This window comes from Roseicyclus persicicus (assembly GCF_012395815.1).
GTDB lineage: Bacteria > Pseudomonadota > Alphaproteobacteria > Rhodobacterales > Rhodobacteraceae > Roseicyclus > Roseicyclus persicicus.
In genome coordinates this window covers 332,759-386,195 of record NZ_JAAZQQ010000002.1, presented here as the reverse complement: position 1 = coordinate 386,195, position 53,437 = coordinate 332,759, and the positions used below count along the sequence as shown (strand labels likewise).

Sequence of the window (53,437 nt, the reverse complement as noted above, 5' to 3'; positions counted from 1 at the left end):
CTCAAGGTGGGCGACCTCCTGCTGACCCGCGACCACGGGCCCCAGCCGATCCGCTGGATCGGCCACCAGACCCGCCGCGCCATCGGCGCCGCCGCGCCCATCCGCATCGCCGAGGGCACGCTGAACACCGCCCGCGACCTCTACCTCAGCCCGCAGCACCGCCTGTTCATCTGGCAGCGCCGCGACGCGCTCGGCACCGGGCGCTCCGAGGTGCTGGTCAAGGCCGAGCTGCTGGTGAACGGAACCACCGTCACGCGCGCCGAGGGCGGCCATGTCGACAGCTACCAGATCCTGTTCGACGGCCACGAGATCATCTTCGCCGAGGGCATCGCGGTCGAAAGCCTGCTGGTCACCTCCGACGTGCGCGCCCGCCTGCCCGAGGCGCTGCGCCTCGACACCGCGCTGCAGGAACAGCGCAGCGCGACCGAGTTCGAGGTGGACGAGGGCGCGCTCGGCGACGCGGTCGACGCCGCCGCCCGCCTCACCCGCGCCAGCCGCGGCGACGAGGGCTGAGGCGCGACCGCCGACGCCGCGATTGCCCCGGCCCCCGGCCTCGCCTATATCCGCGCCCATGCTGGACACCGCGCCCAAGAACCGCCCCGCCCTGCCGCCCGAGATCGCCCGTCGGCGGACATTCGCGATCATCTCGCACCCCGACGCGGGCAAGACGACGCTGACCGAGAAATTCCTGCTGTTCGGCGGCGCAATCCAGATGGCCGGACAGGTCCGCGCCAAGGGCGAGGCGCGGCGCACCCGGTCGGACTTCATGCAGATGGAGAAGGACCGGGGCATCTCGGTCTCGGCCTCGGCCATGTCCTTCGACTACAAGGCGTGGCGCTTCAACCTCGTCGACACGCCCGGCCACTCGGATTTCTCCGAGGACACCTACCGCACCCTCACCGCGGTCGATGCCGCGATCATGGTGATCGACGGGGCCAAGGGCGTGGAAAGCCAGACCCGAAAGCTGTTCGAGGTCTGCCGCCTCCGCGACCTGCCCATCTTGACCTTCTGCAACAAGATGGACCGCGAAGGCCGCGATACCTTCGAGATCATTGACGAAATCCAGCAGAACCTCGCCATCGACGTGACGCCGGCCAGCTGGCCCATCGGCATGGGCCGCGACTTCGTGGGCTGCTACGACATCCTGCACGACCGGCTGGAGCTGATGGACCGCGCCGACCGCAACCGGGTGGCGGAATCGATCAAGATCGCGGGCCTCGACGACCCGAAACTGGCCCAGCACGTCCCCGCCGACCTGCTCGCGCAGCTACGCGAGGAGCTGGAGATGGCGCGCGAGCTGCTGCCGGCCTTCGACCGCGCGGCCTTCCTCGAAGGCTCGATGACGCCGATCTGGTTCGGCTCCGCCATCAACTCCTTCGGGGTGAAGGAGCTGATGGACGGCATCGCCGAATACGGCCCCGGCCCGCAGGTGCAGCCCGCCGAGCCGCGGCAGGTCGCCCCCGAGGAGGACCGCGTCGCGGGCTTCGTGTTCAAGGTGCAGGCCAACATGGACCCCAAGCACCGCGACCGGGTGGCCTTCGTCCGCCTCGCCTCGGGGCATTTCCAGCGGGGTATGAAGCTGACCCATGTCCGTTCGAAAAAACCCATGGCGATCAGCAATCCCGTTCTGTTTCTTGCCTCCGACCGGGAGCTGGCCGAGGAGGCCTGGGCCGGCGACATCATCGGCATCCCGAACCACGGGCAGCTGCGCATCGGCGACGCCCTGACCGAGGGCGAGGGGCTGCGCTTCACCGGCATCCCGTCCTTCGCGCCCGAGTTGCTGCAGACCTGCCGCGCGGGCGACCCGATGAAGGCCAAGCACCTCGACAAGGCGCTGATGCAGTTCGCCGAGGAAGGCGCGGCCAAGGTGTTCAAGCCGATGATCGGCTCGGGCTTCGTCGTCGGCGTCGTCGGCGCGCTGCAGTTCGAGGTGCTGGCGAGCCGGATCGAGCTGGAATACGGCCTGCCCGTCCGCTTCGAGTCGTCCCAGTTCACCTCGGCCCGCTGGGTCCACGGGCCCAAGGAGGCGGTGGAGAAGTTCAGCCAGGCGAACAAGCAGCACATGGCCGCCGACAACGACGGCGACCCGGTCTACCTGACGCGCCTGCAGTGGGACATCGACCGCGTCGCGCGCGACTACCCGGACATCCGGCTGTCGGCGACGAAGGAATTGATGGTGTGACCCTCAGCGGTAGTGCGCGGCCGTCGCCTCGAGTTCCTTGCTGAGCTTGTAGATTTCGCCCAAGGACTCGACCGGCACACGCGTCTCCTCCTTGTCGGGTGAGAACACCCCGATCGCCTTTGCCTTCTTGGCATTGAAGTAGAAGCGACAGAGCGGCTTGCGATTGTTGTCGTCGATGAAGACGCTGCAATAACTCTTGGCGTCCCGCATCGTGACGCGTTCGATAGGAATCTCCTTTGCCGCGATGGCCCGAACGATGAAGAACGCTTGCGTCTCCTCGTCGGTAGTGACGATTCCACCTTCGGCCTGCTGCTGATCTTCAACCGCGGCTGTCTCCGGTGCCGCGGGCCGTTTGTCGGTCGTGAATGCAATATTCAGGCGATCCTGAATGCGATCTCTGATCACCTCGTCAAGCGCCGACTGAATGGCCGGCCTAAGCTGATCAACCACCGCTTTCGTGAGCATTCCTTCGTGGATGTGGCGCCCGATGAAGCGCACGAAATCGTCCGTGGGCGCTTCGATCTGCTTCGTCAGGAACGCGGCAGCCGCCTTGACATATTTTAGGCTGGATGCGGCTTCCAAGACCCGTTCGACATCGAACCCGGACTTCTGGAACCTCGAGAGATGCTCGACTTGCTCGTCGTCGAAGGATTGCAGGTCGAACACGAAGAACGGCTTCTTGTCCATTCGGTTGCGGTCGTCGGTGTCGGAGAAGAACCAGATTTCACGGCCATTGGTGAGAATGGCGAGCCGTGCATTCGTCACCGAGAAGTACCGATAGAGCTGGGAATACTGCGCAGTTCCGAGGGAGGATGAGATCGGCTTGACCTCCACGAGAATGGCGATCTCACCATTGATCTTGAGGGCGTAGTCGACCTTTTCCCCTTTCTTCGTGCCGACGTCGGCCACGAACTCCGGGACAACTTCGGTCAGCGAAAAAACGTCGAACCCTAATGCCTGCAGGAGAGGCATGACCACCGACGTCTTTGTTGCCTCTTCTGTCATCGCATGCTCTGAGGCGTGCTTTGACCGGATTGCCAGTTCCTTTACCCTGTCCCGAAAATCCATTCTTCTCTCACCACCAATTACGGAACATCAGGTTGCGCGAAGAACATTGATATCACAAGAGGTTCCCTCATGACCCTTCAGAACCGCGTCCTGCCCACGGGCGAGATCGTGGCGGACGCGGCCTATCGCGGCACCCTCATGGGCAACCGTGGCATTCTGCATGACGAGCACCAGCGCCTCGGCACCGCGCGGTGGAAGCTCCGGGGCTGGGTGTGCTGCGCGCTGTCCTTCAAGGGGCGCAAACGGGTGCCGATGAGCCCGGGGCGCTACACCGAGCTGTTCTTCCTCGACGAGGCGGTGGCGCTGGCGGCCGGGCACCGGCCCTGCGCGGAGTGCCGGCGGGCCGATTACGAGCGGTTCCGCGCGGCCTGGGCCGGGGCGACGGGCGCCCTGCCCCGCGCGCCCGAGATGGACGCGGCGCTGCACCCGGCGCGGGTGACGCGGACGCGGGCGCAGGTGCGGCACGAGGCCGAGGCGGCGGCGCTGCCGGACGGGGCCTTCGTGCTCTGGCAGGGCGCGGCGCACCTGGTGACGGGCGACGCGATCCGGCCCTTCGGCGTCACGGGCTACGGCGCGCCCCGGCCCCGGCCCATGGGCGCGGCGACGGTGCTGACCCCGCGGCCGAGCCTTGCCGTGCTGGCCGCGGGCTACCGGCCGGCGCTGCACCCGACCGCCACGGCTTAACCGTGCGTTAACCGCTGCAGGGGCAGACTGCCCGTCATGGTCCTTCGGCACGCCCTCGCGCTCGCCCTCCTGCTCCTCCCGGCCCTGCCGGCCGCGGCGCAGGGGGGCGGCGCGTTGCAGGTGACGGAAACCGGCGTCTCCGGCGTCTACACCGCGCAGGTCCGCGTGTCGGCGCATCCGCATCACGTGATCATGGGCCATGTCCTGATCGTCACCCGCGACGGCGAGACGGTCCGCGCGCTGGTGCTCAGGCACCGGGACGACGGGGTGCACCGGCTGAGCTATGCCGAGGCCTGGGCCGGCGGCACACGCCTGCCCTTCCGCCGCGAGGCGGGGCTGGGCTGCACCCACGGGCATTGCCGCGACCGGGCGCTGGGGATGGTCTACCTGTCCGCCGCGCTGTTCGACCGGGCCGTGGTCGCGGGGCTGGCCTTCCGGCTGGTCGAGCGCTCGGGCACGCTCGACATCGCGGCGCCCGCCTCGCTGTTCCGCGACGCGACGGCGCGCGCTGCGCGCTGACCGCCGCGTTTGACGCGGGGCCGCTTTTCGCCTATGTGCCACGCAATCCCGCGATCCGCGCGGGGGCCCCGATCCGCGGAGCGCGCCGGACGACATGCGCTCCAGACATCATCCGCCGGGACCGTCCCGGCCAGACTGGACGCACATGACGAGCTTTTCCGACCTCAACCTTAACCCCAAGGTTCTGAAAGCCGTAGTCGAAGCCGGCTACGAAACCCCCACCCCGATCCAGGCCGGCGCCATCCCCCCCGCGCTCGAAGGGCGCGACGTGCTGGGCATCGCCCAGACCGGCACCGGCAAGACGGCGAGCTTCACCCTGCCGATGATCACGCAGCTGGCGCGCGGCCGGGCCCGGGCGCGGATGCCGCGGAGCCTGGTGCTCTGCCCGACGCGGGAACTGGCGGCGCAGGTGGCCGAGAACTTCGACACCTACGCCAAGCACGTGAAGCTGACCAAGGCGCTGCTGATCGGCGGCGTCAGCTTCAAGGAACAGGACGTCCTGATCGACAAGGGTGTCGACGTGCTGATCGCGACGCCGGGCCGGCTGCTGGACCATTTCGAGCGCGGCAAGCTGATCCTGAACGACGTCAAGATCATGGTGGTCGACGAGGCCGACCGGATGCTCGACATGGGCTTCATCCCCGATATCGAGCGGATCTTCGGGCTGGTGCCCTTCACGCGCCAGACGCTGTTCTTCTCGGCCACCATGGCGCCCGAGATCGAGCGGATCACCAACACCTTCCTGTCGAACCCCGCCCGGATCGAGGTGGCCCGGCAGGCGACGGCGTCCGAGACGATCGAGCAGCGCCTGCTGCAGTTCAAGCCGACCCGCCGCGACACCAGCGCCGCGGAAAAGCGCGAGATGCTGCGCGCCGCGATCACCGCCGAGGGCGAGCGCTGCACCAACGCGATCATCTTCTGCAACCGCAAGGTCGACGTCGACATCGTCGCCAAGTCGCTGCAGAAGCACGGCTTCAACGCCGAACCGATCCACGGCGACCTCGACCAGTCGCACCGCACCCGCACGCTCGATAGCTTCCGCGAGGGCAAGCTGCGGCTGCTCGTTGCCTCGGACGTGGCCGCCCGCGGCCTCGACATCCCGAGCGTGAGCCACGTGTTCAACTACGACCTGCCGAGCCATGCCGAGGATTACGTCCACCGCATCGGCCGCACCGGCCGGGCGGGCCGGTCGGGCGTCGCGATCTCCATCGCGGTGCCGGCGGACGAGAAGTACCTGACCGCCATCGAAAACCTGATCGCCAAGGAGATCCCGCGCGCCGAGGCGCCGTGGTCGCCGGGCGCGCGGCCCGAGGGCGAGGAGCGCCCCGCCCCGCGCGAGAGCAGCAGCAGCCGCACGCGCCGCAGCCGCGGCGGGCGTGGGCGCCCCGAGGAGGGCGACCGCAAGGCGCCCGAGGAGGCCGCCGCCGCCCCGCGCGCCGAGCCTGAGCGCGAGCGCGAGGCGCCCCGGACCCGCGACCGCGATACCGACCGCCGCCCGCCGCGCGACCGCGACGGCGACCGCCGGGGCCGCGGCCGCGACGGCGACCGCATCGTCGGCATGGGCGATCACCTGCCCGATTTCATCGCGCTGAGCTTCGAGGAACGCCGCGGCGGGCCCGCGGCCTCCGAGGCCGAAACGCCCGAAGTCGAGGACGAGGCGCCCGAGACCGTCGCCGCGGTGGAGACCGTCGAGGCCCCCGTGGCCGAGGACGCGGCCAAGCCGAAGCCGAAGCGCCGCAAGCGCGTGACGAAGAAGGCCGAGGAGGCCACGCCGGAGGACGCCGCGGGCTGACGCCCGCGCGCGCCCTGCTCAGGCCGCCATCAGCCGGGAAATCAGGACCGTCACCTCGGGCTTCTTGCCGATCTCGGTGAGGCAGAGGTTGCGCACGACGCGGCGCACGGCTTCCTCCAGCCGGTCGTCGTCGTTCACGGTCTTGCCGTCGAAACGGGGCATCGCCTCGGCCAGCTCGTCCTCGATCATCTCGGCGAGGTCGGCGCCGTTGCCGGCGGTCTCGGGCAGGCCCCGCAGCGCGACCCAGCTGTCTTCCAGCAGCACGTCGTCCTCGTCGACGATCAGCGCCACCGCGACCAGCCCGTTCAGCGCCAGCTTCATGCGGTCGCGGATCACCCCGTCCAGCGCGCCGACGAAGGCCGCGCCGTCGAGGTAGGTCTTTGACACCTCGATGAATTCCACGATGCGCGGCGCGTTGCCCGACAGCTCCACCATCGAGCCGTTGGCCGCCACGATCCCGGTCATGCCCTTGGACAGCGCCAGCTGCGCATGTTCGCGCAGGTGACGGTATTCGCCGTGGTTGGGGATCAGGATGCGGGGGCGCAGGATGTCGTGCATCGCCTCGAGGTCGGGGCGGTTGGCGTGGCCGGACACGTGGTAGAAGCCGTGGCTGTCGTCGATCACGTCGACACCCTTTTCGGCCAGCGCGTTCTTGATCCGCGCCACCGCGACCTCGTTGCCGGGGATGGTCTTGGAGGAGAACAGGAACATGTCGCCCTCCTTCATCTCCAGCCCCAGGTAGCTGCCCCGCGACAGGGCGGCCGAGGCCGCGCGGCGTTCGCCCTGGCTGCCGGTCACGATCAGCATCAGGTTCTCGCGCGGCACCTCGGACGCCTCCTCGGGGCTGAGGGTGCGGGGAAAGCCCCGCAGCACGCCCGATTCCTCGCCCGCCGTGACCATGCGCTTCATCGCGCGCCCCATCAGGCAGACCGACCGGCCGTTGGCCACCGCGGCCTCGGCCAGCGTCTTGAGCCGCGCGATGTTCGAGGCGAAGGTGGTCGCCACCACCATGCCCTTCGCGCCCGCGACCAGCTCGCCGATCGGGGCCGGCAGCTGGCTTTCCGAGCGGCCCGGCGTGCGGGTGAACACGTTCGTCGAATCGCAGACATAGCCCAGCACGCCGTCCTGCCCGATCTGGGCCCAGAGCTCGGGGTCGAAGGGTTCGCCCACCACCGGGTCGCGGTCGATCTTGAAGTCGCCCGAATGCACGATGCGGCCCGCCGGCGTGTCGATCACCAGCGCGGAGGCCTCGGGGATCGAGTGGCTGACCGGGGCGAATTGCACGGTGAAGGGGCCGGCCTCGACCTTGCCCGGCCAGACCGGGGCGGTCTTGACGTGGTCGGTGGAGTGGCCCGCCTCCTCCATCTTACGGATCGCGTGGAGCGCGGTGAAGGGCCGGCAATGGACCGGCGCGCGCAGTCGGCCCCAGAGGTGGCCGACGGCGCCGACGTGGTCCTCGTGGGCGTGGGTGATGAAGATCGCCTCGATCCGGTCGCGCCGCGCCTCGAGCCATGCCACGTCGGGCAGGATCAGGTCGACGCCGGGCTGGCCGTCCATGTCGGGGAAGGCCACGCCGAGGTCGACCACGATCAGGCGCTCCTGATCGGCGGGGCCGTAGCCGTAGACGTAGCAATTCATCCCGATCTCCCCCGCGCCGCCGAGGGGGAGGTAGATCAGCCGGTTCCGGTCCGTCATAAGGTGCCGTGGTCCTTGTTGTATTGGTGGATGACCGTGAGGCCATGCATGGTCAGGTCGTCCTCGATCCGGTCAAATAGCACGTCGCCCTGCGAGAACAACGAGGCGAGGCCGCCGGTGCCGATGATGCGCATGGGGCGCTCGTGTTCCGCGCGGATGCGCTCGCAGATGCCCCGGACGAGGCCGATGTAGCCCCAGAACACACCCGACTGCATGCACGCAACCGTATTCGTGCCGATCACGCGCTGCGGTTTCGTGACGTCCACATGCGGCAGCGCCGCGGCGGCGCGGTGCAGCGCCTCGAGGCTGAGGTTCACGCCGGGCGCGATGACGCCGCCCACATAGGCGCCGTCATGGGCCACCACGTCGAAGGTGGTGGCGGTGCCGAAGTCGACCACGATCAGGTCGCCGCCGTGGCGGTCGTAGGCGCCCGCGGTGTTGACCAGCCGGTCGGGGCCGACCTGCGTGCCCTCGTCCACCCGCGGCGGATGCGGCAGGAGGCAGTCGGGCCTGCCCACGACCAGCGGCCGGGTGTTGAAGTAGCGGTCGCACAGGACGCGCAGGTTGAACACCACCCGCGGCACGGTGGACGAGATGATCGACTGCGTGATCTGCGCGTCGATCCGGTGGTGCGCCATCAGGGTCGACAGCCAGACGTAGTACTGGTCGGCCGTGCGCTGGTGGTCGGTCGCGGTGCGCAGCGTGCACAGGAACCGTGTCCCGTCCCAGACGCTGAACACGGTGTTGGTGTTGCCGCAGTCGATGCAGAGCAGCATGGGCCATGCCCCCCAGGTCAGAAAAAGATGTCGGCCGCGGCGATGCGCGTGGGCCCTTTCGGTGTTTCCAGCACGAGATGCCCCTCCATGTCCACGTCGCGGAAGATGCCGGTGGTCTCGTCCCGCGCGGTGCGGGCGGTGACAGTGTCCCCCAGCCGGGCGGCATGGGCCAGCCAGGCCGTGCGGATCGGGGCGAAGCCGAGCGTCGTGAACTGCCGCTCGCGGGCGTCGTAGGCAGGCGCGAGGAGGTCGAGGAACGCCTCGGGCGTCACCGTGACGCCGGTTTCGCCCGCGAGGCTGACGGGGGGCACGGCGCCCGGCTCCAGCGTGGCGGGGTCGGGGGCGGCGGCGAGGTTGACGCCGATGCCGATGATGAGGTGGTCCACGCGCCCCCCCTGCCCCATGGATTCGAGCAGGATGCCCGCCAGCTTGCCGCCGTTCAGGAGCACGTCGTTCGGCCATTTGAGGGTGAAGGCCCCGGGCCGGCCGGTGGCGGCGACGCAGGCGTCCCGCAGCGCCAGCGCGGCCACGAAGGACCGGAGCGCGGCCTGCCCCGGCGGGCCATCGGGGCGCAGCACGAGGGAGGCGGCGAAGTTGCCCGGCGGCATGGCCCAGGCCCGGCCGCGGCGGCCGCGGGCGGCGGTCTGCTCCAGCGCGCAGATCCAGGTGGGGCCGGGCAGCCGGGCCGCCTGGCGGGCGGCCTCGGCCATGGTGCTGTCGGTGGTGATCAGGACCTGCCGGGCGGTGCCGGCGGGCCAGCCCGTGTCAGCGGACAAGGGTTTCCGCGGCCTGCGCCGCCATGCCCTCGAGGCCCAGCAGGTTGATCCCCGGCAGCCACGCCAGCGCGATCAGCCCGGCCATGACCATGAGCCCGCCGTATTGCAGCACGCCCATCCGGCCATCCAGCCCTTCGCGGTCGGCCCCGAAATACATCAGGTAGACGATGCGCAGGTAGTAGTAGGCGCCGATGACCGAGGCGATCACGCCCGCGATGGCGAGCCAGGCCATGCCGGCCTCGACCGCGGCCCAGAGCACGGCGTATTTCCCGAAGAAGCCCACCAGCGGCGGCACGCCCGCGAGGCTGAACATCAGCACCAGCAGCGCCAGCGCCTTGGTCCCCTCGCGGCTGGCGAAGGACGACAGCGCGCTGATCTCGGTGACGTGGCGGCCGTCCTTTTCCATGGTCAGGATGAAGGCGAAGGTGCCGATGTTCATGGTGACGTAGATCGCCATGTAGATCAGCATCGCCTGCACGCCCTGCTCGGTGCCCGCGGCGAGGCCCATCAGGGCAAAGCCCATGTGCGAGATCGAGGAATAGGCCATCAGCCGCTTGATGTCGGTCTGGCCGATCGCGGCGATGGCGCCGACGAACATGGACAGGATGGCGAGGAAGGCGACGATCTGCTGCCAGTCGCCGACCGCGCCGCCGAAGGCGTCGTAGACCACGCGGGCGAAGAGCGCCATCGCGGCGACCTTGGGGGCGGTGGCGAAAAGCGCGGTGATCGGCGTGGGCGAGCCTTCGTAGACGTCGGGCGTCCACATGTGGAAGGGCGCGGCCGAGACCTTGAAGGCCAGGCCCGACAGCACGAAGACCAGGCCGAACAGGAGGCCCAGCGGCATCTCGCCCGCCGTCGCGGTCTGGACGATGCCCGAGAACAGCGTGGTGCCGGCATAGCCGTAGGTCAGCGATGCGCCGTAGAGCAAGAGGCCCGAGGACAGCGCGCCGAGGATGAAGTACTTCAGGCCCGCCTCGGTCGAGCGCACGCTGTCGCGGCGGAGCGAGGCGATGACGTAGAGCGCCAGCGACTGCAACTCGAGCCCCATGTAGAGCGCGATCAGGTCACCGGCCGAGACCATCATCATCATGCCGATGGTGGCGAGCGTGACCAGCACCGGGTACTCGAAGCGCAGGAGGTCGGTCCGCTGCATGTAGTCGTGGCTGATGACCAGGATGGCGGCGGCGGACAGCAGGATCGTGACCTTGGCAAAGCGGGCGAAGGCGTCGTCGACGAACATGCCGCCGAAGGCCACGCGGGTGCCCTCGCCGGTGACGGCGATGTAGAAGGCCATCACCGCGAACAGCAGCGCGGTGCCCCAGGTCAGCGCGGGGGCGAGCCCGTCCTTGGTGGTGTAGACGGCCGCCAGAAGGGCGGCCATCGCGAAGAGGGCCAGGATGATCTCGGGGATCAGGATGGTCAGGTCGGCGCCAATCATCGGATCACCTCAGTGGTTCGCGGCGACATGGGTGTCGGGCACGTAGGCCGAGACCGCCACGTCGTATCGGGTGACGAGCGCCTCGACCGAGGGGCCGATCATGTCGGTCACAAGGCTCGGGTAGACGCCCAGGAGGAGGGTCATGACGACCAGCGGCGCGAAGATCGCGCGCTCGCGCCGGTCCATGTCGGTGATGGACTTGAGGCTTTCCTTGATCAGGTCGCCGAACACCACGCGGCGGTAGAGCCACAGCGCGTAGCAGGCCGACAGGATCACGCCGGTCGCGGCCAAGACGCCGACCCACGTGTTGACCTGGAAGACGCCGATCAGCGTCAGGAATTCGCCGACGAAGCCCGAGGTGCCCGGCAGGCCCACGTTCGCCATGGTGAAGAGCATGAAGATCAGCGCGTAGGCCGGCATCCGCACGACGAGGCCGCCGTAGGCGTCGATGTCGCGGGTGTGCATCCGGTCGTAGATCACGCCGACGCAGAGGAAGAGCGCGCCCGAGACAAAGCCGTGGCTGATCATCTGGAAGATCGCGCCATCGACGCCCTGCTGGTTCGCGGCGAAGATGCCCATGGTCACGAAGCCCATGTGGGCGACGGAGGAATAGGCGATCAGCTTCTTCATGTCCTCCTGCACCATCGCCACCAGCGAGGTGTAGATGATGGCGATGACGCTGAGCCACAGCACCAGCGGCGCCATGATGTCGGAGGCGACGGGGAACATCGGCAGGCTGAAGCGCAGGAAGCCATAGCCGCCCATCTTGAGCAGGATCGCGGCCAGCACGACCGAGCCCGCGGTCGGCGCCTGCACGTGCGCGTCGGGGAGCCAGGTGTGGACGGGCCACATCGGCATCTTGACCGCGAAGCTGGCGAAGAAGGCGAGCCAGAGGAGCGTCTGCATGCCGCCCGCGATCTGCCAGCCCATCAGGGACAGCGGGCCTGCGTCGAACTGGTGGCGCAGGAGCGCCTCTATGTCCGAGGTGCCGGCATCGACATACATCGCGATCATCGCCACCAGCATCAGCACCGAGCCGAGGAAGGTGTAGAGGAAGAACTTGAAGGACGCGTAGATCCGGTCCTTGCCGCCCCAGATGCCGATGATCAGGAACATCGGGATCAGGCCGGCCTCGAAGAACAGGTAGAACAGCACGAGGTCGAGGGCCACGAAGACGCCGAGCATCAGCGTTTCCAGCACCAGCATGGCGACCATGTATTCCTTGACCCGGTGCGTCACGCCCCAGCACGACGCGATGGTGATGGGCATGAGGAAGGTGGTCAGCAGCACGAACAGCACGCTGATCCCGTCGACGCCGACCTTGTAGGTCAGGCCGAACAGCCACTCGCTTTCCTCCACCAGCTGGAAGCCGGTGTTGGCGGGGTCGAACTCCACAAGGATCGCGAGCGAGATCAGGAAGGTCGCGGTGGTGGCGGCCAGCGCCAGGCGCTTGGCGTTCAGCTGCGCGGCCGCGTCGTCGCCGCGCAGGAACACGGCGAGGATGATCGCGGCGACCAGCGGCAGGAAGGTGACGATGGAGAGAAGGTTGTCCATGGGTCGTCTCTCAGCCTCCGACGCTCAGGGTGACCCAGGTGACGAGGACGACGATCCCCAGCACCATGGCGAAGGCATAGGTGAAGATGTAACCGGACTGCGCCCGGCCCGCGAGGCGGGTGAAGAAGGGGATGATCCCCATGGCGAGCCCGTTGATGCCGCCGTCGATGACGGCGCCGTCGCCGCCCTTCCACAGGAAGCGGCCGAGCCAGCGGGCGGGGCGCACGAACAGGAAGTCGTAGGCCTCGTCGAAGTACCACTTGTTCAGCAGGAACAGGTAGAGCGGGCGCTGCGCCTGCGCGAGCCGCTTGGGCAGGGACGGGTTCACGATGTAGAACCAGTACGCCGTGACGAAGCCCAGCAGCATCGCGAAGAACGGGCTCCACTTGACCCATTTCGGGACCTCGTGGGCGTCGTTCAGGATGGTGTTGCCGGGGGCGGCGTGGATCGCGCCCTCGCCCGGCGCGCCGGTGAACACGTAGTGGGCGTAGCCGCCGCCGTGGTCGTCGGCGGCCGCCTCGGCGGCGTGGGCATCGGCGGCAGGCGCAGCCGCATGGGCGTCGGCGGCCGGGGCTGCGGCGTGGGCGTCGGCCGCGCCATGCGCCTCGTCGGCCGCGCCATGCGCGCCCTCTTCGGCATGGCCCTCGACGGCGTAGGGCACGCCGAAGAAGCGGGCGACCGTGTCGGTGTGGCCGAAGAAGGAGTTGTACCACACCACGCCCGAGAACACCGCGCCCACGGCCAGCACGCCAAGCGGCGCGAGCATGGTCCAGGGGGACTCGTGCGCGTGGTCGTGGGTGTGCTTGTTGCCCCGCGGCGTGCCGAAGAAGGTCAGGAACATCAGCCGCCAGGAGTAGAAGCTGGTGAACACCGCCGCCACGATCAGCGCCCAGAAGGCATACTGCCCGAGGTCGCCGCCGAAGGCGTAGGCGGATTCAACGACCGCGTCCTTGGAGAAGAACCCGGCAAAGCCGAAATAGGTGGTCGGGATGCCGACGCCGGTGATCGCCAGCGTGCCGATCATCATGGCGGCGAAGGTGTAGGGGATCTTTTTCCGCAGGCCGCCGTAGTTCCGCATGTCCTGCTCGTGGTGCATCGCGTGGATGACCGAGCCCGCGCCGAGGAACAGCATCGCCTTGAAGAAGGCGTGGGTGAACAGGTGGAACATCGCCACCGAGTAGACGCCCACGCCCGCGGCGACGAACATGTAGCCCAGCTGCGAGCAGGTCGAATAGGCGATGACGCGCTTGATGTCGTTCTGCACGAGGCCGACCGTGGCGGCGAAGAAGGCCGTGGCGGCGCCGAGCACGATGATGAAGTTCGTGGCGAAGGGCGCGTATTCCATCAGCGGCGACATGCGGCAGACCAGGAACACGCCCGCCGTCACCATGGTGGCGGCGTGGATCAGCGCCGACACCGGCGTCGGGCCCTCCATCGCGTCGGGCAGCCAGGTGTGCAGGATGAGCTGCGCCGACTTGCCCATCGCGCCGATGAACAGGAGCATCGCGATGGTGTTGGCCGCGTTCAGCTCCATGCCCAGGAAGGGAATGGTCATCTCGGCGAACTCGGCGCCCATCGGCAGGATCACGTCGAACTGGATGCTGTCGGCCATCCAGAACAGACCGAAGATGCCGAGCAGGAAGCCGAAGTCGCCGACGCGGTTGACGATGAAGGCCTTCATCGCGGCCGCGCCCGCCGACGGCTTGCGGTAGTAGAAGCCGATCAGGAGGTAGGAGGCGACGCCCACGCCCTCCCAGCCGAAGAACAGCTGCAGCAGGTTGTCCGCCGTCACCAGCATCAGCATCGCGAAGGTGAAGAAGGACAGGTAGGCGAAGAAGCGCGGCCGGTAGCTTTCGCCGTGCTTGAAGTTGTCGTCATGCGCCATGTAGCCGAAGGAATACAGGTGCACGAGCGCCGACACCGTGGTGATCACGATCAGCATGATCGCCGTCAGCCGGTCGATGCGGATCGCCCAGTCGGTGAACAGCGTGCCGCTTTCGATCCAGGTGAACAGGCTGTGGGTGTAGGTCGTCCCGTCGAAGGACAGGAACACCACCCAGGACAGGAGGCAGGACAGGAACAGCAGCGCGGTGGCCGCGACCTGCGCGCCGGTCTCGCCGATCAGCCGCCAGGTGAAGCCCGCGATGATCGCGCCGACCAGCGGGGAGAAGAGGAGGATCGTTTCCATCGGTCGCTCAGCCCTCGATCCGCGCCGCGGTGGCGCCTGCTGCTGCCAGGGTCAGGAACTGCTCCAGTCCGGTCGTCATCTTGTCCCTCCGGGTCTTGGTCCCGTGTGTCTTGTCCTGGGGCATCGGTCGTCTCAGCCCCGGCAGGCGCAGGTCGTGTCGACCCCCGCCCCGTTGATCGACAGCCGTGCCCCCGCCGCCGCCCGCAGCGGCGCGTCGTAGCCTTCGCGCATGGCCCGCGCGGCGATCTCGTCGAAGCCCGGCGCGGGACCCTCGGTGCCCAGCCAGGCGGCGATGCGGTCGATGCCGGTCTCGCGCGGCTCGGTCTCGAGGCTGCGCTGGTCGGGCCCGATCACCAGCATCTGCCCGGCGGCGCAGTCGATCACCAGCAGGTTGGCCTCGAGGTAGCAGGCGTTGCCGTCATAGATGTCCTGCATCAGAAGCCCGCCCGCGGCCGCGGTCACCGACGACAGGCCCACGGCGCGATACTCGTCCAGGACCTGGCTCTGGCTGCAGCCCTCGCCGGCCACGGGCCCCGCCGTCACCTCCAGCGGCACGGGCATGCAGGCCAGCGCCGCCTGGGCGGTCAGCCCCGTGGCGGCGGCGATCCCGGCGCAGAGGAGGAAGGGGCGGGTCCGCGTCATGCCGATCAGCCCCGCATGTTCGAGACGTCTTCCACCGCGATGGTGCCGCGGTTGCGGAAGAAGCACACGAGGATCGCCAGGCCGATCGCGGCCTCGGCCGCGGCGACGGTCAGCACGAACAGGGTGAACACCTGCCCGGTGAGATCCCCGAGGAAGGCCGAGAAGGCGACGAGGTTGATGTTCACCGCCAGCAGCATCAGCTCGATCGACATCAGGATGATGATGACGTTCTTGCGGTTCAGGAAGATGCCGAAGATGCCGATGACGAAGAGCGCCGCGGCGAACGTCAGGTAGTGTTCCAGTCCGATGGTCATGGCCTATCCATTTCCCCAGATCACATCGCAGCCGCAGCTGCCGAATTCGTTCTGCACGCGCCGGACCCCGGCGCCGAGCTGCGCCATCGCCTCGCCGATCTGGCGCATCGTGTAGGGCGCCTCGCCCCGGATCATCTCGTCGTAGGCGGCCTCGAGGCGGGTCACGTCGCCCTCGGGCAGCACGATCAGCAGGTCCTGCCCGGTCGGGCAGTGCTGCAGGACGAAGCGTTCGGGGCCGTAGCCGTCGCCGGTCCCGCCGTAGAGGACCCAAGTGACGAAGCCGTCGCCGGCCGCGGCGGGGAACACCTCCTGCAGGCCGGGGGCGTAGACCCCGTCGACCACCGGCTCAAGGCGGCCGGCGCCCTCGTTCCAGACGCAGGGCGCGGGCGGCGGCAGCGCCGCGGCGCTTCCGGCGACGCAGCAGGCCGCAAGCGCCAAGGCGGCGCGGCTGCGGGTCTGTCCCGTCCGGTCGTTCATCGCGTCCCTCCGCGGCGGCCTGGTGCCCCGCATCGTCGTTCGGTCCGTGCCGCGGTGAGGCCCGCGGTCTCGTGGCGGTTGCGGGCGGGGCCTAGAGGCCCTGCCCCGGTTTCACGTCCTTCAGTTCCAGCGCCTTGGCCGGGTCGCGCATCATTTGGGCGATCACGTCCTGGCGCTTGACGTCCTGGCGGTGGCGCAGCGTCAGCACGATCGCGCCGATCATGGCGACCAGCAGGATCAGGCCGGACAGCTGGAACAGCAAGAAGTAGCGGTCGTAGAGGATGAGGCCGAGCGCCTCGGTGTTGTGCGCCTCGGTCAGCGGCGGGATCGGGTTGCCCAGCCGCGCGTCGATGCCGTCGGAAAACTCCCACGCCCCGAAGGCCAGCGCCAGCTGCATCAGGAGCACGACGCCAATCAGCCCCGCCAGCGGCATGTACTTGGCCATCTCGGCCTTGAGCGAGGCGAAGTCGATGTCGAGCATCATCACCACGAACAGGAACAGCACCGCGACCGCGCCCACGTAGACGATGATCAGCAGCATCGCGACGAATTCCGCGCCAACCAGCACGAACAGGCCCGCCGCCGACAGGAAGGCGAGGATCAGCCAGAGCACCGAGTGCACCGGGTTCTTCGCGGTCACGGTCAGCAGGCCGCCGGTCACCACCGACACGGCAAAGAGGTAGAAGGTGAAATCGGCCATGTTCATCTCAATCCTCCTCGCCCCGGTCGAGCGCCTCGGTCGCCAGTTCCATCGCCTTGTTCATCGCGGGCACGCCGCCGAACAGCGCGGCGAGACCGATGGTCTCGGCCACCTCCTGCTTGGTGGCGCCGGCCTCGACCGCGTGGCGCACGGTCAGGCGGATCTGCGCCTCGGCCACCGCGCCCTGGATCGTCAGGCCGAGGAGCGTGAGCAGGAGCCGCGTCTTGGCATCCAGCCCCTCGGGGTTGAACTGCTTGCCGAAGAAGGCCTCCAGCATCTCGGCGGGCACCGTCGGCCAGAGCTTGTCCATCTGCGCGGGGTTGAAGTTCGCCAGCGCGGGATTGACGGCCTTGACCCAGTCCTGGGCCATGCTCTGGGTCTGGCGCATCAGCGCCTCGAAGGGGTTGGCGGGGGTGTCGGTCATCGGTAGGGCGCGTCCAGCTCGAGGTTGCGGGCGATGGCCGCCTCCCAGCGCGCGCCGTTCTCGAGGAGCTTGTCCTTGTCGTAGTAGAGCTCTTCGCGGGTCTCGGTGGCGAACTCAAAGTTCGGGCCCTCGACGATGGCATCGACCGGGCAGGCCTCCTGGCAGAAGCCGCAGTAGATGCACTTGGTCATGTCGATGTCGTAGCGCGTGGTGCGGCGGCTGCCGTCCTCGCGCGGTTCGGCGTCGATGGTGATGGCCTGCGCGGGGCAGATCGCCTCGCAGAGCTTGCAGGCGATGCAGCGTTCCTCGCCGTTGGGATAGCGGCGCAGCGCGTGTTCGCCGCGGAACCGGGGCGACAGCGGCCCCTTTTCATGCGGGTAGTTCACCGTGACCTTGGGCGAGAAGAAATACTTCAGCCCCAGCCGCATCCCCGCCCAGATATCCCCGAGCAGGAAGTACTTCGTGGCGCGGTTCCAGTCGATCTGAGTCATGGATCAGCCTCCGATGGCCCAGCGGGCATAGGCCCCGCCGAAGAGCTCGAACTTGGCGAAGAAGGCGACCAGCACCACCCAGGCCAGCGAGAAGGGCAGGAACACCTTCCAGCCCAGCCGCATCAGCTGGTCGTAGCGGTAGCGCGGCACGATCGCCTTCACCATCGCGAAGAGGAAGAAGAAGAACGCCATCTTGGCCACCATCCACAACGGGCTGTCGGGGATGAAGGGGATGGGCGACAGCCAGCCGCCGAAGAACAGCAGCGTGATCAGCGCGCACATCAGGAAGATGGCGATGTATTCGCCCGCCATGAACAGCAGGAACGGCGTGGACGAGTATTCGACCTGATAGCCGGCCACGAGTTCGGATTCCGCTTCGGGCAGGTCGAAGGGCGGGCGGTTGGTCTCGGCCAGCGCCGAGATGAAGAACAGGAACACCATCGGCAGGTGCGGCAGCCAGTACCAGCCGAACAGGCCCCAGCCCGTATCCTGCGCCGCGACGATATCGCCGAAGTTGAGCGAGCCGGTCGAGATGATGACGCCGATGATGATGAGGCCGATCGAGACCTCGTAGGAAATCATCTGCGCGGCCGACCGGAGCGAGCCGAGGAACGGGTATTTCGAGTTCGACGCCCAGCCGCCCATGATCACGCCGTAGACCTCGAGCGAGGACATGGCGAAGACGTAGAGGATGGCGACGTTGATGTCGGCCAGCACCCAGGTGTCGTTGAAGGGGATCACGGCCCAGGCGAGGATGGCCAGAACGAAGCTGGTCATCGGCGCCATCAGGAACACCGGCCGGTCGGCGCCGGCGGGGATAACCACCTCTTTCACAACGTATTTCAGGGCGTCGGCGACGGTCTGCAGCAGGCCGAACACGCCCACCACGTTGGGGCCCCGCCGCATCATCACGGCGGCCCAGATCTTGCGGTCGCCGTAGACGAGGAACAGGAGGCTGACCATGACGAAGCCGATCACCAGCAGGCTCTGCGCCGCCATGATCGCCATCAGGCCCAGCGTGGTCGAAAAGAATCCGTCCATGGGTCGTTCCCTAAACCGTCGGTATCCCCTGTTCGGCGCACGCGGCCGCCACGACTTCGGCGTCGAGCGTCTGCAACCCCCGCGGGAGCGCCGGCGAGATGGTGTAAACCGCATCTCCGACCCAAACGCCACCCTGTTCCTGCACGCTTGTGCGGACATGTCGCGCAAAGCCGAAGCCGCGGATGAGGGCGTATTGCGCAGCCGCGCAGCGGGCGTAAGCGGCCACGTCGTCGCGGGTCGCCACGCCGGTCATCCGAACCCGGAAATTCACCAGATCATCGTCGAGAAGCCGGGTTTCCACGCCGTCGTAGGTGGCCGGCGGCATGGAGCCGGGCCGCGGCCCCTCGCCCGCCGTGCAGGACGCAACGGCGAGCAGGCCCGCGAGGGCCGACACGCCTCCCCGGGCCCACGCCATGGCCGTTACTCCGCCGCGATCCTGGTCTCGGCCCGCGCCTTGGCGCGCGCCGACAGATCCGCCATCAGGGCCGAGGCCCGGGTGACGGGGTTGGTCAGGAAATGGTCCGCCACGGCGTAGACGAAGCTCGCCTTGCCCAGCGTGCCCAGCGGCAGGTCGTCGCCCGTGTTCTCGGGCACCTCGTCGATCATGGCGAGGTGCGGCACCGCGGCCACCAGCGCGCGGCGCAGCTCGGCCAGGGTGTTCCAGGGCTGCGGCGCGCCGGCCTCGGCCGAGACCGCGCGCAGGATCGCCCAGTTTTCCTTGGCCTCACCCGGCGGGAAGCCCGCGCGCAGCGCCAGCTGCGGCCGGCCCTCGGTGTTCACGAACAGGCCCTGCTCCTCGGTCCAGGCCGCGCCCGGCAGGATCAGGTCGGCGCGATGCGCGCCGCGGTCGCCGTGGCTGCCCTGGTAGATGACGAAGGGGCCGGCCTCGATGTCGATCTCGTCGGCGCCGAGGTTCCAGATCACGTCGGCGCCCTCGACCGCGGCGGACAGGCCGCCCTCGGTCACGGCGCCCACGTCCATCGCGCCGACGCGGCCCGCAGCGGTGTGAAGGACCAGCAGGCCCGAGCCCGACTGCTCGGCGATCTTCCGGGCATGGGCCAGAACGGCGGCGCCATCGGCCTCGCGCAGCGCGCCCTGCCCCACGATCACCAGGCTGGGCACGCCCTCGGCGGCCGCGTGCGCGGCGTCGATCTGCGCGGCCAGCGCGGCGCGGTCGGTGCCCAGATGCGTGTAGGGGTAGGTCAGGTCGACGGCCTCGCCGATCAGCTTGACCTCGGCGCCGCGGCTCCAGGCCTTGCGGATGCGGGCGTTCAGCACCGGCGCCTCGGCGCGCGGGTTGGTGCCGATCAGCAGGATCGCGCGGGCGGTGTCGATGTCCTCGATCGCGGCGGTGCCGACATAGGCGGCGCGGTTGCCGGCGGGCAGCTTGGCGCCGTCGGTGCGGCATTCCACGTGGCCGCCCCTGGCCTCGACCAGCTGCTTCAGCGCGAAGGCGGCCTCGGTCGGGGCGAGGTCGCCCACGAGGCCCGCGAGCTTCGCCGCGCCCTTGACCTTGGCCCCGGCGAGCGACAGCGCCTCGGCCCAGCTGGCCGGGCGCAACTTGCCGTTCTCGCGGATGTAGGGCCGGTCAAGCCGCTGGCGGCGCAGGCCGTCCCAGACGTAGCGCGACTTGTCCGACAGCCATTCCTCGTTCACGCCGTCATGGTTGCGCGGCAGGATGCGCATGACCTCGCGGCCCTTGGTGTCGATGCGGATGCTGGACCCCAGCGCGTCCATCACGTCGATGGATTCGGTCTTGGTCAGTTCCCAGGGCCGGGCGGTGAAGGCGTAGGGCTTGGACGTCAGCGCGCCGACCGGGCACAGGTCGACGATGTTGCCCTGCAGCTCCGATTCCAGCGTCTGGCCGAGGTAGGAGGTGATCTCGGAATCCTCGCCGCGGCCGGTCTGGCCCATCTCGGGCACGCCCGCGACCTCGGTGATGAAGCGCACGCAGCGCGTGCAGGAGATGCAGCGCGTCATCTCGGTCTTGACCAGCGGGCCGAGGTCGAGGTTGTCGGCGGCGCGCTTGGGCTCGCGGTAGCGGGAGAAGTCGACGCCGTAGGCCATCGCCTGGTCCTGCAGGTCGCATTCGCCGCCCTGGTCGCAGATCGGGCAATCCAGCGGGTGGTTGATGAGCAGGAACTCCATCACCCCCTCGCGGGCCTTCTTGACCATCGGGCTGTTGGTCTTGACCACCGGCGGCGCGCCGTCGGGGCCGGGGCGCAGGTCGCGCACCTGCATCGCGCAGGAGGCGGCGGGCTTGGGCGGGCCGCCCACGACCTCGACCAGGCACATGCGGCAGTTGCCGGCGATCGACAGGCGCTCGTGGTAGCAGAAGCGCGGGATCTCGATGCCGGCGACCTCGCAGGCCTGGATCAGCGTCATCGCGGGATCGACCTCGACCTCACGGCCGTCGATGATGATCTTGCGCAAGTCGCTCATGGGGTGCGGTCCTCTCTCCGGCGCGGGGTCGGCGGGATCGGGTCTGGCCGATCCCCCCCGGGCACGTTCGCGGTTGCCGCCGCTTTTAGCCCCCGCGGAGCAGTCTGCCAATGGGCGAGCCCGCGGCGATTTCGTCGCGCCCCACGCGGCATGCGCCCTCGACGTCATCCTCGGTCATCACGCCGCGTTCGGCGAAGTAGCGGCGGGCGAGCGTGATGTAGCGGTCCTGCTCGGTGTCGTCCTCGACATAGGCCGTGACCTCGGCGCGGCTGTAGCCGAGGCCCATCGCGTGGGTCGCAAGCCCCAGAAGGAAGGCGTTGGCCGCAAGGTCGCGCCGTTCGATCGACGGGCAGGTGCGTTCGATGTGGCGGCCGATGGTGATCGCCAGCAGCCCGTTGTGCAGCCGTTCGTCGGTGCGCAGCGTCTCGAACTGGTCGGCGCGGGCCGCGCCAAGCGTGGTCAACAGGCCGGTGGCCGTCACCAGCACGGAAATCGCCATGATCCTGGCATAGGTCTTCATCGTGAATCTGCCTCTCAGCGTCTGGTCCCGGGGTCAGACATGGGGCCCGCGGCCGCGGTTATTCAATAACGCCCGCCCGCGCGGGGCCCGTGGTCGGCGGGCCGCCGCCGACGCGGGCGCGGGATCACAGGCGCACGCCCCAGAAGGTCACGATCAGCCAGACCAGCCCGGTGACGAAGACGACGGAGAGGATGCCGTAGAAGGCCGCCTCCATCCGTTCGGGGGTGTTCAGCGCCATGGCGACGCCCGAGGCGACCATCGCGCCGACGACGATGCCGAGGATCGAGCCGCCGATGCCCCAGGTGTAGCCGAGGATCATCCCCGTGACACATGCCGCGAGGTAGATGATCGCCAGCCCATACCAATACATGCGTACCATGAACCGCTGCCCTTCTTGCCACACCCCAGTCCGGGCGCCGGTGGCGGCCCGGATCATTTGTTTTGGGGAAGAGTACGGAATCGCGGGCTTTTTCGCAACGCGGGGGTGGCACGCGACCGCGCGCGCTGTGGCAGCTTTGCCGCGCCCCGGCCGCTCAGCGGCGGGCGCAGCTGCCCGAGACGATGGGCTCGCCGGCCTCGGTGCGGGCCACGGCCCAGTCGGCGGTGGCCGGGTCGATCACCCAGTCGACGTCGGAAAAGCCGGTGCGTTCGAGGCAATGGCGCGTCGCCTCGTAGCGGGCGCTCTCGCGGGCCTGCACCAGCGTCGCGCCGGGTGCGACCACGCGGACGGTGAAGTCGCGCCAGGTTTCGCCGGTGGCCAGCCGCGCGTCGAAGGGCAGGCCGACGCCCCGCGGCCCCGGATCGCGCCAGCCGCAGGCCGACAGGGCGGCCACGAGGCCGACCACGAGGGCGAGGCGCAGGATATGGGTCGTCATGGCTGTTCCGTTCGCAAGCAGGGGCCCTGCCCCGGTCTCGCCGATCCGGTCCCGTGCGTCAAGCATCCGCCGCCGCGCGCCCCGCCCTCAGCCGGTGCAGCGGGCGAGGAAGGTGAAGACGCCCTCCTCCAGCCGCATCTGGGTGTAGTCGCGGGCGGGCGGCAGGCGGTCGTAGCCGGCGCCGCGGGCGGCGCAGTGGTCGCGCGCGGCGGCCTCGGCCACCGTCCAGTCCTCGCGGGTCAGCGCGGTGCCGTCGGTGCGGCGCACCTCGATCGCGGGCAGCGGGGCCCCGACGCGCGCGCCTGCGTCGAAGCTGGTTTCCGTGACAAGGTAGGCCGACGGCGCCTCGGCCGCGCAGGCCGACAGGGCCAGCGCGGCGACAAGGCCGACGCGCGACGCGCGCGCGCCGGTCATTCCGCGGCGATGCCGACGCTGCCGTCGCGCTTGACGCGGATGCGGTCCTCGATCTCGGAGCGGAAATGCCGCACGAGGCCCTGGATCGGCCAAGCCGCCGCGTCGCCCAGCGCGCAGATGGTGTGGCCTTCGACCTGCTTGGTCACGTCGAGCAGCATGTCGATCTCCTCGACCCGCGCCTCGCCCTTCACCAGCCGGTCCATGACCCGCATCATCCAGCCCGTGCCCTCGCGGCAGGGCGTGCACTGGCCGCAGCTTTCGTGCTTGTAGAACTTGGACAGGCGCCAGATCGCCTTGATGATGTCGGTGGACTTGTCCATCACGATCACCGCCGCGGTGCCGAGGCCCGAGCGCTGCTCGCGCAGCCAGTCGAAATCCATGATCGCGCCCTCGCGCATCATGTGCGCGGGCAGCATCGGCACCGACGATCCGCCGGGGATCACCGCCTTGAGGTTGTCCCAGCCGCCGCGGATGCCGCCGCAATGGCGGTCGATCAGCTCGTCGAAGGGGATGCTCATGGCCTCCTCGACGACGCAGGGGTGGTTCACGTGGCCCGAGATCGCGAACAGCTTGGTGCCCGCGTTGTTGGGCCGACCGAAGCCCGCGAACCACTCGGCGCCGCGGCGCAGGATGGTGGGGACGACGGCGATGGATTCGACGTTGTTCACCGTGGTCGGGCAGCCGTAGAGGCCCGCGCCCGCCGGGAAGGGCGGCTTCATCCGCGGCATGCCCTTCTTGCCCTCGAGCGATTCCAGCAGCGCGGTTTCCTCGCCGCAGATGTAGGCGCCGGCGCCGTGGTGCAGGTAGAGGTCGAAATCCCAGCCCGAGCCGGCGGCGTTCTTGCCCAGAAGGCCCGCGTCATAGGCCTCGTCGATGGCGGCCTGCAGCGCCTCGCGCTCGCGGATGTATTCGCCGCGGATGTAGATGTAGCAGGCGTGCGCCCCCATCGCGAAGGACGCGATCAGGCAGCCCTCGATCAGCGTGTGGGGATCGTTGCGCATGATCTCCCGGTCCTTGCAGGTGCCGGGTTCGGATTCGTCGGCGTTGACCACGAGGTAGCTGGGCCGGCCGTCCGATTCCTTGGGCATGAAGGACCACTTGAGGCCGGTCGGGAAGCCCGCGCCGCCGCGGCCGCGCAGGCCCGACGCCTTCATGATCTCGATGATCTTGTCGCGGCCGAGGCCGATCAGGTCCTTGGTCCCGTCCCAGTGGCCGCGCGCCTTGGCCCCGGCCAGGGTGCGATCGTGCATGCCGTAGATGTTGGTGAAGATCCGGTCTTTGTCCTGAAGCATCTGGCCTCTCTCGCGTGTCGTCCGGGCCCGGGTCAGTCGGGCCGACTGTGGCTTCGCGTCAGCGGTCCGAGGCATCCTCGCGCCGCGCTTTCCACACCCAATACGTCACCGCGAGGGCCCAGACCAGTGCGGCAATCGCCGCAAGGTCGAACAGGAAGGCGAAGCGCGGCGGCAGCCCCAGCTGCCCGCCGACGAAGCTGGCGCCCATCCACAGCACCATGGTCGCCGCCATCACGATGGCGGCCAAGCGGATCTGGCCGCGGCGGCGGCGTTCGGTTTCGCTGTGTTCGGGCGGCAGGGGCATGGCGGCGGCCTGTGGCGTCGGGTCGCCGCCTGCCTAGCGGATCGGGCGGGCGCGTTGCAATCCCCGGCCGGTCAGCTGAGCGCCTTGGCCTGCCCCACCAGGTCGTAGCGGGCGCAGATCATGCGAAAGCCCTTCTGCTGCGCGTCGAGCCAGGCGATCCCCTCCTCGTCCAGCGCGGCGATCTGGTCGAAGTGGTAGATGCCGAACTCGTTCAGCGCGGTGGCGAGCTTCCTGCCGACGCCGGCCAGCACGGTCAGGTCGTCCGGCTTGCCGTCGCGGGGCTCGTCCAGCAGGAGCGGCGAGGGCGTCGCCGCCACTGGCTCGGCCGCCGGAACCAGCGGGATCACCGTGGCGGGCGCGGGATCGGCCGCCACGGGCTCGGGCGCGGGCGCCGGGGCGACGGCCACGGGCGCGGGTTCCGCGACCAGCGGCACCACCTCGGCGGCGGCCCGGGCGCGGGCCCTGGGGGACGGCTTGGCGGCGGCGCGGGCGATGGCGGCCCAGAACGCCTGCGGCGCGGTCAGGCCCATGTGCAGGCCCTGCAGCGCAGCGGTGCCCGCGAAGGCGCTGTTGTAGCTGGCAATGTGCAGGAGGTTTCGCTGCGCAGCCTGGCCGCGCAGCCACAGATCTTCGGCGATGGTCATACCCGCTCCTTCGGAATCGTGGTCATCAACCCTCCCGAAGGTCAGTATACGTCACCTTTGTCGACTTTGCGCGAGAATTCCGTCTGGCCGCCTGCGGCCAAAAGCTTGGCCTGCTCGACCCAGTTGTCGCGGGTCACGCGGCCCTTGAAGCCCTCGAGGTTGTCATCGACCCAGGCGACCTCGGCGGGCGTCCAGGCGGCGATCTGGTCGAAGTGGTAGAAGCCGAGGCTGTTGCACAGCTGCTCCAGCTTGGGCCCGATGCCCTTGATCCGCTTGAGGTCGTCGGCACCGCCCGCGCGCGCGGCCGACAGGCCCGCCGGGCGGGCACCCTCGGCCGACGCCGGGGCGGCCGGAGCCGGGGCAGCGGCGGCGGCCGGGGCCTTAGCCGGAGCCGGAGCGGCGGCAGGAGCGGCGTGCACGGGCTTGCCATGGGCCTTGGGCGCGGCGCCCCGCGCGGCCCAGCCGGCGGTGCCGGGCTTCTGCGGGCCCGGCAACGGCGCGAGGAACATCAGCGACAGCACCGAGCCCAGCACGAAGAACACCGCCGCCGCCGCAAACAGCGCCTGCAGCAGCGTCCAGTCCCCGAGCATCATGAGCATGGCCATCGCCACGAACCCGACCGCCGAGGCCACGCCCCAGACGATCGCAAGGCTGATCAGGCTTGCCGAAGTCGACTTCATCGCAGGTCCCCCCTGTCTTCACGTGTCTTTGCGCATGTTTAACCGGGGAAAAAGGATTCGTCTCGCCGATTCAGGACGAAATGTCGCGGTCCCGCGTCTCGACCCGCGCGGCCGCGAGGGCGTCGAGGTCGGTGGCGAACAGAAGCTGGCCCAGCCAGCCCCCGACGATGGTGGTGCCAAGCCCCGCGAAAGCGCCGATGGCGACCCAGAGGCCGAGCCAGCCCACCGCGGCCAGGGCCACGGTCAGGCCGCTGATAGCGGCGACGGTCCAGACGGTCACGAGGGCCACGAACCTGTATCTTGTTGTCATGTCTTGCTTCTCCCCAACTGTGGTGCAGTCGGGGAGCTAGCGGGCGGGCGGCGCGCTTCGAGCCGCCGGGGCGCGACAGAGCGCCGCCCCCGTCAGCCCTCGGCGGCGAAGGCGCGGGCCTGGTCGATCCAGCCGTCGCGCGCGATGCGGCCCTTGAACTTGAGCCGGGCGTCGACCCAGGCGACCTCGGCGGGCGTCCAGGCGGCGATCTGGTCGAAATGCCAGAAGCCCAGCTCGTTCAGGAGCGCCTCGAGCTTGGGGCCGACGCCGCTGATGCGCTTGAGGTCGTCGGGCTGGCGGCCGGGACGCGGGGCCGACAGGCGCTCGGGGGCGGCCTCCTCGACCGCGGCGGGGGCCGCGGTCTCCTCGGCGGGGGCCTTGGGGCGGGCGGGCGCGGGGCGCTCGGCCACGGCGACGTCGCCGCCCGACTGGCGGCCCCAGGGCGCGAGCAGCGGCACCTCGGTGCCGTCGATGCGCTTGATCGTGTCGCCGATGTCGGCGGCGAGCCGGGCCGAGGCGTTCAGCGGGTCGCGGCCCGCCTCGTGATCCTTGAGCGAGGTCGCCCCGCCCAGCGGTTCGGAGGCGTAGCGCCCGTTCTGCGGGCCCGGGGTGGGCACGCGGCCGGCGGCCATCTCGTCGATGATGTGGGCCAGCCTCTCGGCGGTCAGGTCCTCGTAGTAGTCCTTGCCGATCTGCGCCATCGGGGCGTTGGCGCAGGCGCCGAGGCACTCGACCTCTTCCCAGCTGAACTTGCCGTCGGCCGAGAGCTGGTGCGCGCGCGGCGCGATCTTGTCGCGGCACACCGCGATCAGGTCCTCGGCGCCGCAGATCATGCACGACGTGGTGCCGCAGATCTGCACATGGGCGACCGAGCCCACCGGCTGCAGCTGGAACATGAAGTAGAAGGTCGCCACCTCGAGCGCGCGGATATGTGCCATGCCCAGCATGTCGGCGACGTATTCGATGGCGGGCCGGGTCAGCCAGCCCTCCTGCTCCTGCGCGCGCCACAGCAGCGGGATGATCGCGCTGGCCTGGCGGCCCTCGGGATACTTGGTGATCTGCGCCTGCGCCCAGGCCAGGTTGTCGGGCGTGAAGGCGAAGCTGGCGGGTTGCTCGGGGTGGAGGCGTCTCAGCATCGGGCGGGTCCTCGGTCTGACGGACCGCGCGAAGGCGTCACCTGCGGGAGCCTCCGGCGGGAGTATTTGGAAAGCAAAGATGGGCAGGCGTCCGGCGTCACCGGTCGACCTCGCCGAACACGATGTCGAGCGAGCCGAGGATCGCCGAGACGTCGGCCAGCTGGTGGCCGCGGCACAGGTGGTCCATCGCCTGCAGATGCGCGTAGCCCGGCGCACGCAGCTTGGCGCGGTAGGGCTTGTTGGTGCCGTCGGCGACGAGGTAGACGCCGAACTCGCCCTTGGGCGCCTCGACGGCGGCGTAGATCTCGCCGGCGGGGACGTGGAAGCCCTCGGTGTAGAGCTTGAAATGGTGGATGAGCGCCTCCATCGAGGTCTTCATCTCGCCGCGCTTGGGCGGGCTGATCTTGCCGCGGGCCATCACGTCGCCCTGGTTCTCGGGCAGCCGCAGCTTGGCGCAGGCCTGCTTGATGATCCTGGTCGATTCCCGCATCTCGGCCATGCGGCAGAGGTAGCGGTCGTAGCAGTCGCCGTTCTTGCCGACGGGGATCTGGAACTCGAACTCGTCGTAGCACTCGTAGGGCTGGGCGCGGCGCAGGTCCCAGGCGAGGCCCGAGCCGCGGGCCATCACGCCCGAGAAGCCCCAGTCCTGGATGTCGCGCTCGGTCACCACGCCAATGTCGACGTTGCGCTGCTTGAAGATGCGGTTCTCGGTCAGCAGCGTGTCGATGTCGGCCAGCGCCTTGGGGAACTCGTCGGCCCAGGTGTCGATGTCGTCGATCAGCTCGGGCGGCAGGTCCTGGTGGACGCCGCCGGGGCGGAAATAGGCCGCGTGGAGCCGCGCGCCGCAGGCCCGCTCGTAGAAGATCATCAGCTTCTCGCGCTCCTCGAAGCCCCAGAGCGGGGGCGTCAGGGCGCCCACGTCCATGGCCTGCGTGGTCACGTTCAGCAGGTGGTTCAGGATGCGCCCAATCTCGCAGTAGAGCACGCGGATCAGCTGCGCCCGGCGCGGCACGGGGGTGTTCGTCAGCTTCTCGATCGCCAGCACCCAGGCGTGTTCCTGGTTCATCGTGCCGACGTAGTCGAGCCGGTCGAAGTAGGGCAGGTTCTGCAGGTAGGTGCGGCTTTCCATCAGCTTCTCGGTGCCGCGGTGCAGCAGGCCGATATGCGGGTCGCAGCGCTCGCAGATCTCGCCGTCCAGCTCCAGCACCAGGCGCAGCACGCCGTGGGCCGCCGGGTGCTGGGGCCCGAAGTTGATGTTGAAGTTGCGGATCTTCTGTTCGCCCGTCTGGGCGTCCTGGAAGCCTTTGGAGCCGTCCATCACCGCGCACCTCCGTTCAGTTTGTCGCGGAACGCCATCACCCACAGCAGCACCACCAGCCCGAACGGGATCAGCGCGGCCAGCGCGACCCAGGACGGGATGCCGTACTGCGGCAGGAGCCGCCAGAGCGGCACCACCACGAGCACCGCGAGGATCAGGAACCACAGGGACCCGCCGCCGCCGAAGCCCATCATTTCGCGGCCTCCTTGGCCTTTTCGTCGCCGGGCAGCACGTAGTCGGCGCCTTCCCAGGGCGACATGAAGTCGAACTGCCGGTATTCCTGCACCAGCTTGACCGGCTCGTAGACGACGCGCTTCAGCTCCTCGTCGTAGCGCACCTCGGTGTAGCCCGTGGTCGGGAAATCCTTGCGCAGCGGGTGCCCGCGGAAGCCGTAGTCGGTCAGGATGCGGCGCAGGTCGGGGTGGCCGGTGAACAGGATCCCGAACATGTCGTAGATCTCGCGCTCGTACCAGCCGGCCGACATGTGGACCTGCGTGATCGAGGGCAGCATGTCATCCTCGCGGATCGCGCATTTCACGCGGACGCGCTGGTTCTGGTACATGCTGAGGAAATGCCACACCACGTCGAAGCGGCGGTCGCGCTCGGGCCAGTCCACGGCGGTGATGTCGATCAGCGTCGAGAACTTGCAGGTCGGGTCGGCGCGCAGCCACTCGATGAAGCCCGCGACCGAGGCCGCGGTGATCTCGACCGTCAGCTCGCCATGAGCCGAGACCTGCGTGCCGAGCACGGCATCGGGCTGCTTCTCGGCGATGTAGGCGCCCAGTTCCTCGAGAGCGTCCAGGTTCATGTCCATCTCCTTCGCCCGGGGGCGTTCAGCGCGTGATGGTGCCGGTGCGGCGGATCTTCCGCTGCAGCTGGAGGATGCCGTAGAGCAGCGCCTCGGCCGTGGGCGGGCAGCCCGGCACGTAGATGTCGACCGGCACGATCCGGTCGCAGCCGCGCACCACACTGTAGCTGTAGTGGTAGTAGCCGCCGCCGTTGGCGCAGGAGCCCATGCTGATGACGTAGCGGGGCTCGGGCATCTGGTCGTAGACCTTGCGCAGCGCCGGCGCCATCTTGTTGGTCAGCGTGCCCGCGACGATCATCACGTCGGACTGGCGCGGGGACGCGCGCGGCGCGATGCCGAAGCGTTCGGCGTCGTAGCGCGGCATCGAGGTGTGCATCATCTCGACCGCGCAGCACGCGAGCCCGAAGGTCATCCAGTGCAGCGACCCGGTGCGGGCCCAGTTGATGATGTCCTCGGTCGAGGTGACGAGGAACCCCTTGTCCTGCAGGTCGCGGTTCAGCGCGGCGGCGCTGACGTCGAGGTCGACGCCCGCCGTGTTGGTGCCGGTCATCACTCCCATTCCAGCGCCCCCTTCTTCCATTCATAGGCAAAGCCGACCGTGAGCACGCCGAGGAACGCCATCATCGACCAGAACGCCACGTCCGACAGGCCGGGGAAGGCCACGGCCCAGGGGAACAGGAAGGCGATTTCGAGGTCGAAGATGATGAACAGGATCGACACCAGGTAGAACCGCACGTCGAACTTCATCCGCGCATCGTCGAAGGCGTTGAACCCGCACTCGTAGGCCGACAGCTTCTCGGGGTCGGGGTTCTTCACCGCCACCACCACCGCGGCGAGGATCAGGACCAGCCCCAGCCCGATCGCAAGGGCCAGGAAGATCAGGATCGGGGCGTAGTTTGACAGGAGCTCTGACATCGGGTGTCCCTTGGCTCGTTCCCTGGAATGGCCTGTTGCCCGGCGGCGCGCTGCGCCCCCCGGCCGGTCCGGTCGCTTGCTGGTTGATTTACGCGCCGCGCCGGAAGGGGTCAACGGGGCGGGGTGCGGCAAAACGGGGGCCTGCCGGTCGCGGTCAGGGCGCGACAGCGCGGGCCGGCCGTGCTACATGACATTGCCAATCATCACCCAGCCGGAGGCCCCCGCCATGTCCGTCCGCCGCCTCGCCCTGCCCGTCCTCGGCACCCTGATCGTCGCGGGCGGGCTGCTCTGGGCCGTGGCCCCCGGCGCGGTGGCGCAGATGATGGGCCACGGGATGGGCACGGGCATGGGCATGATGCATGGCCCCCACGGCCACGGGCCGGGCGGCATGGGGATGCCCGGCCTGCGCGGTCTCGACGCGACGCCGGAGGAAAGCGCCGAGCTGGCGGTGATGTTCCACCACTTCCCCGCGATCCACCGCAGCGTGGAGAACCTGCCCGACGGGATCCGCACCGTCACCGGCTCGGCCGACCCCGGGGTCATGGCGGCGCTCACCTCCCACGTGGTCGGCATGATCGCCCGCGTCGAGGAGGGGCGCGACCCGCAGATCTTCATCCAGAGCCCGACGCTCGACATCTTCTTCCAGCGCGGGGACCGGATCGAGACCATCATCGAGATGACCGAGGCGTGCCTCGTCGTGACCCAGACCAGCACCGACCCCGAGCTGGTCACGGCCCTGCAGGTCCACGCCGCCGAGGTCAGCGCCATGGCCGACCGCGGCATGGCGGCGGTGCACGAGATGATGATGCAGCGCGGCCGGTAGCGGCCCCTCAGCGCGACGGCCAGATCGGCTCGACCAGCGTCACGGCGAAACTGCCCCGGATGCGGGCGCGGCCGTCGGGCGCGTTGGGGTCGAGGATCGGCCCGCGAAAGGCGCCCGACACGGCCACGGTGTCACCCTCGCGGCGCAGCTCGGCCAGCGTGACGCGGAAGCCCGGCGCCTCGGTCCATTCCCGCCCGTAGACCTCCGCGGTGTCGGGCTCGCGGAAGCGGAACAGGATGTCGCTCACCTGCCCCTCCACCGCGACGAAGCGCAGGTAGACGACGGTGCCGTCGGGGTGTTCGGCGTCGACCTCGATCTGCAGCGCGGGCGCGGCGTAGCCGTAGACCTCGGACCAGACACCCGTCGCGACGAAGCCGTGGGTTTCCCCGCCGGTCTCGACCGTCATGCGGCCGGCCTCCTGCGCCAGCGCGGGAAGCGCCCACAGCACCATCAGGATCGCACCCAAGACCACCCGCATCGCCGCCCATCCTCCGCCCCGGCCAACCGGCCTGGCCTTCAGAGTGCCCCGGCGCGTGCGGCGCCTCAAGGGTGGTTTCCCTGCCCCCGCCGGCGGCCTACAGCCCCGCCCGCAGCTCCCGCCGGAGGATCTTGCCCGAGGCGCTCTTGGGCACGCTCGGCACAAAGCGGTATTCGCCCGGGTGCTTGTAATGCGCGAGGCAGCCCTCGACATGGGCCTGCAGCTCGGCCTCGGCCACCTCGGACCCGGGCGCGCGCACCACGAAGGCCACCGGCACCTCGCCCGCCGCCTCGTCGGGCTTGCCCACCACGGCCGCGTCCGCGACGCCGGGATGTGCGCAGAGCGCGGCCTCCACCTCGGCCGGCGCCACCTGGAAGCCCTTGTACTTGATCAGCTCCTTCAGCCGGTCGCGGATGAACATGAAGCCGTCGGCGTCGATGATCGCGAGGTCGCCCGTGCGCAGCCAGCCGTCCGGCGTCAGCGTGGTCGCGGTGGCCTCGGGGTTGTTGAGGTAGCCCTTCATCACCTGCGGCCCGCGCACCCACAGCTCGCCCTCCTGCCCGGACGGCACGTCCTGCAGCGTCACCGGGTCGACGATCCGGCACTCGGTCGAGGGCACGGCCCGACCGCTTGAGCCATGCCGCACGTCGCCGCCCACGGTCATGTGGCTGATCGGCGCCATCTCGGTCATGCCGTAGCCCTGCACCGACCGCGCGCCGAAGCGCTCGCCCACCGCGATCTCGGTCTCGGGGCCGAGCGGCGCGGCGCCGGAAAAGATCTCCTCGACGCTCGAGACGTCGAACTGCTCCACCATCGGATGCTTGGCCAGCGCCAGCGCCACCGGCGGCACGATGTAGAGGCGCGTCGCCCGGTGGTCCTGGATCAGCCGCAGGAACATCTCCAGCTCGAAGCGCGGCATGGTCACGAGCTTCGCCCGCCGCTGCAGGAACAGGTTCATCAGGACGGTCATGCCGTAGATGTGGAAGAAGGGCAGGAAGGCGATCGCCACGTCCTTCTCCGTGACGCCCGCCACCGCGCCCGCCTGGGTGACGTTGGCCACCATGTTGCGGTGCGTCAGCATCACCCCCTTGGGCCGCCCCGTGGTGCCCGAGGAATAGGGCAGGACGACGACATGCTCGGCCACGTCCACCGGCGCCTGGGCCAGCAGCGGCACCCCCATCACGTCGTCGAGCGACAGGCAGTTCTGCCCGCCGATCACCACGATGTCGCGCACGCCCGTGCCCTCCACCGCGGCGCGGGCCACCTCGGCGAAGGCGGGGATGGTCACCAGCATCACGGCGCCCGAATCGTTCAGCTGATGATGGATCTCGGGCGCGGTGTAGGTCGGGTTGAGCGTGGTGACCGTGCCGCCGCCCCAGGCGACGCCGTGGAACACGACCGGGTATTCCGGCATGTTCGGGGCCAGGATCGCCACCGTCCCGCCCGGCAGCACGCCGCGCTCGGTCAGCCCGCCGGCCAGCCGCCGGATGCGGTCGATCAGGTCGCCCGCGGTCAGAACGCGGCCCGTGGGGCCGTCGATGATCGCCGGCTCGGCCTCCCGGCCCACCAGCCCCTCGAACAGCTTTTCCGTGATGCTGATCGGCGCAACCTCGACCGTGCCGTAAAGGCTCGGGTATCCCGTCATCGCGATGTCCTCCCCTCGCGCGGTCTCCGGCCCTCCCGCCGCACCGCCCGTTTTGCGGCAGGCTAGCACGGGCGCGGGGTCAGATGTCCAGCACAACCGTCCCGAGCTTGGCGCCCGCGGCCACCATGTCATGGGCCGCCGCGCAATCGGCCAGCCCGCCGCCCGGCACCACGGCATGGGTCAGGGCGCCGGCCTCCAGCCACTCGGTCAGCTGGCGCTCCCCCTCGCGCCGCTTCGCGCCCGCCAGCTGGTAGACGATCAGCATGTGCAGCCGCACGTTCTTGAACATGAAGGGGTAGAACTCCAGCCGCGGCACCATCTCGGCGGCGCTGGCATAGGCGGCGATCACCCCGCCGGGCTTGACCAGCGCCAGGTCGACGGCCTGGTTCGCCCCGAAATCCACCTCGACGACGCGGTCCACGCCCGCGCCCCCGGTCAGGTCCATCACCGCGCCCGCCACGTCGGTGTCGCGGTAGTTGATCCACTCCTCCGCGGTGGAATGCGCGCCCTTCTCGGGGGACGAGACCGTCGCGATCACCCGCGCACCCCCCGCCCGCGCCATCTGCACCGCGTAGCGCCCGACCGTGCCCGCGCCACCCGTGACCAGGATGGTCTGCCCCGCCACCGGCCCGTCGCCCATCACCGCGTACCAGGCCGTCATCGCCGGGATGCCGAAACAGGCCCCTTCGGCGAAGCCGGTCCCGTCCGGCAGCCGCACCGCCTGCTCGGCGGGCAGCGCGACATGCTCCGCCGCCGTCCCCATCGCCCGCTGCCAGGCGGCGTTCCAGACCCAGACCCGCTCGCCCACGCGCCCCGGGTCGACCCCGGGGCCCACCGCCTCGATCACGCCCGCCCCGTCCGAATGCGGCACGATCCGCGGGAAGGCCATCACCGCCCCCGGCCGCGCGCCGGCGCGCAGCTTCACGTCCGAGGGGTTCACCCCCGACGCCCGCAGCCGCACCAGCACCTCGCCCGGCCCCGCCACCGGCTCCGGCATCTCGCCGACGCGCAGCACCTCCACCGCCGGCCCGAACCGTTCGTACCACACCGCCTTCATGCGCATCCCTCCCTCACCGGGACCAAGGCCCCCTCATCTTTGCTTCCCAAATACTCCGGGGGGAGGCCGCAGGCCGGGGGGCAGAGCCCCCCAAACCACATCCCCACCCCGCACAGCGGGCCGAACCTCGCGCCCGCGCCGCGCCAGCGGCGCGCGCCCCGGCGACGGCGAAGCCGGCGCAATCCCTGCATCCCGCGACGGCCACGCCGCGGCACCCCTACTCCACCCAGGCCGCCTTCCGCTTGTCGAAGAAGGCCCCGATCCCCTCGGCGCTCTCCGCGCTCTCCCAGCGCGCCACCAGCGCCTCGATGGTCAGCGCAACCTGCGCCTCGTCCACCGACGGGGCCAGATCGGCCACCAGCCGCTTGCCCGCCGCCACCGCCCCCGGCGCGGCACTCAGGTAGGGCGCGATCTCGGCCTCCACCGCCGCGTCCAACTCCTCGTCCGACACCGCCCGGGCCAGAAGTCCCAGCGCCACCGCCTCGGCCGCGTCGAACACGCGCCCCGAGAAGAACACGCGGCGCGCCCGCGCGGCCCCCATGCGGGCCACCACATAGGGCCCGATCGTCGCCGGGATCAGCCCCAGCCGCACCTCGGTCAGCCCGAACTTCGCGCTGTCCACGCCGATGGCCACGTCGCAGACGCTCATCAACCCGACGCCGCCGCCGAAGGCCTGCCCCTGCACCCGCCCGATCAGCGGCTTCGGCATCCGGTCGAGCGCGCCCAGCATCCCGGCCAGGCTCCGCGCCTCCCTTGCCCGCGTCGCGGCATCGGCCGCCATCTGCGCCCGCATCCAGCCGAGGTCGCCGCCGGCGCAGAAACTCCGCCCGTTGCCCGTCAGCACCACCACCCGCACGGCGGGGTCGCGCCCGAGCCGGCCGGCCGCCTCGGTCAGCTCCGCGATCATCGCGGCGTCCATCGCGTTGTGCTTGTCGGGCCGGTTCAGGCGCAGCCAGGCCACCCCGCGCCGGTCGACCTGCAACTCAAGCGTGTCCATCGCGCATCCCCCTCGCCAGCGCCGCCGCGCGGTCCACGGCGTCCAGGTCCAGCCCGGTGTCGTAGCCCAGCGCCTCCAGGTGCCGCGCCACGGCCTCGGTCGCCACGTTGCCCTTCGCCCCCGGCGCGTAGGGACAGCCGCCGAGGCCGCCCACCGCGGCGTCGAACACCCGCACCCCGAGGCTCAGGGACGCGTCGATGTTGGCCAGTGCCCGCCCCCCGGTGTCATGGTAATGCCCGGCCAGCCGCCCCACCGGCACCACCTCGCGCACCTTCAGGAGCATCCTTGCGATCTTGTCGGGCGTCCCCGCCCCGATGGTGTCGCCGAGCGAGATCTCGTAGCAGCCCATCGCGAACAGCGCGTCGGCCACGCGGGCCACCGCCTCGGGCGCGACCGGCCCGTCATAGGGGCAGTCGGTGACGCAGCTGACGTAGCCGCGCACCGGCAGGTCGATGTGGCGGGCGGCCGCGACCACGGGGCGGAACCGCTCCAGGCTCTCGGCGATGGTGGCGTTGATGTTGGCGCGCGAGAACCCCTCCGAAGCCGCGGCGAAGATCGCGATCTCGTCCACCCCGGCCGCGACGGCGGCCTCGTAGCCCTGCATGTTCGGCACCAGCGCCGCGTAGCGGACACCATCGGCCCGGGCGATGCCGGCCAGCACCTCGGCCCCGTCGGCCATCTGCGGCACCCATTTCGGGGATACGAAGCTCGCCACCTCGATCCGCCGGAAGCCCGCCGCCGACAGGGCGTCGACCAGCGCGATCTTCTCGGCCGCGGGGATCGGGCGCTTCTCGTTCTGCAGCCCGTCGCGGGGGCCGACCTCGAATATCTCCACGAACCCGGTCATCTGCCGATCCCTCCCCGTGACCGCGTCGCGGCGGCCCTGTCACCCATCGCCCGGCACCTCGTAGAAGTCCCGCGCATAGAAATCCTGCGGCCCCTCGATCGCCGCGGCCGCCCGGAACCCCGGCCGCGCCGAGATCCGCCCCCAGTAGTCGCGCAAACGGGGGAACGGGTCCATCCTCACGTAGAAGGGCGCGGCGAAGAGGTTGAAGCCCAGCATCGCGTCCGCCGCCGAGAACCCCGACGGCAGGAGGTACTCCCCCTCCACCATGCCCTCGAGCGCGCGCAGCGTGTCGGCCAGGCGCAGCGTGTTGAGCTTGACCACGGTGGGCGACGGCTTCGCGGGCGGGCGCAGGAACAGGTGGTTGAGGTTCAGCTGCTCCACCAGCGAGGCCTGCGTCTCGGCAAAGCCCATCAGTTCCAGGTAGCGCACCCGCTCGGGGTGGCCGGGCGGGCGGCCGAAGCCGGGCTCCGGGCGGCTCTCGCAGAGATACTGCAGGATCGCGGCGCTTTCGAAGATGGTGATGCCGTCGATCTCCAGCGCCGGGATCCGGCCGGCGGGCGAGACGCCCAGCAGCCCCGCCCCGCGCATCGCCCGGTCGCCGATCCGGTAGCGGACGATCTCGTCGGGGGTGATCCCCATTTCCTGCAGCAGCCACAGCACGCGGAAGGAGCGGCCCCAGGGGACGTGGTGCAGCCGGATCATGGCCGCCGCACCGGTTTCTTGCAAGAAACCGGCCAGAGCCTTGCAAGGCTCTGCCCACGCCCTTGCAAGGGCGTCGCAAGACCCTTGCAAGGGTCTTGCCCGCTCATGCCTCCTCCTCCAGCCGGATCAGCGCCGCGCCCGCCTCGACCTGCGCGCCCGGCGCCGTCAGCACCTCGGCCACCACCCCGTCGCGGGCGGCCGTCAGCACGTGCTCCATCTTCATCGCCTCCATCACCGCCAGCCGGTCGCCCGCCGCGACCCTCTGCCCCGCCGTCACCGTCACCTCGCGGACCAGCCCCGGCATCGGCGCCCGCGTCACGTTCCCGGCCTCGGCCACGGCCCCCGCCCGCGCCAGCGGATCGACCCGGCGGAAGCTGGCCGTCCGCCCGCCCGCGAAGACGTGGATCACGCCCCCCGCCTCCACCACCTGCGGCCGGCGCCCCGCGATCGCCCAGCCCTGCGCGTCGCGGCACGCGGCGAGCTCGATCCCGTCCACCACCACCTGCGCCGCGTCTGGCCCGGTCATCCACAGGAGGCCCGACACCCCGTCGAGCTCCACCCGCACCCGCGACGGCGTCCACAGGCTGAACCCCGCCAGCGGCCCCTCGGGCAGCCCCGCCGCCTGCAGCACCGCCGCCGCCGCCATCGCGCGGTCCAGGTCATCCGGCTCCCGCTCCGCCGTCAGCGCCTCGAGGTCACGCGCGATCAGCCCCGTATCCACCTCGCCCCGGCCAAACCCCTCATGCCGCGCCAGCGCCGCGAGGAAGGCCAGGTTCGTCACCGTGCCCGCCACCTGCGTCTGGTCGAGCGCGCGCGCCAGCCGCGCCAGCGCGACCGCCCGCGTCGGCCCATGCACGATCACCTTGGCGATCATCGGGTCGTACCAGGGGCTGATCGTGTCGCCCGTCCGCACGCCCGTGTCGGCCCTGACGCCCTCGGGGAAGGCAAGATGCGCCAGCCGCCCCGTCGCGGGCAGGAACCCCGCCGCCACGTCCTCGGCATAGAGCCGCGCCTCGAAGGCGTGGCCGGTGATCGCCAGGTCTTCCTGCCGGACCCACAGCCGCTCGCCGGCCGCGACCCGCAGCTGCCATTCCACAAGGTCCACGCCGGTGACGGCTTCCGTCACCGGATGCTCCACCTGCAGGCGCGTGTTCATCTCCATGAACCAGAACCCGTCGGGCCTGAGCCCCCGGCTGCCGTCCACGATGAACTCCACCGTCCCCGCGCCGCTGTAGCCGATGGCCTCGGCCGCACGCACGGCGGCCGCCCCCATCGCCTCGCGCATCTCGGCCGTCATGCCCGGCGCAGGCGCCTCCTCGATCACCTTCTGGTGGCGCCGCTGCAGCGAGCAGTCCCGCTCGAACAGGTGCACGGCGCGGGTGCCGTCGCCAAAGACCTGCACCTCGATGTGGCGCGGCTTCTCCACGTATTTCTCGACCAGCACCGCCGCGTTGCCGAAGGCCCCCCTTGCCTCCGCCTGCGCCGAGGCCAGCGCCGCGGCGAAGTCCGCCGGCCGGTCCACCCGCCGCATCCCCTTGCCGCCGCCGCCCGCCACCGCCTTGATCAGCACCGGGTAGCCGATGGCGTCGGCCGCCCCCGCCAGGTGCTCGGGGTCCTGGTTGTCGCCGTGGTAGCCCGGCACCACCGGCACGCCCGCCTCGGCCATCAGCCGCTTGGCCGCGTCCTTCAGCCCCATCGCCCGGATCGCCGCCGCCGAGGGCCCGATGAACACCAGCCCCGCCGCCTCCACCGCCTCGACGAAATCCGGGTTCTCCGACAAAAAGCCATAGCCCGGATGGATCGCCTCTGCCCCCGTGGCCTGCGCCGCCGCGATGATCGCCTCGCCGCGCAGGTAGCTGTCGGCCGGGGCCGGGCCGCCGATCCGAACCGCCTCGTCCGCCATGGCGACATGGCGCGCGCCCGCGTCGGCGTCGGAATGGACCGCCACCGTGGCCACGCCCATGCGCCGGCAGGTGTCGATGACGCGACAGGCGATCTCGCCCCGGTTCGCGATCAGGATCTTGCGGAACATGCGCCCCTCCCCCGCCCGGCCGGTCACGCCAGGTCCTCCACCAGCTCGAAGCGCTCCCAGATCAGCCCCATCTCGGGATGGAAGATCCCCGCGCGCCGGTAATACCGCTCGTGACCCTCGCGCCAGCCGGCAAGGTCCTCGTCCTCGCCCTCGACCAGCGCCATCTCCTCGGTCATGTCGCAGAACCGCACCCGGCGCAGCTCCAGCGTCCGCGTCACCAGCTGCGGCACGCCCTCGAAATCCACCGCGATGTCGCAGCGCCCGACCACGGGCGGCGCCTCGCCCGCCTCGACCTCCGCCTCGGCGAGGCAGGTCGCCCGTTTCCTGCCCGCCCGCACAAGCGCCAGCAGCGCCGCCGACCCCTCGGGGCTCGCCCCGAAGCGGTAGGCGACCGCGCCGGGGTAGCGCGCCCGCAGCTCATCCAGACTCTGACCCATCCGCTTCATCTTTCCCCAAATACGCAAACCCGGCCCGCCGCCCCGCGCCTACATCCGGAACAGGCCGAACCGCGTCTCGTCGATCGGCGCGTTCAGCGCGGCGGCCAGCGACAGGGCCAGCACCTCGCGCGACTTGCGCGGGTCCACCACCCCGTCGTCCCAGAGCCGCGCCGAGGCATAGAGCGGGTGCGACTGCCGCTCGAACATCTCGATCGTGGGCCGCTTGAACTCGGCCTCGGCCTCGGCCGACCAGTCCTGCCCGGCCCGCTCCATCGCCTCGCGCCTGACGGTGGCCAGCACGCCCGCCGCCTGCGCGCCGCCCATGACGGAGATCCGCGAATTGGGCCAGGTCCACAGGAACCGCGGGCTGTAGGCCCGGCCCGCCATCCCGTAGTTCCCCGCGCCGAAGCTGCCGCCGACCAGCATGGTGATCTTCGGCACCGCGGTCGTCGCCACCGCCGTCACCATCTTGGCGCCGTGCCGGGCGATGCCCTCGTTCTCGTATTTCCGGCCCACCATGAAGCCGGTGATGTTCTGCAGGAACACCAACGGGATCCGGCGCTGCGAACACAGCTGCACGAAATGCGCGGCCTTCTGCGCCGACTCGGAGAACAGGACGCCGTTGTTCGCCACGATCCCCACGTCCATCCCCATGACCTGCGCGAAGCCCGTCACGATGGTCTCGCCGAAGCGCGGCTTGAACTCGTCGAACCAGCTGTCGTCCACGATCCGCGCGATCACCTCGCGGATGTCGTAGGGCGTCGTCAGCCGCGCCGGCACCACGTCGAACAGCTCGTCGGGGTCGTAGGCCGGCGCACGCCCACCCAAACCCGGTAGGCCGGGCTTCAGCCCGGCCCCCGCCCCCAGCGACCGCACCGCCCGCCGCGCCAGGGCCAGCGCATGCCCATCGTCCTCGGCCAGGTAATCCGCCACGCCCGACAGCCGCGTGTGCACGTCGCCGCCGCCCAGCTCCTCGGCGCTCACCACCTCGCCCGTCGCCGCCTTCACCAGCGGCGGCCCGGCGAGGAAGATCGTCCCCTGCTCCTTCACGATGATGGTCACGTCCGACATGGCCGGCACATAGGCGCCCCCGGCGGTGCAGGAGCCCATCACCACCGCGATCTGCGCGATGCCGGCCGCGCTCATCCGCGCCTGGTTGTAGAAGATGCGCCCGAAATGGTCGCGGTCGGGGAACACCTCGTCCTGGTTCGGCAGGTTGGCGCCGCCCGAGTCGACCAGGTAGACGCAGGGCAGCCGGCACTCCTCGGCGATCTCCTGGGCGCGCAGGTGCTTCTTGACCGTCACCGGGTAGTAGGTACCGCCCTTCACCGTCGCGTCGTTGCAGACGACCATCACCTGCCGGCCTTCGACGAGCCCCACCCCCGCGATCACGCCGCCGCAGGGCGCCGCGCCGTCGTACAGGCCGTGCCCGGCCGTCGCGCCGACCTCGAGGAAGGGCGAGCCGGGGTCGAGCAGCCCCGCCACCCGGTCCCGCGGCAACATCTTGCCGCGGCTCACATGCCGCTCGCGCGCCTTGTCGCCGCCCCCCGCTGCGGCCAGCGCCGCGGCCGCCTCGATCTCGGCCAGCGCCGCGAGATGCGCGGCGCGGTTGGCGCGCGCCTCCTCCGACCCGGCCACCAGCTGCGATGTCAGCCTCATTCGTCCTCCTCCCGCCCCGGCCGGGGCACCGGCTCAAAGGGCATCGCGCTGTCGACCGAGCCCAGCGCCACCGCCGGCGCGGCCATCCCGATCAGCCGCGCGACCTGCCAGGCGGCCACCGCCTCGGTCAGCTGCAGCCGCGCCTCGTGCGTCTCGCACCAGGCCGCCACCGGGTCCTCGGCCCCCGCGCAGTCGTCCCCGGCCGAGGCGCCCCGCGCCACCGCCCAGAGCCGGGGGTAGAGCGCGGCGCCGAAGGGCGCGGCCGCGGTCACGTCCTCCGGCGCGGGCAGCCCGGCCAGCACCCGGTCGCGCAGCGCCAGCTGCGCGGCGGCGAGCCGGCGCTGGCAGGCCTGCGGCTCCGGGCCCCGGTCGCAGGCGACGATGGCGAGCGAGCCGCAGTGGTGCACCCGGTCGCGCGTGACCAGCTCGAAATCCTCGACCAAGCCCGCGGTGCCGAGCCGCGCCGCCTCCATCTCGAAATGCGCGATGGCGCGGGCGAAGCAGGTGTCGAACCCCTCCAGCGCCCCGGCCCCCGCCGGCGCGGCGAAGAGCGCAAGCGCGATGAGCGCCGCCGCCCTCATGTCCGCGGCCCCGCGCCGGGCAGCGCCACCGGCCGCCCCCACAGGTCCACCGCCAGCGCCCAGTCCGCGCCGCAGGTCACCACCAGCCGCACCCCCTCGACCGCCGCGGGCCGCCCCGCGCAGTCGGTCGCGGCCCCGCCGGTCTCGGCGACGTAGCGGGCCGCCGCGGCCAGGATGATCTCGGTCTCGGTCGGCGGCACGGCCCGCAGCCCCTGCCAGAGCCCGAAGGCCCCCGCGGCGGTCACCAGCCCCGCAAGCGGCAGGATCAGCCCGCGCCGCATCGCCCCTCACCCCATCGCCGCCATCAGTTCGCGCCCGACCAGCATCCGCCGGATCTCCGACGTGCCGGCGCCGATCTCCATCAGCTTGGCGTCGCGGAACATGCGGGCCACCGGCGCGTCGGCCAGGAACCCCGCGCCGCCCATCGCCTGCACCGCCTGGTGGGCGACCTTCATCCCCTCCTCGGAGGCGTAGAGCACGCAGGCCGCCGCGTCCGCCCGCGTCACCTCGCCCCGGTCGCAGGCCTTGGCGACCTCGTAGGCATAGGCGCGGGCCGAGTTCATCGCGGTGTACATGTCCGCGATCTTGCCCTGCATCAGCTGGAAATTCCCGATCGGCTGGCCGAACTGGTGGCGGTCGCGCATGTAGGGCATCACCTCGTCGAGGCAGCCCGCCATGATCCCGATGTTGACCCCCGACAGCACCACGCGCTCGTAGTCGAGGCCCGACATCAGCACGCGCACGCCCTTGCCCTCCTCGCCCAGCACGTTCTCGAACGGCACCTCGACGTCGTCGAAGATCAGTTCCGCCGTGTTCGACCCGCGCATCCCGAGCTTGTCGAAATGCGGCGAGGTGGAGAAGCCCTTCATCGTCTTCTCGATCAGGAAGGCGGTGATCCCCTTCGATCCCGCCTCGGGGTCGGTCTTGGCATAGACGACCAGCGTGTCGGCGTCCGGCCCGTTGGTGATCCAGTATTTCGTGCCGTTCAGGACGTAGCGGTCGTTCCGTTTCTCGGCCCGCAGCTTCATGCCCACCACGTCCGACCCCGCGCCCGCCTCGGACATGGCCAGCGCGCCGACATGCTCGCCCGAGATCAGCCCGGGCAGGTATTTCGCCTTCTGCTCCGCCGTGCCGTTCAGCTTGATCTGGTTCACGCAGAGGTTGGAGTGCGCCCCGTAGCTGAGCCCGATCGAGGCCGAGCAGCGGCTGATTTCCTCCACCGCGACGATATGGGCGAGGTAGCCCATGCCGGCCCCGCCATACTCTTCATCCACCGTGATGCCGAGAAGCCCGAGCTCCCCCATCTCGCGCCACAGCTGGTTGGGGAACTGGTTGGTCTGGTCGGTCTCGGCGGCCAGCGGCTTCACCCGCTCCTGCGCCCAGCGGTGCACCATCTCGCGCAGCGCATTGACCTCGTCGCCCAGGTCGAAGGTCATCGAACCGAGAAACATGGCGCCAACCCTCCCGTTAATTGAACGCTTGTTCAATTCATACCGCGCGGGCGCCGGGCTGTCAAAGGATTCGCGGGCCGGTTGCGGAAAACCGCAGTTTTCCGTCCCGCGAAGCTGCGGCTTCGCGCCATCGTTTTCCCGCAGGAAAACGCCCCCTTGCCACCGCCGCCCCGCGGTGGTCCCCTCGGCCCCGACCCACGGCAGGGACCGCGCCATGCTTCGCTTCCACATCTACGACGTGTTCACCACGACGCCCTTCACCGGCAACCCGCTCGCCATCGTCGAGGGCGCGGGCGGCCTGACGACGGCGCAGATGCAGACCCTGGCCCGACAGTTCAACCTGTCGGAAACGATCTTCGTCCAGCCCCCGGACGACCCGGCCCACACCGCCAAGGTGCGCATCTTCTTTCCCACGGCGGAAATCCCCTTCGCCGGCCACCCGACCATCGGCTGCGCCCTCCACCTCGCCGGCGACACGGCCAGCGAGATCACGCTGGAGGAGGTCGCGGGCCTCGTGCCCGTCACCATCACCCGCGACGGCGGCGCGACGCTGGCCGAGTTCACCGCCCCGAGGCTTCCCGTCCGCCACGCCCCCGTACCGCCCCACGCGCTGATCGCCGCCGCGCTCGACCTGACCCCGGCCCGCATCGGCCCGCACGACCCCGGCGTCTGGCAGGGCGGCCCGGCCTTCCTCTACGTCCCCGTCACCGACCTGGACACGCTGGCCGCCGCCCGCCCCATCGAGCCCGTCTGGTCCGAACTGATGGCCGCGGCGCGGGTCGACAGCGCCTATCTCTACACCGCCACGCCCGAAGGCATCCGGTCGCGCATGTTCTCACCCACCGCCGGCATCCCCGAGGACCCGGCCACAGGATCGGCCACCGCGATCCTCGCGGGGCAGCTGCTGGCCAACGGGGCGCTGCCCGGCGGCACCACCACGCTGCGGCTGCGACAGGGCGTCGAGATGGGCCGCCCGTCGGACCTGCGCCTGACCGTCGACGTCGACGCCGGCGCGATCGCCGCGATCCGCGTCGCGGGGTCGGCGGTGAAGATCGCCGAGGGGACGATCCGCATCCCCTGAGCCCGCGCTTTCCACCCCGCCCCGGCCATCCTATATCGGACCCCATGTTCAGCGACCTCCTCCGCCGCCTCACGGCGCCCGACCCCGAACCCCTGCCCTACGACGACGCCCGGCTGGCGCTCGGCGCGCTGCTGGTCCGCATCGCCCGCTCGGACGGCGATTATGCCGGCATCGAGCAGGCCCAGATCGACCGCGTGCTTGCCCACCGCTACGGCCTGTCCGACGCCGAGGCCGCCGCGCTGCGGGCCGAATCCGAACGGCTCGAGGCCGAGGCGCCCGACACCGTCCGCTTCACCCGCGCGATCAAGGACAGCGTCCCTTACGAGGACCGCGTCCATGTCATCGAGGCGCTGTGGTTCATCGTGCTGGCCGACGGCGCGCGCGACAGCGAGGAGGATTCGCTCCTGCGGATGATCGCGCCCATGCTGGGCGTGAACGACCGCGACTCGAACCTCGCCCGGAAACGGGTCGAGGACGCCCATTACGGCGACTGAGCGCGCGGCCATGATCGCCGCCCTGCCGATGTACGACCGCCCCGAGTTGCGCGCCGAGACCGACGCGCTCTGGGCCGCCATCCGCGACGCGCTCCGCCGCCGGGGCATCGACGCGCCCGAGGCGTTGACCCGCGACCGCGATCCGTGGGCGGTCTGGACCGACCCCGGCCTCGTCTTCGCGCAGACCTGCGGCCTGCCCTTCCGCGCCCGGCTGCACGGGACCGTGAGCCTCGTGGCGACGCCGGACTTCGCGCTGCCCGGCTGCCCGGCCGGCCACTACAATTCCGTCGTGCTGGCCCGGGACGGCCGCCTGCCGCCGCGCCCGCGCCTGGCCGTCAACGACCCGCTCAGCCAGTCGGGCTGGGCGGCGCTGCACGCCTGGATGGGCGGGCGGGGCATTGCGCCCGGGCCGGTGACGCTGACCGGAAGCCACGCCGCCTCGGCCCGGGCGGTGGCGACGGGCGCCGCCGACCTGGCCGCCATCGACGCCCAGACCTGGCGCCTGCTCCTGCGCTTCGACGGCGCCGACGCGGGCCTCGAGATCGACCGGACGGCGCCGACCCCGGCCCTGCCCTACGTCACGGCGGCCACCCGCGACCCCGGCCCGATCCGCGCCGCGCTGGCCGAGGCGCTGGCCGCCCTGCCGCCCGCCACCCTGTCCGCGCTGGGGCTGCGCGGCGTGGTCGAGATCGGCGCCGACGCCTACCGGGCCGTCCCGATCCCGCCCAATCCCTGACCAATCGCCCGCGATTCGGCCTCGGCAGGCGCGTTTCCCCAAGGTCAGCCTGCACAAGACCGTTGCATTTGCGCGTTCCATCGGCACAAATCCGCAGACCAAGACAGGGACGGGGCCCGCATGTCTGCCACACCGCCGGTCATCCAGATCACCGGCCTGCACAAGAGTTTCGGCACGCTGGAGGTGCTGCGCGGGGTCGACCTGGCCGCGCGGGCGGGCGACGTGGTGTCGCTGATCGGCTCGTCTGGGTCGGGCAAGTCCACGCTGCTGCGCTGCGCCAACCTGCTCGAGGACAGCCAGAAGGGCGACATCATCTTCGAGGGCGAACCGGTCCACTGGAAGGGCACGGGCCACCACCGGCGCCCCGCCGACGCCGAGCAGGTGCGCCGCATCCGCACCAACCTGTCGATGGTGTTCCAGCAGTTCAACCTCTGGTCCCACATGACGATCCTGCAGAACGTCATGGAGGCCCCCGTCACCGTGCTAGGCCAGGACCGCGCCGAGGTCGAGGACCGCGCCCGCGCCTATCTCGACAAGGTCGGCATCGGCGAGAAATGCGATGCCTGGCCGGCGCAGCTGTCGGGCGGCCAGCAGCAGCGCGCCGCGATCGCCCGCGCGCTGTGCATGGAGCCGCGGGCGCTGCTGTTCGACGAACCCACCTCCGCGCTCGACCCCGAGCTGGAACAGGAGGTGGTGCGCGTGATCCGGGCGCTGGCCGAGGAGGGGCGCACCATGATCCTCGTCACCCACGACATGCGCATGGCGCGCGACCTGTCGACCCACACCATCTTCCTCCACCAGGGGAAGATCGAGGAGGAGGGCCCGCCCGACGCGCTGTTCGGCGCGCCCAGCTCCGAGCGCCTGCAACAGTTCCTCAGCCACAGCCAGGCGGCGTGAGACTGAGGCAAGACCACCCGAAAACTCCAGGGAGATACCGATGAAATACCTGATCCTGACTGCCAGCCTGCTGGCGATCTCCGCCGGCGCCGCCGCCGCGCAGGATGTCGTCCGCATGGGCACGGAGGGCGCCTACCCTCCGTACAACTTCATCAATGACAACGGCGAGGTCGACGGCTTCGAGCGCGCGCTCGGCGACGAGCTCTGCGCCCGCGCCGAGCTGACCTGCGAATGGGTCACCAACGACTGGGATTCGATCATCCCGAACCTGACCTCGGGCAACTACGACACCATCATCGCCGGCATGTCGATCACCGAGGAGCGCGAGGAAGTCGTCGACTTCACCCAGCCCTACATCCCGCCGGCCTCGTCGCTGTTCATGGCGCTGAGCGAGGATGCCGACCTGGCGGGCGGCGTGATCGCGGCCCAGACCAACACCATCCAGGCCGGCTACATCGCCGCCTCGGGCGCGACCCTGATCGAGTTCGCCACCCCGGACGAGACCGTGGCCGCGGTGCGCAACGGCGAGGCCGACGCGGTCTTCGCCGACGGCGACTACCTGCTGCCAATCGCCGACGAGGACGCCGACCTGATGATCGTGGGCGAGCCCGTTCAACTGGGCGGCGGCGTCGGCATGGCGCTGCGCGAGGGCGACGAACGGCTGGCCGCCTTCAACGCGGCGATCACCGCGATGAAGGAGGACGGCACCCTGAACGCGCTGATCCTCGAGTGGTTCGGCCCCGAGGCCGCCACCTGGTGACCTGACCCGACCGGACGGGGGCGGGCCCGGCGCCCGCCCCCGCCCTTCCCTCCTGCCGCTTCATCTTTCCCCAAATACGCAAGACCGCCGCCGCAAGGCCCCCGCATGTTCGAGTACTGCACCGACCCCTCGACCCTCGACACGGCCCGCTGGTTCGGCTGCTACCTGACCAACGGCGCGCACATGCTGTTCTACCAGTCCTTCCTGGTGGTCTTCGCGCTGCTCGCCGTCACCGCCCCGGTCTCGCTCGCCTTCGGCTTCGCCGCCGCCGCCGCGTCGCGCAGCCACGTGCCGCCCCTGGCCTGGGCCGGCAAGCTCTACACCGCCATGGTCCGCGGCGTGCCGGACATCGTGTTCTTCCTGTTCTTCGTGCTCGTGCTCGACCAGGCCATCGAGTACGCCCGCCACCGCATCTCCTGCCCCGACTGGACGGACCCGATCCGGCAGGGCGCGAACTTCCTCGTCTGCCCCGAGGCGCGCACGCCCGCGGGCAACGCGCCGCAATGGGTGCACGAGGCCTACGGTTTCGCGCTGGCGGTGTTCACCTACGCCATCGTCTTCGGCGCGTTCTGCGGCAACGTCCTGTTCGGCGCGATGCGGGCGGTGCCCCGGCCGCAGCTGGAGACCGCAGAGGCCTACGGCATGTCGCGCCGGCAGGTGTTCTGGCGCGTGCTGGTCCCGCAGATGTGGATCTACGCCCTGCCCGGCCTGTCGAACATCTGGATGATCCTGATCAAGGCCACGCCGCTGCTGTTCCTGCTCGGCATCGAGGACATCGTCTACTGGGCCCGCGAACTGGGCGGCAGCCGGACCTCGGCCTACCAGTACCCGCACCCCGACTGGCGCTTCTGGTACTTCCTCGGCCTCCTCGTCTTCTACCTCTGCTTCACGCGGGTCTCCGAGATCGTGCTCGGCCGGCTCACCCGGCGCCTGTCGCACGGGCAGGCCACCGCGGCGGGCGAAGAGCTCAGAAAGGCCGCGGCATGACTCACCGGACCCCGCCGCGCCGGTTTCTTGCAAGAAACCGGCCAGAGCCTTGCAAGGCTCTGGCAACGCCCTTGCAAGGGCGTGGCAAGACCCTTGCAAGGGTCTTGCCCGACCCGGAGGCCGCGCGATGACCTGCGCCGAGGCGATACAGGCCTATGCCCTGCGCTCGCTCGGGATCGGCGAGCGCCTCCTGCCGCAATCCGAGATCACGCTGTGCGAACAGATCGTGCTGATCGGCTCGGGCATGATCTGGAACGTCTATTTCGGTGTACTCGCGCTCGCCTTCGGCTTCTTCTTCGCCGTGGCCCTCGCGGTGGCCAAGGCGTCGCGCCGCTGGCTGGTGCGCAAGCCCGCCGAATGGTTCATCTTCGTGTTCCGCGGCTCGCCGCTCTTCATCCAGTTCTTCATGGCCTACGAGGCCTTCGTGATGCTGCCCCGCGTCGGCATCGAGTTCACGCTCCTCGGCATCGAGATCGCGGCCGAGACGCGCTGGTTCTCGCGCGCCTGGCTCGGCGCGCTGATCGTGCTGTTCCTCAACACCTCGGCCTACGCCGCCGAGATCTTCTACGGCGCGCTGCGCTCGGTGCCCCGGGGCGACCTCGAGGCCGCCGACGCCTACGGCCTGTCGGGCTGGGCCAAGTTCCGCCGCGTCGTGTTCCCCACCACCATGCGGCTGGCCTGGCCCGCCTACACCAACGAGGCGATCTTCCTGTTCCAGTCCACCGCGCTGGTGTTCTTCTCGTCCTTCCCCGCCTTCCGGCAGCAGGGCGACGCGCTCTACTACGCCAACTACTTCGCCGACCGCACCTTCAACCCTTTCATCCCCTACCCGATCGTGGCGCTCTACTTCGTCGCCCTGACGCTGGTCATCATCTGGGTTTTCGGCGCGATCAACACGCGCCTCAACCGGCACCTGCCCGCCGAGCGCCGGCAGCGCCTTCGCATCAGGCCCCAGGTCATAAGATGACGGACGACTATCTTCTCGAGCACCCCGAGGTGCGCTCCATTCGCGTGGCTGCCGCCGACCTCAACGGCCAGCCCCGCGGCAAGCGCATCCCGCGCCGCTACGCCGACAAGGCGATCACCGAGGGGACGCGCTTTCCCTTCTCGGTGCTGAACCTCGACATCTGGGGCGAGGACATCGACGACAGCCCGCTGGTCTTCGCCGCCGGCGACCCCGACGGCATCCTCAAGCCGACCGAGCGCGGCTTCGTCCCGATGCCCTGGATCGACGCGCCCACCGCGCTCCTGCCGATCTGGATGTTCCACGAGGACGGCCGCCCCTTCGCCGGCGACCCGCGCCAGGCGCTGGCCCGCGTGGTCGAGCGCTACACCGCCCGCGGCCTGACGCCGGTGGTGGCGACCGAGATGGAGTTCTACCTGATCGACGACCGCGGCAAGGAGCTGCGGGTGCCGCCCAGCCCGCGCTCGGGCAAGCGCCGCCACCAGGCCGAGATCCTCGCGCTGCGCCAGCTCGACGCCTGGGACGCCTTCTTCACCGCGCTCTACGACGCTTGCGAGGCGATGGACATTCCCGCCGACACCACCATCTCCGAGGCCGGGCCGGGGCAGTTCGAGATCAACCTGATGCACCAGTCCGACGCGCTCAAGGCCGCGGACGACGCCTGGTTCTTCAAGCTCCTGGTCAGCGGGCTCGCGCGCCGGCACGGCTTCGCCGCCAGCTTCATGGCCAAGCCCTACCCGGAATATTCCGGCAACGGGCTGCACACGCATTTCTCGATCCTCGACGCGGAGGGGCGCAACATCTTCGACGACGGCACGCCGCAGGGGTCGGCCGCGCTGCGCCACGCGGTGGCCGGCTGCCTCGCCGCCATGCCGGGCTCGATGCTGATCCTGGCGCCGCACGCCACCAGCTACGACCGGCTGGTCCCCGGCGCCCACGCCCCCACTGGCATCGCCTGGGCCTACGAGAACCGCACCACCGCGCTGCGCATCCCCTCGGGCAGCCCCGCCGCGCGGCGGATCGAGCACCGCGTCGCGGGCGGCGACATCAACCCCTACCTGCTCATCACCGCCATCCTCGGCGCCGCGCTGAACGGGATCGAGGACGCCGCCGAGCCGCCGCCGCCGATCACCGGCAACGCCTACCAGCAGGCGCTGCCGCAGCTGCCCGACAGCTGGGCCGCGGCGGTCGACGCCTTTGCCACCAGCCCCGAGATCGCGCGCATCTTCGCGCCCGAGCTGATCACCAACTTCCTCGCCACCAAGCGGCAGGAGCTGCACTACATGGCCGGGCTCGGCCCCGAGGAGCAGACCGAGCTCTACCTCGACATCGTGTGACGCCGCGGCCCGCGCCCGCCCCCTTGCCCGCCGGCGCGGGCAGGCATAGCTTGGCGCCATCCAAGCCCACGAGTACCCCATGATCCTCGGCATCCTGCAGACCGGCCACGTTCCCGACCAAGTCGCGGCACGGGACGGAACCTATACCGACCTGTTCGCCCGCCTCTTCGCCCACCGCGGCTTCACCCTGCGCACCTATTCGGTCGTCGACATGGAGTTCCCCGAGGGGCCAGATGCCGCCGACGCCTGGCTCATCACCGGCTCGCGCCACGGCGCCTACGAGGACCACGCCTGGATCCCGCCGCTCGAGGCGCTGATCCGCGCCATCCGCGACGCGGGCAAGCCGCTGGTCGGCATCTGCTTCGGGCACCAGATCATCGCCCAGGCGCTCGGCGGCCGGGTCGAGAAGTTTTCCGGCGGCTGGGCCGTCGGCCGGCGCCACTACAGCATCGGCGGGCGCGAGCTGGCGCTGAACGCCTGGCACCAGGACCAGGTGGTGGAGCTGCCCGAGGGCGCGACCGTGCTGGGCGAGAACCCGTTCACCCGCCACGCGGTGCTGGCCCATGGCGACCGCATCCTGACCGTGCAGCCGCACCCGGAATTTCCCGCCTCGGTCGTCGAGGCGCTGATCGAGCACCGCTCGGGCGCCGTGCCCGCGCCGCTGGTCGAGGCCGCGCGCGAGGCGCTGGAGGCACCCACCGACAGCCACCTGATCGCCGACTGGCTGGCCGACGTGCTGGAGGGCCAGCCCGCCACCCGGGTGCCCTTTGCAGAGAGGGCCGGCGCATGAGCTCGAGCCCCGTCAACGACCTGATCGAGAAGCTGCCCGACATCGCGCAGACCTACCTGCACGGGCGCTCCATCGACGAGGTGGAATGCATCGTCGCCGACCTGGCGGGCATCGCCCGCGGCAAGGCCATGCCGGGCCAGAAGTTCGCCCGGCAGCCGTTCTTCTACCTGCCGAACTCGATCTTCTTCCAGACCATCACCGGCGACTGGGCCGACGAGGTGGCCGACGGCTTCACCGAGCCGGACATGATCCTGACGCCGGATTACGAGACGGCGACGCCCGCGCCCTGGACCGCGGACACCACGCTGCAGGTGATCCACGACATCGACGACCAGAAGGGCAACCCGGTGCCCTACGCGCCGCGCAACGTGCTCAAGCGGGTGGTCGGCCTCTACAACGCGCGCGGGCTGAAGCCGATCGTGGCGCCCGAGATGGAATTCTACCTCGTCGCCCCGAACACCGACCCCGCCCGCGAGATCGAACCGCCCATGGGCCGCTCGGGCCGGCGCGCGGCGGCGCGGCAGGCCTATTCGATGTCGGCCGTGGACGAATACGGCCGCGTCATCGACGACATCTACGACTTCGCCGAGGCCATGGGTCTGGAAATCGACGGCATCCTGCAGGAAGGCGGCTCGGGGCAGATCGAGCTGAACCTGCGCCACGGCGACCCGGTCAAGCTCGCCGACGAGATGTTCTTCTTCAAACGCATGATCCGCGAGGCGGCGCTGCGCCACGACACCTACGCCACCTTCATGGCCAAGCCGATCGAGGGCGAGCCGGGCAGCGCGATGCACATCCACCACTCGGTGGTCAGCCTCGAGACCGGCGAGAACATCTTTTCCAACCCCGACGGGTCGGAAACGCCCGAGTTCATGCATTTCATCGGCGGGATGCAGCGCAACCTGCCCGCCGTGATCGCCCTGCTGGCGCCCTACGTGAACAGCTACCGGCGCTACGTCCCCGACTTCGCCGCGCCGATCAACCTGGAATGGGGCCGCGACAACCGCACCACGGGCCTGCGCGTGCCGGTGTCCGAGCCGTCCGCGCGGCGGGTCGAGAACCGGCTGCCGGGGATGGACTGCAACCCCTACCTCGGCATCGCCGCGTCGCTGGCATGCGGGCTGGTGGGGCTCCTGGAAAAGACCGAACCCTCCGAGCCCTTCGCGGGCGACGCCTACCAGCTGGAAAGCGGCGTGCCGCGCGGGCTTGGCGACGCGCTGGGGCTGCTGGAGGCGAACCCGACCATCCAGCAGGTGCTGGGCGAGGAATTCTGCCGCGTCTACACCGCCGTGAAGGAGCTGGAATACAACGAGTTCCTGCACGTCATCAGCCCCTGGGAGCGGGAGCACCTGCTCCTCAACGTGTGATGGGGCGGTCGCTGACGATCCTGCTCGTGGTGCTCGCCACCACGCTGGGCGCGCTGCTGCTGGCCTGGGCCTTCGCGCCCGCCTTCGCCACGGGCGGGAGCGCGGCGTGAACCCGCTCTACCGCAACGACCGGGCGGGGGTGCACGCGCCGTCCTGGTACGCGGCCAGCCTGCCCGAGGCCGCGCCACGCCCGGCGCTGACCGGCGCGGTCGAGGCCGATGTGGTGATCCTGGGCGCGGGCTTCACCGGGCTCTGGGCCGCGCTGACGCTGGCGCGGGCGGGCCGCCGCGTGGTGGTGCTCGAGGCGCACCGGGTGGGCTTCGGCGCCTCGGGGCGCAACGGCGGACAGGTGCAGTCGGGCTTCAACAAGGAACAGAGCTGGCTCGAGGCGCAGCTGGGCGATGCCCGCGCCCGCGCGCTCTGGGACCTGTCGGTCGAGGCCAAGACGCAGCTGCGCGACTTCTGCCTGTCGCACGCGCCCGAGGCGGCCTATCGCCCCGGCGTGGCGCACGGGGAATACACCCGCGCCGACCTCGACCACCTGCGCGCCGAGGCCGACCACATGGCCCAGCGCTACGGCCACCAGGTCAGCGTGATGGAGCGCGACGCCTTCGCCGCGCTGGTCAAGTCGCCGCTCTACGTCGGCGGGATGCTCGACCGCTCGGCCGGCCACATCCAGCCGCTCGCCTATGCCCAGGCGCTGGCCCGCGCCGCCGAGGTCGCGGGCGCCGTGATCCACGAGACCAGCGAGGTGACGGCTGTCGTCACCCGGCCCCGGCTGGTGCTCAAGACCGCGCGCGGGCAGGTCACGGCGGGCCATGCCATCATCGCGGGCAACGGCTACCTGCCGAACATCTTGCCGCAGGTGAACGCGCGGGTGATGCCGATCAACTCCT

60 protein-coding genes (2 of these 60 cut by a window edge) are annotated in these 53,437 nt (G+C 70.3%); 17 read left to right on the top strand and 43 right to left on the bottom strand.

Going from position 1 to position 53,437, the window contains the following annotated elements:
- Positions 1–513 carry the 3' portion of a Hint domain-containing protein gene (locus HCU73_RS07160; protein WP_168622744.1) on the top strand. Its footprint begins 492 nt before the window's first position, so the window shows 513 of its 1,005 coding nt (coding positions 493–1,005); its start codon lies beyond the left edge, outside the window; the stop codon is at positions 511–513.
- Between the two features lie 58 nt (positions 514–571).
- A complete protein-coding gene (locus HCU73_RS07155) occupies positions 572–2,182 on the top strand; it encodes a peptide chain release factor 3 (RefSeq protein WP_168622743.1) in 1,611 nt (536 codons plus the stop codon).
- A gap of 3 nt (positions 2,183–2,185) precedes the next feature.
- Here HCU73_RS07155 and HCU73_RS07150 read toward each other — a convergent pair whose 3' ends face one another.
- Positions 2,186–3,250: a type I restriction endonuclease gene (locus HCU73_RS07150; RefSeq protein WP_168622742.1), complete on the bottom strand. Its 1,065-nt coding sequence runs from the start codon at positions 3,248–3,250 to the stop codon at positions 2,186–2,188.
- Positions 3,251–3,319: 69 nt separating this feature from the next.
- On the opposite strand from HCU73_RS07150, the gene HCU73_RS07145 reads away from it, so the two are divergent.
- The 3 genes from HCU73_RS07145 (at position 3,320) to HCU73_RS07135 (ending at position 6,245) form a co-directional block, all read left to right on the top strand.
- Positions 3,320–3,934, top strand: a complete 615-nt coding sequence (locus HCU73_RS07145) for a hypothetical protein (protein ID WP_168622741.1) — start codon at positions 3,320–3,322, stop codon at positions 3,932–3,934.
- 36 nt (positions 3,935–3,970) lie between these two features.
- Positions 3,971–4,453 (top strand): hypothetical protein, encoded by a 483-nt coding sequence (locus tag HCU73_RS07140; RefSeq protein ID WP_168622740.1) that lies wholly within the window; start codon positions 3,971–3,973, stop codon positions 4,451–4,453.
- 145 nt (positions 4,454–4,598) lie between these two features.
- On the top strand, positions 4,599–6,245 hold the full coding sequence (locus tag HCU73_RS07135) for a DEAD/DEAH box helicase (protein ID WP_168622739.1): 1,647 nt from the start codon (positions 4,599–4,601) through the stop codon (positions 6,243–6,245).
- A gap of 18 nt (positions 6,246–6,263) precedes the next feature.
- On the opposite strand, the gene HCU73_RS07130 is transcribed toward HCU73_RS07135, so the two are convergent.
- The 30 genes from HCU73_RS07130 to HCU73_RS06985 form a co-directional block, all read right to left on the bottom strand.
- On the bottom strand, positions 6,264–7,940 hold the full coding sequence (locus HCU73_RS07130; protein WP_168622738.1) for a ribonuclease J: 1,677 nt from the start codon (positions 7,938–7,940) through the stop codon (positions 6,264–6,266).
- Positions 7,937–8,716 (bottom strand): type III pantothenate kinase, encoded by a 780-nt coding sequence (locus HCU73_RS07125; RefSeq protein WP_168622737.1) that lies wholly within the window; start codon positions 8,714–8,716, stop codon positions 7,937–7,939. Before HCU73_RS07125 ends, HCU73_RS07130 begins: the two co-directional genes overlap by 4 nt.
- A 17-nt stretch (positions 8,717–8,733) precedes the next feature.
- Positions 8,734–9,492, bottom strand: a complete 759-nt coding sequence (locus HCU73_RS07120) for a biotin--[acetyl-CoA-carboxylase] ligase (protein WP_168622736.1) — start codon at positions 9,490–9,492, stop codon at positions 8,734–8,736.
- Positions 9,482–10,930: an NADH-quinone oxidoreductase subunit NuoN gene (gene nuoN / locus HCU73_RS07115; protein ID WP_168622735.1), complete on the bottom strand. Its 1,449-nt coding sequence runs from the start codon at positions 10,928–10,930 to the stop codon at positions 9,482–9,484. Before nuoN ends, HCU73_RS07120 begins: the two co-directional genes overlap by 11 nt.
- 9 nt (positions 10,931–10,939) lie before the next feature.
- Positions 10,940–12,484, bottom strand: a complete 1,545-nt coding sequence (locus HCU73_RS07110; RefSeq protein ID WP_168622734.1) for an NADH-quinone oxidoreductase subunit M — start codon at positions 12,482–12,484, stop codon at positions 10,940–10,942.
- 10 nt (positions 12,485–12,494) lie between these two features.
- Entirely contained in the window at positions 12,495–14,672 is a 2,178-nt protein-coding gene (nuoL, locus tag HCU73_RS07105; RefSeq protein ID WP_168622733.1) for an NADH-quinone oxidoreductase subunit L, read from the bottom strand.
- A gap of 132 nt (positions 14,673–14,804) precedes the next feature.
- Positions 14,805–15,314 carry a hypothetical protein gene (locus HCU73_RS07100; protein WP_168622732.1) on the bottom strand — a complete coding sequence of 170 codons (510 nt, stop codon included), beginning with the start codon at positions 15,312–15,314 and terminating at the stop codon, positions 14,805–14,807.
- 5 nt (positions 15,315–15,319) lie between these two features.
- Positions 15,320–15,628: an NADH-quinone oxidoreductase subunit NuoK gene (nuoK, locus tag HCU73_RS07095; RefSeq protein WP_168622731.1), complete on the bottom strand. Its 309-nt coding sequence runs from the start codon at positions 15,626–15,628 to the stop codon at positions 15,320–15,322.
- A 3-nt stretch (positions 15,629–15,631) separates the two neighbouring features.
- Positions 15,632–16,105, bottom strand: a complete 474-nt coding sequence (locus tag HCU73_RS07090) for a hypothetical protein (RefSeq protein ID WP_168622730.1) — start codon at positions 16,103–16,105, stop codon at positions 15,632–15,634.
- A 91-nt stretch (positions 16,106–16,196) separates the two neighbouring features.
- Positions 16,197–16,805, bottom strand: a complete 609-nt coding sequence (locus HCU73_RS07085; RefSeq protein ID WP_168623245.1) for an NADH-quinone oxidoreductase subunit J — start codon at positions 16,803–16,805, stop codon at positions 16,197–16,199.
- A gap of 7 nt (positions 16,806–16,812) precedes the next feature.
- Positions 16,813–17,229, bottom strand: a complete 417-nt coding sequence (locus tag HCU73_RS07080) for a carboxymuconolactone decarboxylase family protein (RefSeq protein ID WP_168622729.1) — start codon at positions 17,227–17,229, stop codon at positions 16,813–16,815.
- Positions 17,226–17,720, bottom strand: coding sequence for an NADH-quinone oxidoreductase subunit NuoI (gene nuoI, locus HCU73_RS07075; RefSeq protein WP_168622728.1), 495 nt, complete (start codon positions 17,718–17,720; stop codon positions 17,226–17,228). Before nuoI ends, HCU73_RS07080 begins: the two co-directional genes overlap by 4 nt.
- 3 nt (positions 17,721–17,723) lie before the next feature.
- Positions 17,724–18,761, bottom strand: a complete 1,038-nt coding sequence (gene nuoH / locus HCU73_RS07070; protein WP_168622727.1) for an NADH-quinone oxidoreductase subunit NuoH — start codon at positions 18,759–18,761, stop codon at positions 17,724–17,726.
- A 10-nt stretch (positions 18,762–18,771) separates the two neighbouring features.
- A complete protein-coding gene (locus HCU73_RS07065) occupies positions 18,772–19,176 on the bottom strand; it encodes a hypothetical protein (RefSeq protein WP_168622726.1) in 405 nt (134 codons plus the stop codon).
- Positions 19,177–19,181: 5 nt separating this feature from the next.
- Entirely contained in the window at positions 19,182–21,203 is a 2,022-nt protein-coding gene (nuoG, locus tag HCU73_RS07060; RefSeq protein ID WP_168622725.1) for an NADH-quinone oxidoreductase subunit NuoG, read from the bottom strand.
- Positions 21,204–21,288: 85 nt separating this feature from the next.
- Positions 21,289–21,723 (bottom strand): DUF5333 domain-containing protein, encoded by a 435-nt coding sequence (locus HCU73_RS07055; protein WP_168622724.1) that lies wholly within the window; start codon positions 21,721–21,723, stop codon positions 21,289–21,291.
- Between the two features lie 124 nt (positions 21,724–21,847).
- Positions 21,848–22,102 (bottom strand): hypothetical protein, encoded by a 255-nt coding sequence (locus tag HCU73_RS07050; protein ID WP_168622723.1) that lies wholly within the window; start codon positions 22,100–22,102, stop codon positions 21,848–21,850.
- Between the two features lie 154 nt (positions 22,103–22,256).
- The gene (locus HCU73_RS07045; protein ID WP_168622722.1) at positions 22,257–22,598 is read right to left on the bottom strand and encodes a hypothetical protein; all 342 of its coding nucleotides are present in this window, start codon (positions 22,596–22,598) and stop codon (positions 22,257–22,259) included.
- Positions 22,599–22,685: 87 nt separating this feature from the next.
- Positions 22,686–23,012, bottom strand: a complete 327-nt coding sequence (locus HCU73_RS07040) for a hypothetical protein (protein WP_168622721.1) — start codon at positions 23,010–23,012, stop codon at positions 22,686–22,688.
- On the bottom strand, positions 23,009–24,304 hold the full coding sequence (nuoF, locus tag HCU73_RS07035; RefSeq protein WP_168622720.1) for an NADH-quinone oxidoreductase subunit NuoF: 1,296 nt from the start codon (positions 24,302–24,304) through the stop codon (positions 23,009–23,011). The genes HCU73_RS07040 and nuoF overlap by 4 nt, the downstream gene beginning before the upstream one ends.
- 58 nt (positions 24,305–24,362) lie before the next feature.
- Positions 24,363–24,608, bottom strand: coding sequence for a DUF5337 domain-containing protein (locus HCU73_RS07030; RefSeq protein ID WP_168622719.1), 246 nt, complete (start codon positions 24,606–24,608; stop codon positions 24,363–24,365).
- A 71-nt stretch (positions 24,609–24,679) separates the two neighbouring features.
- On the bottom strand, positions 24,680–25,252 hold the full coding sequence (locus tag HCU73_RS07025) for an NADH:ubiquinone oxidoreductase (protein ID WP_168622718.1): 573 nt from the start codon (positions 25,250–25,252) through the stop codon (positions 24,680–24,682).
- Between the two features lie 41 nt (positions 25,253–25,293).
- Positions 25,294–25,932 (bottom strand): NADH:ubiquinone oxidoreductase, encoded by a 639-nt coding sequence (locus tag HCU73_RS07020; RefSeq protein WP_168622717.1) that lies wholly within the window; start codon positions 25,930–25,932, stop codon positions 25,294–25,296.
- A gap of 70 nt (positions 25,933–26,002) precedes the next feature.
- A complete protein-coding gene (locus tag HCU73_RS07015; RefSeq protein WP_168622716.1) occupies positions 26,003–26,221 on the bottom strand; it encodes a hypothetical protein in 219 nt (72 codons plus the stop codon).
- A 113-nt stretch (positions 26,222–26,334) separates the two neighbouring features.
- A complete protein-coding gene (gene nuoE / locus HCU73_RS07010; RefSeq protein WP_168622715.1) occupies positions 26,335–27,378 on the bottom strand; it encodes an NADH-quinone oxidoreductase subunit NuoE in 1,044 nt (347 codons plus the stop codon).
- Positions 27,379–27,475: 97 nt separating this feature from the next.
- A complete protein-coding gene (locus HCU73_RS07005; protein ID WP_168622714.1) occupies positions 27,476–28,696 on the bottom strand; it encodes an NADH-quinone oxidoreductase subunit D in 1,221 nt (406 codons plus the stop codon).
- Entirely contained in the window at positions 28,696–28,890 is a 195-nt protein-coding gene (locus HCU73_RS07000) for a hypothetical protein (RefSeq protein WP_239025474.1), read from the bottom strand. Before HCU73_RS07000 ends, HCU73_RS07005 begins: the two co-directional genes overlap by 1 nt.
- Complete coding sequence (locus tag HCU73_RS06995; protein WP_168622713.1) at positions 28,887–29,504, bottom strand: NADH-quinone oxidoreductase subunit C; 618 nt, start codon at positions 29,502–29,504, stop codon at positions 28,887–28,889. Before HCU73_RS06995 ends, HCU73_RS07000 begins: the two co-directional genes overlap by 4 nt.
- Positions 29,505–29,529: 25 nt before the next feature.
- The gene (locus HCU73_RS06990; protein WP_168622712.1) at positions 29,530–30,063 is read right to left on the bottom strand and encodes a NuoB/complex I 20 kDa subunit family protein; all 534 of its coding nucleotides are present in this window, start codon (positions 30,061–30,063) and stop codon (positions 29,530–29,532) included.
- Entirely contained in the window at positions 30,054–30,419 is a 366-nt protein-coding gene (locus tag HCU73_RS06985; protein WP_168622711.1) for an NADH-quinone oxidoreductase subunit A, read from the bottom strand. Before HCU73_RS06985 ends, HCU73_RS06990 begins: the two co-directional genes overlap by 10 nt.
- Positions 30,420–30,645: 226 nt before the next feature.
- On the opposite strand from HCU73_RS06985, the gene HCU73_RS06980 reads away from it, so the two are divergent.
- The gene (locus HCU73_RS06980) at positions 30,646–31,242 is read left to right on the top strand and encodes a hypothetical protein (protein ID WP_239025473.1); all 597 of its coding nucleotides are present in this window, start codon (positions 30,646–30,648) and stop codon (positions 31,240–31,242) included.
- 7 nt (positions 31,243–31,249) lie between these two features.
- On the opposite strand, the gene HCU73_RS06975 is transcribed toward HCU73_RS06980, so the two are convergent.
- The 12 genes from HCU73_RS06975 to HCU73_RS06920 form a co-directional block, all read right to left on the bottom strand.
- On the bottom strand, positions 31,250–31,720 hold the full coding sequence (locus HCU73_RS06975; protein WP_168622710.1) for a hypothetical protein: 471 nt from the start codon (positions 31,718–31,720) through the stop codon (positions 31,250–31,252).
- A 97-nt stretch (positions 31,721–31,817) separates the two neighbouring features.
- Positions 31,818–33,365 carry an AMP-binding protein gene (locus HCU73_RS06970; protein ID WP_168622709.1) on the bottom strand — a complete coding sequence of 516 codons (1,548 nt, stop codon included), beginning with the start codon at positions 33,363–33,365 and terminating at the stop codon, positions 31,818–31,820.
- 79 nt (positions 33,366–33,444) lie between these two features.
- Positions 33,445–34,422 (bottom strand): NADPH:quinone reductase, encoded by a 978-nt coding sequence (locus HCU73_RS06965; RefSeq protein WP_168622708.1) that lies wholly within the window; start codon positions 34,420–34,422, stop codon positions 33,445–33,447.
- A 217-nt stretch (positions 34,423–34,639) separates the two neighbouring features.
- Positions 34,640–35,419, bottom strand: coding sequence for a crotonase/enoyl-CoA hydratase family protein (locus HCU73_RS06960; RefSeq protein ID WP_168622707.1), 780 nt, complete (start codon positions 35,417–35,419; stop codon positions 34,640–34,642).
- Complete coding sequence (locus tag HCU73_RS06955) at positions 35,406–36,266, bottom strand: hydroxymethylglutaryl-CoA lyase (protein ID WP_168622706.1); 861 nt, start codon at positions 36,264–36,266, stop codon at positions 35,406–35,408. The genes HCU73_RS06960 and HCU73_RS06955 overlap by 14 nt, the downstream gene beginning before the upstream one ends.
- Positions 36,267–36,305: 39 nt before the next feature.
- The gene (locus tag HCU73_RS06950) at positions 36,306–36,968 is read right to left on the bottom strand and encodes a glutathione S-transferase family protein (protein WP_168622705.1); all 663 of its coding nucleotides are present in this window, start codon (positions 36,966–36,968) and stop codon (positions 36,306–36,308) included.
- A 103-nt stretch (positions 36,969–37,071) separates the two neighbouring features.
- Entirely contained in the window at positions 37,072–39,000 is a 1,929-nt protein-coding gene (locus tag HCU73_RS06945; protein ID WP_168622704.1) for an acetyl/propionyl/methylcrotonyl-CoA carboxylase subunit alpha, read from the bottom strand.
- Between the two features lie 23 nt (positions 39,001–39,023).
- Positions 39,024–39,437, bottom strand: coding sequence for an ASCH domain-containing protein (locus HCU73_RS06940; protein WP_168622703.1), 414 nt, complete (start codon positions 39,435–39,437; stop codon positions 39,024–39,026).
- A 48-nt stretch (positions 39,438–39,485) separates the two neighbouring features.
- On the bottom strand, positions 39,486–41,096 hold the full coding sequence (locus tag HCU73_RS06935; protein ID WP_168622702.1) for a carboxyl transferase domain-containing protein: 1,611 nt from the start codon (positions 41,094–41,096) through the stop codon (positions 39,486–39,488).
- A complete protein-coding gene (locus HCU73_RS06930) occupies positions 41,093–41,677 on the bottom strand; it encodes a hypothetical protein (RefSeq protein ID WP_168622701.1) in 585 nt (194 codons plus the stop codon). Before HCU73_RS06930 ends, HCU73_RS06935 begins: the two co-directional genes overlap by 4 nt.
- Positions 41,674–41,958 carry a hypothetical protein gene (locus tag HCU73_RS06925; RefSeq protein WP_168622700.1) on the bottom strand — a complete coding sequence of 95 codons (285 nt, stop codon included), beginning with the start codon at positions 41,956–41,958 and terminating at the stop codon, positions 41,674–41,676. Before HCU73_RS06925 ends, HCU73_RS06930 begins: the two co-directional genes overlap by 4 nt.
- 6 nt (positions 41,959–41,964) lie before the next feature.
- Positions 41,965–43,128 (bottom strand): isovaleryl-CoA dehydrogenase, encoded by a 1,164-nt coding sequence (locus HCU73_RS06920; RefSeq protein WP_168622699.1) that lies wholly within the window; start codon positions 43,126–43,128, stop codon positions 41,965–41,967.
- A gap of 214 nt (positions 43,129–43,342) precedes the next feature.
- Here HCU73_RS06920 and HCU73_RS06915 point away from each other — a divergent pair, with 214 nt between their 5' ends.
- The 11 genes from HCU73_RS06915 to HCU73_RS06865 all read left to right on the top strand — a co-directional run.
- Complete coding sequence (locus HCU73_RS06915) at positions 43,343–44,209, top strand: PhzF family phenazine biosynthesis protein (protein WP_168622698.1); 867 nt, start codon at positions 43,343–43,345, stop codon at positions 44,207–44,209.
- 44 nt (positions 44,210–44,253) lie between these two features.
- Entirely contained in the window at positions 44,254–44,703 is a 450-nt protein-coding gene (locus tag HCU73_RS06910) for a tellurite resistance TerB family protein (RefSeq protein ID WP_168622697.1), read from the top strand.
- A 10-nt stretch (positions 44,704–44,713) separates the two neighbouring features.
- Entirely contained in the window at positions 44,714–45,439 is a 726-nt protein-coding gene (locus HCU73_RS06905; protein WP_168622696.1) for a phosphate/phosphite/phosphonate ABC transporter substrate-binding protein, read from the top strand.
- 120 nt (positions 45,440–45,559) lie between these two features.
- Positions 45,560–46,336: an ABC transporter ATP-binding protein gene (locus tag HCU73_RS06900; RefSeq protein WP_168622695.1), complete on the top strand. Its 777-nt coding sequence runs from the start codon at positions 45,560–45,562 to the stop codon at positions 46,334–46,336.
- 40 nt (positions 46,337–46,376) lie between these two features.
- Positions 46,377–47,096: a transporter substrate-binding domain-containing protein gene (locus tag HCU73_RS06895; protein WP_168622694.1), complete on the top strand. Its 720-nt coding sequence runs from the start codon at positions 46,377–46,379 to the stop codon at positions 47,094–47,096.
- Positions 47,097–47,201: 105 nt separating this feature from the next.
- Positions 47,202–48,083 carry an ABC transporter permease gene (locus HCU73_RS06890; RefSeq protein WP_168622693.1) on the top strand — a complete coding sequence of 294 codons (882 nt, stop codon included), beginning with the start codon at positions 47,202–47,204 and terminating at the stop codon, positions 48,081–48,083.
- Positions 48,084–48,210: 127 nt separating this feature from the next.
- Complete coding sequence (locus HCU73_RS06885; RefSeq protein ID WP_168622692.1) at positions 48,211–49,050, top strand: ABC transporter permease; 840 nt, start codon at positions 48,211–48,213, stop codon at positions 49,048–49,050.
- Complete coding sequence (locus HCU73_RS06880; RefSeq protein WP_168622691.1) at positions 49,047–50,384, top strand: glutamine synthetase family protein; 1,338 nt, start codon at positions 49,047–49,049, stop codon at positions 50,382–50,384. Before HCU73_RS06885 ends, HCU73_RS06880 begins: the two co-directional genes overlap by 4 nt.
- A gap of 79 nt (positions 50,385–50,463) precedes the next feature.
- Entirely contained in the window at positions 50,464–51,174 is a 711-nt protein-coding gene (locus tag HCU73_RS06875) for a type 1 glutamine amidotransferase (RefSeq protein ID WP_168622690.1), read from the top strand.
- Entirely contained in the window at positions 51,171–52,541 is a 1,371-nt protein-coding gene (locus tag HCU73_RS06870; protein WP_168622689.1) for a glutamine synthetase family protein, read from the top strand. Before HCU73_RS06875 ends, HCU73_RS06870 begins: the two co-directional genes overlap by 4 nt.
- 106 nt (positions 52,542–52,647) lie before the next feature.
- A protein-coding gene (locus tag HCU73_RS06865; protein ID WP_168622688.1) for an FAD-dependent oxidoreductase crosses the window boundary here: on the top strand, positions 52,648–53,437 show its 5' portion. 512 nt of this gene lie beyond the right edge of the window; only the first 790 of its 1,302 coding nucleotides appear in the window; the start codon lies at positions 52,648–52,650; its stop codon lies off the right edge, out of view.

What these genes read in the sequence shown, in the direction of transcription:
- HCU73_RS06985 (WP_168622711.1), bottom strand. Translation starts at nt 30,419, where the DNA reads ATGTCAGAGCTCCTGTCAAACTACGCCCCGATCCTGATCTTCCTGGCC.
- HCU73_RS07045 (WP_168622722.1), bottom strand. Translation starts at nt 22,598, where the DNA reads ATGACGACCCATATCCTGCGCCTCGCCCTCGTGGTCGGCCTCGTGGCC.
- HCU73_RS06990 (WP_168622712.1), bottom strand. Translation starts at nt 30,063, where the DNA reads ATGGGAGTGATGACCGGCACCAACACGGCGGGCGTCGACCTCGACGTC.
- HCU73_RS07100 (WP_168622732.1), bottom strand. Translation starts at nt 15,314, where the DNA reads ATGACGCGGACCCGCCCCTTCCTCCTCTGCGCCGGGATCGCCGCCGCC.
- HCU73_RS06995 (WP_168622713.1), bottom strand. Translation starts at nt 29,504, where the DNA reads ATGAACCTGGACGCTCTCGAGGAACTGGGCGCCTACATCGCCGAGAAG.
- HCU73_RS06910 (WP_168622697.1), top strand. Translation starts at nt 44,254, where the DNA reads ATGTTCAGCGACCTCCTCCGCCGCCTCACGGCGCCCGACCCCGAACCC.
- HCU73_RS07110 (WP_168622734.1), bottom strand. Translation starts at nt 12,484, where the DNA reads ATGGACAACCTTCTCTCCATCGTCACCTTCCTGCCGCTGGTCGCCGCG.
- HCU73_RS07125 (WP_168622737.1), bottom strand. Translation starts at nt 8,716, where the DNA reads ATGCTGCTCTGCATCGACTGCGGCAACACCAACACCGTGTTCAGCGTC.
- HCU73_RS07130 (WP_168622738.1), bottom strand. Translation starts at nt 7,940, where the DNA reads ATGACGGACCGGAACCGGCTGATCTACCTCCCCCTCGGCGGCGCGGGG.
- HCU73_RS06875 (WP_168622690.1), top strand. Translation starts at nt 50,464, where the DNA reads ATGATCCTCGGCATCCTGCAGACCGGCCACGTTCCCGACCAAGTCGCG.
- HCU73_RS06895 (WP_168622694.1), top strand. Translation starts at nt 46,377, where the DNA reads ATGAAATACCTGATCCTGACTGCCAGCCTGCTGGCGATCTCCGCCGGC.
- HCU73_RS06900 (WP_168622695.1), top strand. Translation starts at nt 45,560, where the DNA reads ATGTCTGCCACACCGCCGGTCATCCAGATCACCGGCCTGCACAAGAGT.
- nuoI (WP_168622728.1), bottom strand. Translation starts at nt 17,720, where the DNA reads ATGACTCAGATCGACTGGAACCGCGCCACGAAGTACTTCCTGCTCGGG.
- HCU73_RS07020 (WP_168622717.1), bottom strand. Translation starts at nt 25,932, where the DNA reads ATGAAGTCGACTTCGGCAAGCCTGATCAGCCTTGCGATCGTCTGGGGC.
- HCU73_RS07090 (WP_168622730.1), bottom strand. Translation starts at nt 16,105, where the DNA reads ATGAACGACCGGACGGGACAGACCCGCAGCCGCGCCGCCTTGGCGCTT.
- nuoG (WP_168622725.1), bottom strand. Translation starts at nt 21,203, where the DNA reads ATGAGCGACTTGCGCAAGATCATCATCGACGGCCGTGAGGTCGAGGTC.
- HCU73_RS06970 (WP_168622709.1), bottom strand. Translation starts at nt 33,365, where the DNA reads ATGACGGGATACCCGAGCCTTTACGGCACGGTCGAGGTTGCGCCGATC.
- HCU73_RS06920 (WP_168622699.1), bottom strand. Translation starts at nt 43,128, where the DNA reads ATGTTTCTCGGTTCGATGACCTTCGACCTGGGCGACGAGGTCAATGCG.
- HCU73_RS06870 (WP_168622689.1), top strand. Translation starts at nt 51,171, where the DNA reads ATGAGCTCGAGCCCCGTCAACGACCTGATCGAGAAGCTGCCCGACATC.
- HCU73_RS06880 (WP_168622691.1), top strand. Translation starts at nt 49,047, where the DNA reads ATGACGGACGACTATCTTCTCGAGCACCCCGAGGTGCGCTCCATTCGC.
- HCU73_RS07145 (WP_168622741.1), top strand. Translation starts at nt 3,320, where the DNA reads ATGACCCTTCAGAACCGCGTCCTGCCCACGGGCGAGATCGTGGCGGAC.
- HCU73_RS06915 (WP_168622698.1), top strand. Translation starts at nt 43,343, where the DNA reads ATGCTTCGCTTCCACATCTACGACGTGTTCACCACGACGCCCTTCACC.
- HCU73_RS06960 (WP_168622707.1), bottom strand. Translation starts at nt 35,419, where the DNA reads ATGGACACGCTTGAGTTGCAGGTCGACCGGCGCGGGGTGGCCTGGCTG.
- nuoE (WP_168622715.1), bottom strand. Translation starts at nt 27,378, where the DNA reads ATGCTGAGACGCCTCCACCCCGAGCAACCCGCCAGCTTCGCCTTCACG.
- HCU73_RS06965 (WP_168622708.1), bottom strand. Translation starts at nt 34,422, where the DNA reads ATGAAGGCGGTGTGGTACGAACGGTTCGGGCCGGCGGTGGAGGTGCTG.
- HCU73_RS06950 (WP_168622705.1), bottom strand. Translation starts at nt 36,968, where the DNA reads ATGATCCGGCTGCACCACGTCCCCTGGGGCCGCTCCTTCCGCGTGCTG.
- HCU73_RS06940 (WP_168622703.1), bottom strand. Translation starts at nt 39,437, where the DNA reads ATGGGTCAGAGTCTGGATGAGCTGCGGGCGCGCTACCCCGGCGCGGTC.
- HCU73_RS07085 (WP_168623245.1), bottom strand. Translation starts at nt 16,805, where the DNA reads ATGGCCGATTTCACCTTCTACCTCTTTGCCGTGTCGGTGGTGACCGGC.
- nuoF (WP_168622720.1), bottom strand. Translation starts at nt 24,304, where the DNA reads ATGCTTCAGGACAAAGACCGGATCTTCACCAACATCTACGGCATGCAC.
- HCU73_RS06955 (WP_168622706.1), bottom strand. Translation starts at nt 36,266, where the DNA reads ATGACCGGGTTCGTGGAGATATTCGAGGTCGGCCCCCGCGACGGGCTG.
- HCU73_RS07150 (WP_168622742.1), bottom strand. Translation starts at nt 3,250, where the DNA reads ATGGATTTTCGGGACAGGGTAAAGGAACTGGCAATCCGGTCAAAGCAC.
- HCU73_RS06930 (WP_168622701.1), bottom strand. Translation starts at nt 41,677, where the DNA reads ATGAGGGCGGCGGCGCTCATCGCGCTTGCGCTCTTCGCCGCGCCGGCG.
- HCU73_RS07140 (WP_168622740.1), top strand. Translation starts at nt 3,971, where the DNA reads ATGGTCCTTCGGCACGCCCTCGCGCTCGCCCTCCTGCTCCTCCCGGCC.
- nuoH (WP_168622727.1), bottom strand. Translation starts at nt 18,761, where the DNA reads ATGGACGGATTCTTTTCGACCACGCTGGGCCTGATGGCGATCATGGCG.
- HCU73_RS06935 (WP_168622702.1), bottom strand. Translation starts at nt 41,096, where the DNA reads ATGAGGCTGACATCGCAGCTGGTGGCCGGGTCGGAGGAGGCGCGCGCC.
- HCU73_RS07025 (WP_168622718.1), bottom strand. Translation starts at nt 25,252, where the DNA reads ATGACCATCGCCGAAGATCTGTGGCTGCGCGGCCAGGCTGCGCAGCGA.
- HCU73_RS07040 (WP_168622721.1), bottom strand. Translation starts at nt 23,012, where the DNA reads ATGACCGGCGCGCGCGCGTCGCGCGTCGGCCTTGTCGCCGCGCTGGCC.
- nuoN (WP_168622735.1), bottom strand. Translation starts at nt 10,930, where the DNA reads ATGATTGGCGCCGACCTGACCATCCTGATCCCCGAGATCATCCTGGCC.
- nuoL (WP_168622733.1), bottom strand. Translation starts at nt 14,672, where the DNA reads ATGGAAACGATCCTCCTCTTCTCCCCGCTGGTCGGCGCGATCATCGCG.
- HCU73_RS06975 (WP_168622710.1), bottom strand. Translation starts at nt 31,720, where the DNA reads ATGCGGGTGGTCTTGGGTGCGATCCTGATGGTGCTGTGGGCGCTTCCC.
- HCU73_RS07050 (WP_168622723.1), bottom strand. Translation starts at nt 22,102, where the DNA reads ATGGTACGCATGTATTGGTATGGGCTGGCGATCATCTACCTCGCGGCA.
- HCU73_RS07030 (WP_168622719.1), bottom strand. Translation starts at nt 24,608, where the DNA reads ATGCCCCTGCCGCCCGAACACAGCGAAACCGAACGCCGCCGCCGCGGC.
- HCU73_RS07055 (WP_168622724.1), bottom strand. Translation starts at nt 21,723, where the DNA reads ATGAAGACCTATGCCAGGATCATGGCGATTTCCGTGCTGGTGACGGCC.
- HCU73_RS06980 (WP_239025473.1), top strand. Translation starts at nt 30,646, where the DNA reads ATGTCCGTCCGCCGCCTCGCCCTGCCCGTCCTCGGCACCCTGATCGTC.
- HCU73_RS06885 (WP_168622692.1), top strand. Translation starts at nt 48,211, where the DNA reads ATGACCTGCGCCGAGGCGATACAGGCCTATGCCCTGCGCTCGCTCGGG.
- HCU73_RS06905 (WP_168622696.1), top strand. Translation starts at nt 44,714, where the DNA reads ATGATCGCCGCCCTGCCGATGTACGACCGCCCCGAGTTGCGCGCCGAG.
- nuoK (WP_168622731.1), bottom strand. Translation starts at nt 15,628, where the DNA reads ATGACCATCGGACTGGAACACTACCTGACGTTCGCCGCGGCGCTCTTC.
- HCU73_RS06890 (WP_168622693.1), top strand. Translation starts at nt 47,202, where the DNA reads ATGTTCGAGTACTGCACCGACCCCTCGACCCTCGACACGGCCCGCTGG.
- HCU73_RS06945 (WP_168622704.1), bottom strand. Translation starts at nt 39,000, where the DNA reads ATGTTCCGCAAGATCCTGATCGCGAACCGGGGCGAGATCGCCTGTCGC.
- HCU73_RS07005 (WP_168622714.1), bottom strand. Translation starts at nt 28,696, where the DNA reads ATGGACGGCTCCAAAGGCTTCCAGGACGCCCAGACGGGCGAACAGAAG.
- HCU73_RS07000 (WP_239025474.1), bottom strand. Translation starts at nt 28,890, where the DNA reads ATGATGGGCTTCGGCGGCGGCGGGTCCCTGTGGTTCCTGATCCTCGCG.
- HCU73_RS07155 (WP_168622743.1), top strand. Translation starts at nt 572, where the DNA reads ATGCTGGACACCGCGCCCAAGAACCGCCCCGCCCTGCCGCCCGAGATC.
- HCU73_RS07135 (WP_168622739.1), top strand. Translation starts at nt 4,599, where the DNA reads ATGACGAGCTTTTCCGACCTCAACCTTAACCCCAAGGTTCTGAAAGCC.
- HCU73_RS07080 (WP_168622729.1), bottom strand. Translation starts at nt 17,229, where the DNA reads ATGACCGACACCCCCGCCAACCCCTTCGAGGCGCTGATGCGCCAGACC.
- HCU73_RS06925 (WP_168622700.1), bottom strand. Translation starts at nt 41,958, where the DNA reads ATGCGGCGCGGGCTGATCCTGCCGCTTGCGGGGCTGGTGACCGCCGCG.
- HCU73_RS07065 (WP_168622726.1), bottom strand. Translation starts at nt 19,176, where the DNA reads ATGGCGTGGGCCCGGGGAGGCGTGTCGGCCCTCGCGGGCCTGCTCGCC.